Raw genomic sequence first — 47,108 nt, 5'->3', positions numbered from 1 at the left:
TGTTTCCGATTCCCCGTCGGAGGGGGTTTGTTCGCGCCTTTCGGCGTGATCACTACTTTAGCGGAATTCCTCGTCGGCGCGTAATCGCGCCGCGGCCCGAATTTCGGCATGCCGAAATCGTTCCCGGTGAGGGGCCGTGCAGTAGTGGTGTGCCGCGAAGCGGCGGGATGGTTGTTCCGGGGCCGGTCGGCTCCGTGGCAACTCGGAGGACACTACACGAGGGCGTGGGGTTGTTCAAACCCGTGCCGGGCACGGGTCCGCGGTGTACGTTTGCGGCATGACTACGCATGCGCGCGTACAGCAGTGGTGGCTCGCCTGACGGCGGCCGGACCACAGCGCATGCATGACCACGGCCGCCGCTTCGGCGGCCGTTCGCGTTTCCCCCTCTCGTAGCCGGCCGGCGAAGTCGGCGGTCTCGACGCGCACTCAGCGGAGTGCGGGAGAGAAGGACGGGCGAGATGGCGATGGCGACGACGGCGCGTACGCGGATCTTCAGCGGGGTGCAGCCCACGGGGCATCTGACGCTGGGGAACTACCTCGGGGCGATGCGGCGGTGGGTCGAGGTGGATCAGCACCGTGCGGAGGCGCTGTTCTGCGTGGTGGATCTGCATGCGCTGACCGTCGAGCACGATCCGGGGCGGTTGCGGCGGCTGAGTCGGCAGGCCGCGACGTTGCTGCTGGCCGCGGGGCTGGATCCGGAGTTGTGCACGGTGTTCGCGCAGAGCCGGGTCGATGAGCATGTGCGGCTGTCGTATCTGATGGAGTGCACGGCCTCCGACGGGGAGATGCGGCGCATGATCCAGTACAAGGAGAAGGCCGCCCGGGAGCAGGCGCGGGGCGGGAGCGTGCGGCTGTCGCTGCTGACCTATCCGGCGCTGATGGCGGCGGACATCCTGGCGTACGGGGCGCAGGAGGTGCCGGTCGGGGAGGACCAGGCGCAGCATGTGGAGCTCACCCGGGATCTGGCGGTGCGGTTCAACCAGCGGTACGGGGCGACGTTCGTCGTGCCCAAAGCGACGCATCCGGCGGTGGCGGCACGGGTGATGGATCTGCAGGAGCCGACGTCCAAGATGGGCAAGTCGCACGCCAGGACGGCGGGGGTGGTGTATTTGCTCGACGAGCCGGAGGTGGTCCGCAAGAAGGTGATGCGGGCGGTCACCGACGGCGGGAGCGAGGTGGTCTACGACCGGGCGGAGCGGCCGGGGGTGGCGAATCTCCTGGATGTGCTGGCCGCCTGTACGCAGGGGGATCCGGAGCGGCTGGCCGAGGGGTACTCCTCCTACGGGGCGCTGAAGAAGGACACCGCGGAGGCGGTGGTGGAGATGCTGCGGCCGGTGCGGAGCCGGCATGCGGAGCTGGCGGCGGATCCGTCGGCGGTGGATGCGGTGTTGCGGGCCGGGGCGGAGCGGGCCCGGGCGATCGCCAGGCCGCGGGTGGATGCGGCCTATCGGGCGATGGGGTTGCTGGCCTGAGGCGTGTTCTCCCCTGGGGCAGCCGGTCCGGGGGCCGGCTGCCCCGCCGCGGGGTGGGCTCAGCCGTTGCCGGTGGCCAGTTCGCGGCTGCGGTCGCGGGCGGCTTCCAGGGCGGCGATCAGCGCGGCGCGGACGCCGTGGTTCTCCAGTTCGCGGATGGCGTTGATGGTGGTGCCGGCCGGGGACGTGACGTTCTCGCGGAGTTTGACGGGGTGTTCGCCGCTGTCGCGGAGCATCACGGCGGCGCCGATGGCGGCCTGGACGATGAGGTCGTGGGCCTTGTCGCGGGGCAGGCCGAGCAGGATGCCGGCGTCGGTCATGGCCTCGACGAGGAAGTAGAAGTACGCCGGGCCGGAGCCGGAGAGGGCGGTGGCGGCGTCCTGCTGGGTCTCGGGGACGCGGAGGGTCTTGCCGACGGTTGCGAAGATCTCCTCGGCGAGGGTGAGGTGGGCGGCGCTGGCGTGGGAGCCGGCGGAGATGACGGACATCGCCTCGTCGACGAGGGCGGGGGTGTTCGTCATGACCCGGACGACCGGGGTGCCGGTGGCCAGGCGCTCCTCGAAGTAGGAGGTGGGGATGCCGGCCGCGCCGCTGATGACCAGACGGTCGACGGGGACGTGCGGGGCGAGTTCCCTCAGGAGGGTGCCCATGTCCTGGGGCTTGACGGTGAGGATGAGGGTGTCGGCGGACTTGGCGGCCTCGGCGTTGCTGACGGCCTCCACGCCGTAGCGGGCGTGGAGCTGTTCGGCGCGTTCCTGGCGGCGGGCGGTGACCAAGAGGTCGGAGGGGGCCCAGCCGCCCCGGATCATTCCGCTGAGAAGGGCTTCGCCGATTTTTCCGGTGCCGAGTACGGCGACCTTCTGGGTCATGCTGCGGTTCACCTCGCCGGTGGTGCCTGGTCGGTTACGCCGTCATCCTCGCACCCGGGCGGCGCGGGGCGCGGGTGCGTTCCGAGGGCCAAGACGGTGTCACCTCGTACGGCGGCGGAGGGTGGCGGCGCCGAGGGCGAGGACGAGGAGGGCGCAGCCGGTGACGACGGCCGCGTCGCGGACGAAGTCGGCGGTGATGTCGGGGTGTCGCAGGACCTCGTTCATTCCGTCGACGGCGTAGGACATCGGCAGGGCGTCGGAGAGCGCTTCGAGGGCGGGGTGCATGGTCGCGCGCGGGGTGAACAGGCCGCAGAGCAGGAGCTGGGGCATCAGGACGGCGGGCAGGAACTGGACGGCCTGGAACTCGGAGGCGGCGAAGGCCGAGACGAAGAGGCCGAGGGCGGTGCCGAGGAGGGCGTCCAGGACGGCGACGAGCAGGAGCAGCCAGGGGGAGCCGACGGTGTCGAGGCCCAGGGCCCAGACGGACAGCCCGGTGGCGAGGGCGGACTGGGCGATCGCCAGCAGGCCGAAGGCCAGGGCGTAGCCGCCGATCAGGTCGGCCTTGCCCAGGGGCATGGCGAGCAGGCGTTCCAGGGTGCCGGAGGTGCGTTCGCGCAGGGTGGCGATGGAGGTCACCAGGAACATCGTGATCATCGGGAAGATGCCGAGGAGGGAGGCCCCGATGCCGTCGAAGGTCTCCGGGCGGGCGTCGAAGACATAGCGGAGCAGGGCGATCATCACGCACGGGACGACCAGCATCATCGCGAGGGTGCGGCGGTCGTGGCGCAGCTGGCGCAGGACCCGGGCGGCGGTGGCCAGGGTGCGGGACGGGGAGAGCGGCGCGGTGCGCGGGCGGGGGGCCGCGGCGGGCGGGGGTGCGGTGGCGGTCATCGGGCCGGCTCCTGGGTGGTGGTGTCGTGGTGCGGGGCGGCGGTCGCGGCCTGGTCGACGAGGTGGAGGAAGGCGGCCTCGACGGTGGGTGCGCCGGTGCGGTCGCGGAGGGCCTGCGGGGTGTCCTCGGCCAGGAAGCGGCCCTCGCGCATCAGCAGGAGGCGGTCGCAGCGCTCGGCCTCGTCCATGACGTGGGAGGACACCAGGAGGGTGGTGCCCCGGTCGGTGGCGAGGGCGCGGAAGAGGTCCCACAGGTCGCGGCGCAGGACGGGGTCCAGGCCGACGGTGGGTTCGTCGAGGACGAGGAGTTCGGGGGCGCCGAGGAGGGCCACCGCGAGGGAGACCCGGCTGCGCTGGCCGCCGGAGAGGCGGCCGGCGAGGACGTCGGCGTGGCCGGTGAGGTCGACGTCCGCGAGGGCGCGGGCGACGCCGGCGCGGCGGTGGTCGCGGGCGGCGCGGCCGGGGTGCAGGACGGCGGCGAAGTAGTCGAGGTTCTGGCGGACCGTGAGGTCGTCGTAGACGGACGGGTCCTGGGTGACGTAGCCGATGCGGGGGCGCAGGGCGGGGGCGCCCGCCGGGCGGCCGAGGACGTCGAGGGTGCCGGTGACGTGGGCCTGGGTGCCGACGACGGCGCGCAGGAGGGTGGATTTGCCGCAGCCGGAGGGTCCGAGGAGGCCGGTGATCCGGCCGCGGGGGACGTGGCAGGTGAGGGCGTCGAGGACGGTGCGGCCGCCTCGGACGACGGTGAGGTCGTGGGCGTGGACGGCGGGCTCGTCGGCACCGCGGCCACCGTAATTCATCATGCGATGAATAATGCGCCGGGCGGGGTGGACCGTCAAGCGTTGCGCCGTTGGAGCGAGCAACCCGGCGGAGTGGTGTGCGATGCGGCGCGCTGAGGCACGGATCGCGCCTTGGCGGCCGCCGGCGCGAACGGAATCCTTCCCTCCTGTCCGATAACTCCGCGTTCACAGGTCGATCACATATCGACTTGCGGCGGGGCCTGTCGGCCTCGACACAATGGGGGGACCTGTCCAGCCGCGCCGGAAGGGGCGTCGATGGCGAAGATCCAGGTGGGCCGTTTCGTACGGCTCCTGTTGATCCTCATGGCCGTCGCCCTGGCCCTGCCGACCGCCGCCGACGGCGCGTTCGGAACCGACGCGGCGGCCGCGGCCGCCAGGCACAGCGCCTCCGGCGCCGGTTCCGCGAGCACCGCCCCGGTGGCCTCGGACCCCTCCGAGGACCGGGAAGCCACACTCGGCCGCTGCCTGCCGCGCCGCGGCGGGCGCTCCGCGGCCACGGTCCGCGTGCCCGCACCGCCCGGCACGGCCGTGTCGACCGACGCTCCCGTACGGACCGAGGGCGGGCTGAGCCTCGCCGCCCCGCTGACCGGCCGTCAGGCCGTGCCCGTGTCGAGATCGGGCGAACTGCCCGTCCACCACCTCGTCTTCCGCTGCTGAGCACGGCGGGCTGAGAGCTGCCCCAGGGCCTTCCCCGGCCCGCGCATCCCGACGGATCCAGCCGTCATCGCCACACCCTTCATGGCGCGCGCCGCACGGCACCGCACGGCAGCCGGCGACAGCAGGCCGACCCGGGTCGCCCTGCGCCTGCTTGCCGGGCCCGTCTCCGGGCCGGTGCCGGTGTCCGCGTGCGCCGCCGCATCCCTCATCCGCTGGAGGCACGTCATGCGTAGGTTCCGTCCTGCCCGCTCACACCCGTCCCGGCAGTCGATATCCTCCCGGCCCTCCCGCTCGGCGCGGCCCTCGCTGCCGGTCCTGCGCGCCGACTTCACCGCGTCGCTCGTCGTCTTCCTCGTCGCCGTCCCGCTGTGCGTCGGGGTGGCCGTCGCCTCCGGGGCGCCGGCCGAACTGGGGCTGCTCACCGGGATCGTCGGGGGGCTGCTCACCGGGCTGCTGCCGGGCAGCAGTCTGCAGGTCAGCGGGCCGGCCGCCGGGCTGACCATGCTGGTCTACGAGGCCGTGCAGGAGTACGGGCTCGGCGCGCTGGGCGCGCTGGTGCTGATCGCCGGGCTGCTGCAACTGGCGATGGGGGCGCTGCGGCTGGGCCGCTGGTTCAGGGCCATCTCGGTCGCGGTCGTCCAGGGCATGCTGGCGGGCATCGGGCTGGTGCTGATCGCCGGGCAGCTGTACACCCTGGTCGACGCCGAGGCGCCCGGTGGCGGGCCGGCGAACCTGGCCGGGCTGCCGCGGCTCGCGGCGGATACCGCCGGGTCGCCGAGCGCGCTCGTGGCGCTGGCGATGGGCGCCTCGACGATGGCGCTGCTGGTGCTGTGGCCACGGTGGCGGCGGGCGGCGCGGGTGCTGCCGGCGCCGCTGGTGGCGGTGGCCCTGGCGACCGCCGTGGTGTTCGTCTGGGACCTGCCGGTGGCGCGGGTCGAAGTGCAGGGCCTGCTGGATGTCGTACAGCCGCCGGGCGGGGCGGACTTCGCGCGGCTGGTGGAGGCGGGGGCGGTGGCCGGTGCGCTGGGCACCGTGCTGGCGTTCACGCTGATCGCGTCGGCGGAGTCGCTGTTCAGCGCGGCCGCGGTGGACCGGCTGCACGACGGGCCGCGGACCGACTACGACAAGGAGCTGATGGCGCAGGGCGCCGGCAACACCGTCTGCGGACTGCTCGGCGCGCTGCCGATGACCGCGGTGATCGTCCGCAGCTCCGCGAACGTGCGGGCCGGGGCGCGCACCAAGGTGTCCCGAGTGCTGCACGGGGTGTGGCTGCTGGTCTTCGCGGCGGCGTTCCCGGCGGCGCTGGGCGCGGTGCCGATCGCGGCGCTGGCCGGTGTGCTGGTGCACGCCGGCTGGAAGCTGCTCCCGGTCGGGGAGTGGCGCCCGCTGTGGCGGGAGCACCGGGGTGAGGCCGTGGTGCTGGCCGCCACCGCGGTGGCGATCGTGGCCACCAACATGTTCGAGGGGGTGCTGCTGGGGCTGCTGATGGCGATCGCCAAGTCGGCGTGGGAGACCTCGCATGTGCACCTGGAGATCGCGGGACTGGAGGAGCCCGAGGGGACGTCCGCTCCGGGCTCCCGGCGCCCGGTCCGCGTACGGGCCGTCGGCAACGCCACCTTCCTGCGGCTGCCCAAGCTGCTCGACCAGTTGGAGGCGCTGCCCCGGGACCGGGAGGTCGAGCTGGACCTGTCCGGGCTGCGCCACCTCGACCACGCGTGTGCGGCCGCGCTCGGCAACTGGGAGGAGCAGCGCCGCGGACCGGAGGGAACCGCGCAGCACACGGCGCCGTCGATCGCGCCGTAACGCGGGCCGGCGGGGGGGCGTCGCTTCCTCTCAGAACGGAGAGACACCGGAAAGACACCCCCTAACCGGTAGCGGAGGGGCGTAGCGGCGGAAATGACCGTAGGGTCGGGGAACTTGTGACCACCGACCTGAGGAGCGCTGTGAACCGCCGGCCCCTTCGCTGCTGCGGTGCGACCGCGGCACTGCCCGTCGCCCTGCTGCTGTCCTCGTGCACGAGCGCGGCCGTCGGCACCCAGGGGGCGGCGGGCAGCGGCGGGGTGGGCGACCCCCTCTTCCCGGCGCTCGGCAACGGCGGCTACCAGGTCAGCCACTACGGGCTCGATCTCGACTACGACGTCGCGCACCGGCACCTCGACGCCACCGCCGAGATCACCGCCCGGGCCGAGCAGGACCTGCGCTCGTTCAAGCTCGATCTGCAGGGGCTGCGGGTGTCCGCCGTCCGGGTCGACGGCGAGGACGCCGCGTTCTCCCGCAAGGGGCACAAACTGACGGTGACTCCGCGGGACGGGATCGCCAAGGGCGCGCGGTTCCGTACGACCGTCGACTACGGCGGGACCCCGCAGGAGATGGAGGATCCGGACGGGTCGACGGAGGGCTGGGTCAAGACCGCCGACGGGGCGTTCGTGTCGGGTGAGCCGGCGGGGGCCATGACGTGGTTCCCCGGGAACAACCACCCGGGCGACAAGGCGACCTACGACTTCAAGATCACCGTGCCGCGGCAGTACACCGCCGTCGCCAACGGGGAACTGCGGTCGGAGAAGGTCTCCAAGGGGAAGGCCACCTTCGAATGGCACAACCCGCAGCCGATGGCCAGCTATCTGGCCACCGCCACCATCGGGAAGTTCGACGTCCGCACGTCCCGTACGCCCGACGGGCTGCCGCTGTACGTCGCGGTGGACCCCGCGGAGGCCAAGGCGAGCAAGGAGCCGCTGGAGCGGCTGCCGGAGATCATCAAGTGGGAGAGCGGGCTGTTCGGGAAGTACCCGTTCTCCTCGGCGGGCGCGATCGTCGACCACACCCCGGAGCGGATCGACTGGTACGCCCTGGAGTCCCAGACCAAGCCGGTCTACGCCGGGGCGCCGGACACCGTGACCGTGGTGCACGAGATGGCCCACCAGTGGTTCGGCGACTCGGTGACGCCGAAGACCTGGCGGGACACCTGGCTCAACGAGGGCTTCGCGACCTACGCCGAGTGGCTGTGGGAGGAGCACGAGGGCGGCAAGACGCCGCAGCAGCAGTTCGACGCGCTCTACGCCGACGACGAGGACAACGAGCGCTGGGACTTCCCCGCGGGCAAGCCGGCCGCGGCGAAGGACGTGACCGCGGAGCCCGTCTACGAGCGCGGCGCGATGGTGCTCCAGCAGCTGCGCAAGGCCGTCGGCGACAAGACCTTCTTCAAGATCCTCAAGGAGTGGCCCGCCGAATTCCGCTACCGCAACGCCGATTCGAAGGACTTCATCGCCTTCTGCCAGGCCCGCACGGACGTGGATCTGACCGATCTGTTCGCCGACTGGCTCTACGGCAAGGGCAAGCCGGACTGGGAGTACTGAGCGGCCGCCCGCGCACGCACACCGCGCACCCACGCCGCGCACGCACACCGCGGACGGCCCCCGGCTCCCACGGAGCGCGGTACTGCCCAGGACCGGTCCCGGGGTCTGCCCGGGGTCTGCCCGGGGTCTGCCCGGGGTCTGCCCGGGGTCTGCCCGGGGGGCGGGCCCCTAGTCGCCCCCTCCCCCGCCGCAGCCCGAACCGCACGACGAACCGCACGAGGAGCCGCAGGAGGAGGTGCCGCAGCCGCCGCCCGGGTGGGGCTTGCGCCGGCACTTCGCCCCCGCCGGGGCCAGCGCGCTCGTCGAGGTCGGCCACAGTTCCTTGTCCGCGCTGAACCCCGCCTCCTCGATCAGGGCCACGGTCGGCAGATGCCCCTCCGCGCCGTGTCCGGAGGCGCCGGGCTCGTCGGGATAGTGGTGCACGAAGCGTCCGAGCCGGGCGCACAGCTCGGCGTAGAGCGCCGTGTGCAGGATGAGGGCGTGCCACCCCTCGTCGACCACGCGCGAGGGACGGATGGACGCCGTCGGGAACTTCGCGGCGGCCACGACGAACTTGAGTGCCTCGTCCACCACCCGCCCGGCCATCGGCGCGTCCATGCCGGGGTTGTTGTCCATGACCGTGGCGACGACACCTCTGAACGCCTCAGGAGCGAGCAAGCCGCGTACTTCGTGCATGTGCGTGCCTTCCTTCCCGGTGTGGTTCCCCTGGGCCCGCCCCTGCCGTACGGTCCGCCGGGAGACGGCCCGGCCGGGGCGGGAGTCGCTGCGCCCGGTCGCCCCGTGCGCCGCTGCAGCCCGTGCGCTTCACCCCACGCGCCGCTCGCCGCGCTCGGGGCTGTCGGCGGCGCCGGGCGGGGGTGACTCCAGATGGCGCTTGAGGCGCTGGAGTGTGCTGCCGATGTGGGTGTGGTTGGCGCCGATCCGGTCGGAGACGCCCGTGACGAGGGCGGCGACGGGGATGAACCACAGCGGCACCCGCAGCCAGTTGGTCTCGGTGATGGTGCAGCCCTGTGGCGCGGGCGCGATGTCGTACTGCCAGCGGGAGATGGGGATGCCGAGCGGCGCCGTCACCTCGTAGGCGAAGCGCCGGCCCGGCTCGGCGTCCGTGATCCGGCAGTCGGTGTACCAGCGGCGCGGGCCGTTGCGGTTGTGGCCGCGGAAGCGGGCGCCCACCGCCGGGGCCGTGGCGCCGCCCAGCCAGCGGGCGCGGTGCGCCTCCTCGCCGAGGCGGACCATCACCAGCGGATCGCTCACGACGCGGTACGCCTCGGCGGGGGTCACCTCGACGGTCACCGTGCCCGAGGCCGCGGGGTCCGGGAATCTCGGGATGCGCGACGGGCGCGGCAGGGGCATCTCACCCTCCTCGGCTGATGTAATCAGCGATTACATCAGCGGGCGGGGTGGCGGTCAAGACCCTGTGGATTCCGGGGAGTTGGCGATGCCCGCGCCGAAGGTGTCCAGGACCTGCTCGGCCAGCGTCTCCGCCCGCTCCGGCGGCAGATACCCGTCGACGATCATCTGCGACAGCCCGTAGACCACCGCCTGGCCCGCCAGGCCCACCGTCGCGGGATCGCCGGGGCGCAGCACTCCGGCCTTCTGGTCGGCGACGATGATGTCGGTGAAGGCCCGCTCGATGTCGGAGAGCCGCTGGTGCAGCTCGGCGGGCCGGCTGTCGCCGAACACCCTGGTCTTGATCAGCTCGAAGCGGCGCGGGTGGCGGATCGCGAACCGGACGAAGCCCAGGCCGAAGGCGCGCATCACCGAGCCCTCGGCGCCGGCGACCATGCCCGTCTGCCACTGTGCGAAGTCGGCCAGGATCCGGTCGGCGACCGCCGTCAGCAGCGCCTGCCGGTCGGCGAAGTGCCGGAACGGCGCGCCCGGCGACACCCCCGCCCGGCGTGCGACCTCACGTACGGTCACCTGCTCCATCCCGCGCTCGTCCAGGAGCTCGATCGCCGCGGAGGTGAGCGCGGCGGGGAGGTCGCCGTGGTGATAGCCAGCGCGTTCCGTGGTCTTGCCCGTCATGCACGCAGTGCTACCACACGCCCGCGCGCGGCGGCCCGGCGTGCCGGAGTCGACGGGAGGCCGCCTAGGGCCTGTCGATGGGTCGGGCCCGGCCAGGACCCATCGGACAGGCCCTAGCTGTATTGACCCGCCGTCGTGCGCGCGACCGCCGGGCGCCGTGCTCGTGCCCTATAGGACAAGGTGGGCGGGCGCAGTGTGACACCCGGCCGGGCGAGCGGCCCGGGCCGCCCACGGAGTCAGCGGCGCTTGCCGGGCTTCTTCTTCGCGGAGGGGCCGTTCTTGGCGGACGAGGTGCCCTTGGCGGCCGGGTTGCCGGTGCGGGCGCTGCGGCGGCGCGCGTGGCGCTCGCGGGCCGCCGTGTACTCGGCGCGGTGCAGCTTCTCGCCGGGGGCCTCCCTCAGGCTGCGGCAGAAGTACGCGAGCAGCGAGCCGATGAAGCCGATCAGCATCAGGCTCTGCCCGGACGACCCGGCGGCGCTGTGGGCGGCCGGGTCGGGGCGGCGCACGAAGCCGTCCCAGGTGCGGCGGAAGGCCAGCGCGCTGCAGATCGCGAAGCCGGCGACGACCAGGATGCCGACGAACGGGCCGACGGCGGCGATCTCCAGGCCCTGGAAGGCGAACCGCAGCACGACCGCGCCGACCGCGGCGAGCGCCAGCGAGCCCACCGCGACGCCGACCCGGCGCAGGGCGTAGCCGCCGTCGTGATGGACCCAGGTGGTGCCGAAGAACCGGATCTCCTCCGGTTCGGGGCCACCCTCGGGGCCGCCGCGCTCCGGGCTCCCGGCGGGGGTCTGCGCATCGCTCATGGCTCGATTATCCCCGCCGGGCCGTACGGGCCGGCAGGCCCGCCCCGCCTGCGCCGAGGGCGCCCGCCGCGCCTCAGCCGCCCATGCAGCGCGGCGCGACCATCACATCGCTGCCCGTGTGGACGTAGGTGTCGGAGACGTACTGGCCGGTGCCGATGTTGTCCCAGAGGTCCGAGGTGCCGTACGGGCCGCTGACCCGCTGGCCGTGCCGCTGGCAGCGGATCTCGATCCGTGCCCCTTCCGGCAGCAGGCGGACGACCGGGTAGTTCGTGCCGGGGCCCTTGCGGACCTTGACGCGGTAGCCGGGCGCGATCGGATAGACCAGACCGCCACCGGAGGCGGCGGCGAGCACCTCGCCGGCAGCCTGCTCGGAATCGCCCTGTATGTCCTGCGTTGTCATTTCTTGCTCCCCCGTTGACGGCGCCGTTTTGATCATGTTCGTTTCCATTCCGCAACGCGCACGCTAGCAAGCTTCGTTCATCTCGTACGCGCCATCGACTAGGCTCCGCGCGTCGCACCTGCGACCGAATGGCACAGGGAATGACACGGGGGTGGAACCATGCCGTCGCTGCGCGATTCCGGGGTCGGCCCGGAAGCGGAGCGTCCGGAGTACGCCGGCCAGTACCGCCTGGAGGCGCGGCTCGGCGCCGGCGGTATGGGCGTGGTCCACCTGGCCCGCTCGTCCTCCGGACTGCTGCTCGCGGTCAAGGTCATCCACGCCGAGTTCGCCCAGGACCCGGAGTTTCGCGGGCGGTTCCGGCAGGAGGTGGCGGCTGCGCGGCGGGTCAGTGGCGCCTTCACCGCGCCGGTCGTGGACGCCGACCCGGATGCCGAACGCCCCTGGATGGCCACCCTCCACATTCCCGGGCCGACGCTTTCGGACCATGTGAAGCGGAACGGCCCGCTGGCGCCCGGCGAGGTGCGGCAGCTGGCCGCGGGGCTCGCCGAGGCACTGCGCGACATCCATCGCGCCGGGGTGGTGCACCGCGACCTCAAGCCGGGGAACGTACTGCTGGCCGCCGACGGCCCGAAAGTCATCGACTTCGGCATCTCGCGCCCCTCCGACAGCGAAATGCGCACCGAGACCGGCAAGTTGATCGGCACACCGCCGTTCATGGCGCCCGAGCAGTTCCAGCGGCCGCGCGAGGTGGGGCCCGCCGCGGACGTCTTCGCACTGGGTTCGGTGCTGGTGCACGCCGCCACCGGGAGCGGGCCGTTCGACTCCGAGAGCCCCTACCTCGTCGCGTATCAGGTCGTGCACGACGAGGCCGATCTGGCGGGTGTGCCGCAGGAGTTGGCCCCGCTGATCGAGAGCTGCCTGGCGAAGGACCCGGCGGACCGCCCGACCCCGGACGCGCTGCGGGAGATGCTGCGGACCGACGACCCGGTGGGCCTGGCCGTGGACGGCGCGCCGCGGGGAGCGGTGCGGGGCAGGTTGGACGACGGCGCGGTGCCGGACGTGCGGATCCCGGAGCAGCGGCAGCCCGTACGGGCCGAGCCCACCCCGCCGCGCGCCGAGACCACGCACGTACGCTCGCCCGCCCCTCTCGTCGAACCGGCCCCCGACGCCGGACCGGCGCCCCTCGACGCCCCGGCCCCGCCCGCTCCCGGCCCACGCGGTGCCACCCGCTCCCCGAGCCGCCGCCGCTGGCCCCTGTGGGCGGCGCTGGCCCTGGTCGCCACCGGGGCGGGCGCGTTCACCGGGGCCCAGGCGCTCTTCCCCTCGGACCCCGGCCGGGACCCGGCGCTGCAGACCCGCCCCTCCCGCCCCGGCGAGGGCTTCCGCGCCTGGCACACCACCCTCATCGAGCGGCCCAAGGGGCACGACGCCGAACTGCCCTTCTGCACCAGTGGATCCGGCGCCGTCTTCTGCGGCCAGAAGGGTGTGCTGGCCGCCCGGCTCGACCCGGACACCGGCCGGGTGGCATGGCGGCGCACCGAGGACTCCCCCGGCAAGTACGCCGCCTCACCGGCCGCCCCGGTGCTCTCCGGCGGCCTGCTGTACGTCTTCTCCGCCGACGCCACCCGACTGCTGGCGCTCGATCCGTCGCCCGGCGGCAAGGGCGCCGTCCGCTGGAGCACGAACCTCACCCGATACGAGGGCGGCGCCGCGGTCATCGGGAACCGCGTCCTGCTGGCGGCCGGGGACGGCACGGTCACCGCCCTGGACAGCACCACCCACCGCGAACGCTGGCACCGGCGCTACCCCGGCCACCAGCTCCCGCTGTTCGCCGGATTCGGCGACCCGCACACCGCCTACGCCGCCGAACCCACCCCCGACGGCACGGCCTCGCAGGTCACCGCCATCGACGTGGCCGACGGCCGGGTCCGCTGGTCGCGCCGGCTGCCGGGGGTGCTCACCCCGGCCGGGACCGGCCCGTCCGGGGCGCTCTACCTCACCGCCACCGACCCCAAGCTCTCCTACCGCACCACCGCCGTCGTCCGCTACGACCCGGCGAGGGGGCACAGCCGCCGCCTGCCGCTGACCGCGCCCCTGGACGGCGTGGCCGCCGTGGTGCACGACGAGACGGTGTACCTGCTGGCCGAGGGCGGTGCGCTGCAGGCCGTCGGGGCCCGTAAGTGGGACACCGAGACCTCGGTCAGCCGGGGGTCGGCGCCCGTGGTGAGCGGCAACCGGCTGTTCTTCACCGCCGCGGACGGCCGGCTGCTGGCGATGGACGCCCGGTCGGGCGCGCTGATCGGCCAGACCCCGCCCCGGCTGACCGCCGCCCGGCACAACGGGTTCGTGGAGTCGCTGCCCGCACCCCGGGTGGACGGCGCACGGGGCTCGGTCTACGCCGCGGCACCGGACGGCACGGTGTTCGGCGCGCCGACGAAGGACCCGGCGGGCTGGTGAGAGCCCGCCCCCGGGCCCCGGTGGCAGCGGCAGGCACAGACCTCCCGCCGGACACCGGGCACCGGGGCGGCGCCGGTCCGCGCGAACCCCTTGTCGCAGGCCGCGTGGGTCCCGATGTGGCACGACGGGGAGATGTAGGGGCGGCCGGTCACGTCGTCCGTCACGTCCTCCGTCACCTCTCGGCCTTCGCGAGCACCTGGATCAGCCGACGCACCGTCTCCAGATTGCAGCGCCCCAACTCGACCAGGGGGTAGGGCTGTTCACGGGTGTACGACACCGGGTCGACCCCCAACGACGGCAGCACGACACCGACCCGCCGGAGCAACCCGGCCAGCTCGCCGCACGCCGCCTCCGCCTCGTCCATCCGGCCTGTGGCCATGGCTAACGCTCCTGTCCGCCGTTTCCCTGTGGGGCCGACCGGTCACGACTACGGTGAGTGGCCCGGTCATTACGAGGATGGACGGGTGAAAGGGCGCGAACCCCCAATTGCGGGGCGTAGTTCCGGGCCCTGGGTCACTAGTTCCGCACCTGCCCCGGAGGAGGGTCGCCATGCCGCCGAGAAGCGTCGTCACCGGACGCAGCACGGACCCGCGTCGACGATTCGCGGAGGAGCTGCGATTACTGCGCACGCAGCGCGGGGAGAGCCTGCGGCAGCTCGGCGAGGCGCTCGGGTGGGACGCGTCCCTCTTCGGGAAGATGGAGCGCGGCCAGACGATCGGCAGCCCGGAGGTCGCCGAGGCGCTCGACCAGCACTACGGGACACCCGGACTGCTGCTGGCGCTGTGGGAGTTGGCGGCGGCGGATCCCACGCAGTTCAAGGAGCGGTACCGCCGCTACATGTCTCTTGAGTCCGAGGCGGTCAGCCTCTGGCACTACGCCGTGGCCCTTCTGCCTGGCCTGCTCCAGACAGAGGGCTACGCGCGCGCCCTGCTCTCGGCAGGCGGTCTCACCGGCGACGCGCTGACCCGGCAGGTGGATGCGCGCATAGCACGCTGCGAGGTGCTGCACGCAGACAATGCACCGCAGTTCCGCACGATCCTGTCCGAAGGTGTGCTGCGCACGCCGTTGGCCGACGCCAGCGAGTGGCGGAAGCAGCTTGAACACCTCGTTGCCATGGGAGAGCGAACGAACGTCGCCGTTCAAGTCGTGCGACACGACGCCGGACTGCATGCCCTGACCAATACCCACACCATGTTTCTGCGGCTCCCAGGCGGCCGCACCGTGGCCTGGGTGGAGACCGGGTACTCGGGTGAACTCGTCCAGGAATCGGCTTCAGTTGAGCGTCTGCAACACGCGTACGATGCCGTGCGCGACCTGGCGTTGAGCCCGGCCGACTCGCGGAAGTTCATCATCCAGACGTTGGAGGAAGTGCCGTGCGAACCATCGACCTGAGCACCGTCACCTGGCGCAAGTCCAGCTACAGCAACCAGGACGGCGGCGAATGCGTCGAGGTCGCCGACGAACTCCTGCACGCCGTCACCTGGCGCAAGTCCAGCTACAGCAACCCGGACGGCGGCCAGTGCGTCGAAGTCTCCGACGACTTCCCCGCCCTCGTCCCCGTCCGCGACAGCAAGGACCCCAACGGTCCCGCGCTGCTCTTCCCCGCGGCGGCCTGGGCCTCGTTCGTCACCGCCGTGAAGGGCGGGGAGCTGCCCGCCGTCTGACGGTCCGACGCGAAGGAGCCCCCACCGAGGTGGGGGCTCCTTCGCGTCAACGGGCGGCTCAGCCCAGCTTGTTCACGTCCCGCACCGCGCCCTTGTCCGCGCTGGTGGCCATCGCCGCGTAGGCCCGCAGCGCCGCCGACACCTTGCGTTCGCGCTGCTTGGGCGCGTACACGCCGCCCAGGGCCTCCCGGCGGGCGGCCAGCGTCGCGTCGTCCACGAGGAGGTCGATGGTCCGGTTCGGGATGTCGATGCGGATGCGGTCGCCGTCCTCGACGAGGGCGATGGTGCCGCCGGAGGCCGCCTCGGGGGAGGCGTGGCCGATGGACAGGCCGGAGGTGCCGCCGGAGAAGCGGCCGTCGGTGACCAGCGCGCATGCCTTGCCCAGTCCGCGGCCCTTGAGGAACGACGTCGGGTAGAGCATCTCCTGCATGCCGGGGCCGCCCTTGGGGCCCTCGTAGCGGATGACGACGACGTCGCCCTCCTTGATCTGCTTGGTGAGGATCTTGTCGACGGCCTCTTCCTGCGACTCGCAGACCACGGCCGGGCCCTCGAAGGTCCAGATGGACTCGTCGACGCCGGCGGTCTTCACCACGCAGCCGTCCTCGGCGATGTTGCCCTTGAGGACCGCCAGTCCGCCGTCCTTGGAGTAGGCGTGCTCGACGGAGCGGATGCAGCCGCCCTCGGCGTCGGTGTCCAGCGTCTCCCAGCGCTCGGACTGGGAGAAGGCGGTCGCCGAGCGCTTGCAGCCGGGGGCGGCGTGCCACAGCTCGACGGCTTCGGCGGAGGGCGAACCGCCGCGCACGTCCCAGGTCTTGAGGTGCTCGGCGAGGGTCGCGGAGTGGACGGAGTGCACGTCCTCGTTGAGCAGTCCGCCGCGGTAGAGCTCCCCGAGGATCGCGGGGATGCCGCCGGCGCGGTGCACGTCCTCCATGTAGTACGTGCCGCCGGGCGCCACGTTCGGGGCGACCTTGGCCAGGCAGGGGACGCGCCGCGAGACCTCGTTGATGTCCTTGAGGTCGTAGTCCAGCTCGGCCTCCTGGGCGGCGGCGAGCAGATGCAGGATCGTGTTCGTGGAGCCGCCCATGGCGATGTCGAGCGCCATGGCGTTCTCGAAGGCGGCGCGGGTGGCGATGTTGCGCGGCAGGACGGACTCGTCGCCGTCCTCGTAGTAGCGCTTGGTGATCTCCACGACCGTGCGGCCGGCGTTCTCGTAGAGCGCCTTGCGGGCGGTGTGGGTGGCCAGGACCGAGCCGTTGCCGGGCAGCGAGAGGCCGATGGCCTCGGTCAGGCAGTTCATCGAGTTGGCGGTGAACATGCCGGAGCAGGAACCGCAGGTGGGGCAGGCGTTCTCCTCGATGCGGAGGACGTCCTCGTCCGAGACGCTGTCGTTGACCGAGTCGACGATGGCGTTGATCAGGTCGAGCTTGCGGACCGTGCCGTCCACGAGGGTGGCCTGGCCGGCCTCCATCGGGCCGCCGGAGACGAAGACCACCGGGATGTTCAGGCGCATCGCGGCCATCAGCATGCCGGGGGTGATCTTGTCGCAGTTGGAGATGCAGATCAGCGCGTCGGCGCAGTGCGCCTCGACCATGTACTCGACGGAGTCCGCGATCAGGTCGCGGGAGGGCAGCGAGTAGAGCATGCCGCCGTGGCCCATGGCGATGCCGTCGTCGACGGCGATGGTGTTGAACTCGCGGGGGACGGCGCCGGCGGCCCGGATGGCGTCGGAGACGATCCGGCCGACGGGGGCGAGGTGGGTGTGGCCGGGCACGAACTCGGTGAAGGAGTTGGCCACGGCGACGATCGGCTTGCCGATGTCCTCGCTCGCTACACCCGAGGCCCGCATAAGGGCGCGGGCGCCCGCCATGTTGCGGCCATGGGTAACGGTGCGGGACCTCAGCTCAGGCACGATGGTCACTCCCTCGGAAATCATGTAGCAGCTGCATCCGAGATTACGCTCTTGATCCAAGATCCGGACGCCGACTCCGGCATGTGAGACGGCTGCCCGCAGTACGGACGGCCGGCCGGGTGCGCCGGATCCGTTGTGCGGAGGGCCGGTACGGCCGGTTTTCCCTCGTGCGGTCAGCCGGCCCGTACGGCCAGTTCCCTCGTGCGGACGGCCGGCCGGGTACGCCCGCTCCGTTGTGCGGACGGCCGGCCCGCCCGCACTCCAGGAATACCGCCCCCGCCCTCCCCGTTGTGGCCCCGCAGGGGGCCCTCGCGCCCCCTAGGCGATCCGTTCGACCGCCCCTTACGGGACGCACCCCGCCCCCTACGGGACAGTCAGATACCTCTGCAACGTCGGCGCGACCATCGCGATGATCTCCTCCGTGTCCGCGGAGGCGACCGGGTCCATCTTGATCACATAGCGCAGCAGCGCGATGCCGATGAGGTGGCCCGCGGCCAGCTGCACCCGGAACTCGGGGTCGGGGACGCTCAGTTCGCCCGCCAGCCGCTGCAGCATCCGGCGCTCGATCAGCCCGCGCAGCACCGCCGCCGCGGTGTCGTTGGTCAGCGCCGAACGCATGATCGCCAGCAGCGGCGGCCGGCTGACCGGGTTCTCCCAGACCCCGAACATGAAGCGGGCCATCCGCTCGCCCACCTCGGCGCCGCCGCCCGCGAGGGCGTCCGGCATGGTCAGCGCGGGCGCGAAGGACAGCTCGATGGCCGCCGCGAACACCTGCTCCTTGGTGCCGAAGTAGTGGTGCACCAGCGCCGCGTCCACCCCGGCCGCCTTGGCGATCCCGCGCACCGATGCCTTGTCGTAGCCGCGCTCGGCGAACTGCGTACGGGCCGCGGCCAGGATCCGGTCCCGGGCGCCGGGCCCGGCCTCGGCGGCGGCGCGTGCGGGGCGCCCCCGGCGCCGGGCCGGCCGCTCGGCCGCCCCGCCATCGGGCTCGCTCACGAACCCGGCACCCGGCTCGGCGAGGCCAGATGCAGCCGGGTGAAGGCCAGCGCCTCGGCCAGGTCGGCCTCGCGTTCGGCGGCGGACATCGCCCGGCGGGTGTTGACCTCGACGACCACATGCCCGTCGAAGCCGGTGGCCGCCAGCCGCTCCAGCACCTCGGCGCAGGGCTGGCTGCCGCGCCCCGGCACCAGATGCTCGTCCTTGGCGGAGCCGTTGCCGTCGGCGAGGTGGACGTGCGCCAGCCGGTCGCCCATCCGCTCCACCATCGCCAGCGCGTCGTTGCGGGCGGTGGCGGTGTGCGACAGGTCGACGGTGAAGTGCCGGTAGTCGTCGTTGGTGGGGTCCCAGTCCGGGGCGTACGCGAGCATCTCGCGGTCCCGATAGCGCCACGGGTACATGTTCTCGACGGCGAACCGCACGTCCGTCTCGCCCGCCATCCGCCACACCCCGCGGACGAACTCCCGGGCGTAGCTGCGCTGCCAGCGGAACGGCGGGTGCACGACGACGGTCGAGGCTCCCAGCCTCTCCGCGGCGTTGCGGGCCCGCTGGAGCTTCACCCACGGGTCGGTGGACCAGACCCGCTGAGTGATCAGCAGGCACGGCGCGTGGACGGCCAGGACCGGTACGCCGTGGTAGTCGGAGAGCCGGCGCAGCGCCTCGACGTCCTGGCTGACCGGATCGGTCCACACCATGACCTCGACGCCGTCGTAGCCCAGGCGCGCGGCGATCTCGAAGGCCGTCGCCGTCGACTCCGGATACACCGAGGCCGTGGACAGCGCGACCTTGGCATCCGGGATGCGCACCACTGGCTCTGTCACGAGGGACAGCGTACGGGCCGCACCTGTGCCCGGGGCGGGAGATCCGGACCGCCGCCGCCCCTGTCGGCGCAGGGCTCGCCGCCCGGTGAGAGCCCGGGGGCCGGTGGGGCTGGGGCGATGCGCGAGGCGCCCCTCCCGTACGGGCGTGACGAGTCTCACGCCGGAAGGTGGTCCAGCCGCCGCAGGATGACGCCCTCGCGCAGCGCCCACGGGCAGATCTCCAGCGTCTCCACCCCGAACAGGTCCATCGCGGCCTCGGCGACCAGCGCCCCGGCCAGCAGCTGCCGCGCCCGGCCGTCGGACACCCCCGGCAGCTCGGCGCGCTCCTTGACCGTCATCGCGGCAAGCCGCGGCACCCACTCCTCCAGGTCGCTGCGGGTCAGCTCGCGCTGGACGTACAGGCCCTCGGCCGAGCGCGCCGCGCCCGCGATCCGGGCCAGCTGCTTGAAGGTCTTGGACGTGCCGACGACCTGGTCGGGGGTCCCGTACCGGGTGAACTCGCTCACCACCCTGGCGATCTCGGCCCGCACCCGGCGGCGCAGCGCCCGCACGTCGTCCGGGTCGGGCGGGTCGCCGGGCAGGGAGCTCGCGGTGAGCCGGCCGGCGCCCTGCGGCAGCGACACCGCCACGTCCGGCTCCTCGTCGAGGCCGAAGGCGATCTCCAGCGAGCCGCCGCCGATGTCCAGCACCAGCAGCCGGCCGGCGGACCAGCCCAGCCAGCGGCGGGCGGCGAGGAAGGTGAGCCGCGCCTCGTCCTCACCGGAGAGCACCTGAAGCTCGACGCCGGTCTCCAGGCCGACCCGGCGCAGCACCTCCTCGCCGTTGGTGGCCTCGCGCACCGCGGACGTGGCGAACGGCAGCACGCTCTCGACGCCCTTGTCCTCGGCCACCTGCAGCGCCTCCTGGACGGTCGCCACCAGGCGCTCCACCCCGGCGTCACTTATGGCACCGGCGTCGTCGAGGAGCTCGGCAAGGCGCAGATCCGCCTTGTGCGAATAGGCGGGCAGCGGGCGCGCGCCCGGGTGCGCGTCCACCACCAGCAGATGGACCGTATTCGAACCCACATCGAGGACACCGAGTCTCATACGGGGAAACCTACTGCGCCGGTGGCCCGCTCCTCACGGCGCGGTGGTTTCCGCCCCGCGGCCCGCCGCGCACCGGGCGCGCGCCGGCGACCGGATTCGGCAATTCCTCAAGCCGTACCGACCCCCGTACGCTGGACCCGTGGCAAAGACGAAAAAGGCGAAGCACGAAAAAGCGCTGAAGAAGGACGAAAAGCGGCGCGCCAAGGCGGCCGCCGGGGCGCAGGCGTCGTCCGACGAGGTCGGCCTCGACTTCGCCCGCGCGTGGGTCACCTTCCCCGACCCGGGCGACGACGAGCAGCTCTTCCGCTGCGACCTGACCTGGCTGACGTCCCGCTGGACCTGCATCTTCGGCAGCGGCTGCCAGGGCATCCAGGCCGGCCGGGCCGACGACGGCTGCTGCACGCTCGGCGCGCATTTCTCGGACGAGGACGACGAGAAGCGGGTGGCCCGGCACGTGGCACGGCTCACGCCCGACCTGTGGCAGTTCCACGACGTCGGCACGCAGACCGGCTGGGTCGAGGAGGACGACGACGGCGAGCGGCAGACCCGCCGCTGGCAGGGCTCGTGCATCTTCCAGAACCGCCCCGGCTTCCCCGCCGGCGCAGGCTGCTCGCTGCACATCCTCGCGCTGCGCGAGGGCCGCGAACCGCTGGAGACCAAGCCGGACGTCTGCTGGCAGCTGCCGGTCCGGCGCACCTACGACTGGATCGACCGGCCGGACGACACCCAGGTGCTCCAGGTGACGATCGGCGAGTACGACCGGCGCGGCTGGGGCCCGGGCGGCCACGACCTGCACTGGTGGTGCACGTCGGCGACCTCGGCGCACGGCGCCGGCGAGCCGGTGTACGTCTCGTACAAGGCGGAGCTGACCGAGCTGATGGGCAAGAAGGGCTACGCCAAGCTCGCCGAGCTGTGCGAGGAGCGGCTGGCGGCGACGCTGCCGATGGCGCCGCATCCGGCGGACCCGAAGCCGGCGAAGTAGCGGAACTCCGCGAGGCCCCGGGGCGCGGGGCCGGCGCCGCTTGCCACCGTGGTGCTTTCACGGCCCGCCGGGGTGCTCCCTCGGCGGGCCGTGGCGCTTTCCCGGCTTCCTGGCGGGCCGTGCGCATCCCATCCTCGGCTCCTTGGCGGGCCGTGCGCTTCCCCGGCTCCTTGGCGGGCCGTGCGCTTCCCCGGCTCCTTGGCGGGCCGTGCGCTTCCCCGCTTCCCCGGCGGGCCGTGATGGCTTCGCGGCCCGCCGTCGTGCCGCCTCAGCCGGCCGGGCGGGTGGTGTTCGACGGCCTGGAGGTCGGCTCCGGGGTGGTCGGGCTCGGCGTCGGCGTGGACGCCGTGGGGGTGGGTGTGGGCGTCGGGGCCGTCGGTGTGGGGGTGGACGTGGGGCCCGAGGGGGTCGGCGTCGGGTTCGTGGGCGTCGGGTCCTGCGGGCCGGGGCCCGGCTCGGGGGCGCCGAAGCCCTCCAACGTCACAGCGGTCCGGCCGGGCCCGATGGCGATCCTGGCCCGCCACCGGCCCGCGGGCTCCCGGTCGTGGTCGACGTAGACCGTGATCGTCGTGGACTGCCCGGGCCGCAGCGAGCCCGCCGTATGGCTCATCAGCAGCCACGGCGCACCCGACGAGGCCGTCCAGCGCACCGGCGCGCCGCCCGAGGCGCTGAGCGTGATGACCGTCGTCCCGCCGCTCGGCTGCGCGGCCACCTCCAGCCGCCCCGGGCCCCTGGCCGCCCGGCCGGCCCGCTCGGCCGACCGCGTCGCACCGCCGTCCCCGTCGACCACCTCGACGGACACGTCCGACGGCCCCGCGCCGGCCCGCGAGCCGGGCTGGGGCGTCGTCCGGGCGTTGCCGGCGTTCTCGTACGGGCGGCCGCCCAGCTGCACGCTGCTGTCCGTGTCGCTGGCCGTCACCGCCGGTGAGTCGTCCGCGGCCTCCCCGGTGGCGGGGGCACCGCGGTAGGCCGCCCACAGGGCCAGCACCGGTGCCGCCACCACTGTGGCGACGACGGTGGTGGTCAGCGCCCGGGCCCGCAGCCTGCGGCGGCGGGCGGCCCGGTCCGTGGGGGTGCCCACGGGGAAGCCGTCGCGGTCGTAGCGAGGAGAACCGTTTGCCCCGCGCGAGCGGCCACCGCGGCCGGCGCCGGGCACGCCCTCCGCGCGCCCCGACCGGGAGCGCCGGGCCGCCGCCAGCGCGGCCAGCACCGCCTCCCCGGGGGCGCCGACCAGCGGCAGCGTGCCCCGGGCCACCGGCGCGGTGCCCGGCCACGCCCCCGGCACAGTGGCCCGTTCGGCGGTCCGGCGGCACTCGGCACAGTCGTCGACATGGCGCACCAGCTCCCGGCTCAGCGCCGCGCCCAGCAGCATCTGGCTGTCGCCCGCCAGCCGCGCGACCTCCCGACATCGCCCCGACTCGACGACGGCCAGCGCCGCCCGGGTCCGTTCGACCTCGCAGGACGCGGTGGCCAGCAGCGCACGGGTGGCGATCGGGTCGGCGCCGAGCACCGCGGCGACCTCGTCGGCGGAGAGGTGATGGCGCACCGAGAGCTCCAGCGCCTCGCGCTGCTCGGGGGTGGTGCCCGCGGCCTCCGGCCAGGCCAGTGCGGCCAGTTCCCGCTGCCGCCGCTCGGCGTCGCGGGCGGCGGTGCCCGGAGGGCCGGCCGGTGCGCCGCCGGAGGTCGCGGTCCCGTTCGATGCGCAGACCGCTCCGGCGCCCGGCCTGCCGAGCGCGGCGCCGCCCGCCTTTCTGGCGGACCCGGTCCGCTCGGCGAGCCGGCGCAGGCAGGCCCAGCGGGCCAGCGCGTAGAGCCAGGAGCGGTACAGGGCCGGATCGTCGGGGCGCCGCCCGCGGCGGTGCTCCGCGAGCGCGAGCATCTCGCCGAGCACCGCCGCCGCCGCGTCGTGGTCGCACAGGACGGACAGGCAGTACGTGAACAGCCCGTCCAGATACGGCTCATAGCCGTCGTCGCGTTCACCCGGGCCGAGCGGTACGGGCCGCTCGGCGGGCTGCGGCCGGCTCCGGCGCCGGCCGTCGCCGCGCGACCGGTGTGCGCCGGTGGAGTGCGTGGGGTGCTCGGGCCTGCTGCTCATCACCCCGGCGACGGTAGGGGGATGATGCAGCCAGGCCCGCTCGCCCGGCACACTTTTAACCCTTACGGGTGATGTTCTCCCTCAAAAGGGGACACGAACCGGCCGTTGGGGAAGGGGCGCGCTCGGCATGCGCCACCCGCTCGGCGCAACCGGCCGGATACGGGACAGCGGCCGGGCGCCGGCCGGACAGCGACCCGGCGGCGACCAGACGGCAGCCGGGCGCCGGCAGCCGGGACTCCGCTCCACGAGGACTCGGCCGAGGGCGTTGTCAGACCCCGCCGCTACGGTGACTCCATGGCAACGCGTAAAACGTCGGGCAAGGAGCGCCCCTCCTACCGCTGCACCGAATGCGGCTGGACCACCGCGAAGTGGCTCGGCCGCTGCCCCGAGTGCCAGGCGTGGGGCACCGTCGAGGAGTTCGGCGGCGCCCCTGCGGTGCGCACCACCGCGCCCGGCCGCGTCACGACGGCCGCGCTGCCCATCGGCCAGGTCGACGGCAAGCAGGCCGCCGCCCGCTCCACGGGCGTGGACGAGCTGGACCGGGTGCTGGGCGGCGGCCTGGTCCCCGGCGCCGTCGTCCTGCTGGCCGGCGAACCGGGCGTCGGCAAGTCCACCCTCCTGCTCGACGCCGCCGCCAAGGCCGCCTCCGACTCCCACCGCACGCTCTATGTGACGGGTGAGGAGTCCGCGAGCCAGGTGCGGCTGCGCGCCGACCGCATCGGCGCCATCAACGACCATCTCTACCTCGCCGCCGAGACCGACCTCTCCGCCGTCCTCGGCCACCTCGACACCGTCAAGCCCTCCCTGCTCGTCCTCGACTCCGTCCAGACCGTCGCCTCCCCCGAGATCGAGGGCGCGCCCGGCGGCATGGCCCAGGTCCGCGAGGTCGCCGGCGCCCTGATCCGCGCCTCCAAGGAACGCGGCATGTCCACGCTCCTGGTGGGCCACGTCACCAAGGACGGCGCCATCGCCGGCCCCCGCCTCCTGGAGCACCTCGTCGACGTCGTGCTGCACTTCGAAGGCGACCGGCACGCCCGCCTCCGCCTCGTGCGCGGCGTCAAGAACCGCTACGGCACCACCGACGAGGTCGGCTGCTTCGAGCTGCACGACGAAGGGATCACCGGCCTCGCCGACCCCTCGGGCCTGTTCCTGACCCGCCGCGCCGAACCGGTCCCCGGCACCTGCCTGACGGTCACCCTGGAGGGCCGCCGCCCCCTGGTCGCCGAGGTCCAGGCGCTGACCGTCGACTCCCAGATCCCCTCCCCCCGGCGCACCACCTCCGGACTGGAGACCTCCCGGGTCTCGATGATGCTGGCCGTCCTGGAGCAGCGCGGCCGGATCAGCGCCCTGGGCAAGCGCGACATCTACAGCGCGACGGTCGGCGGTGTGAAGCTCACCGAGCCCGCCGCCGACCTCGCCGTCGCCCTGGCGCTGGCCAGCGCCGCCAGCGACACCCCCCTGCCCAAGAACCTGGTCGCCATCGGCGAGGTGGGCCTCGCCGGCGAGGTCAGACGCGTCACCGGCGTCCAGCGCCGGCTGTCCGAGGCGGCCCGGCTCGGCTTCACCCACGCCCTGGTCCCCGCCGACCCCGGAAAGATCCCCGACGGGATGCGGGTCCTGGAGGTCGCCGACGTCGGACAAGCCCTGAGCGTCCTGCCCAAGCGGGTCCGCCGGGAGGCCCCACAGGAAGAGGGCGCACGCCGGTAGACTTTGCCCTGGTCTCGCCCGTCACCGCAGAATTGCCTGCCGGCCACGTACGCTCCGCTGGTACGTCAACCGCAGCAATGGGGCGGGCGGCCTGCGGACCGACAGACCGTGTGACGGAGGAGTGCAGTGGCAGCCAACGACCGGGCATCGACTCCCGGCAGGTCCGGTGGGAACCCCGGCACCGAGAGCCTGATGCGCGCCTCGCTGAGCGCCGTCGCGCCCGGTACCGCACTGCGCGACGGCCTGGAGCGCATCCTCCGCGGCAATACCGGCGGGCTGATCGTCCTCGGCTTCGACAAGACCGTCGAGACCATGTGCACCGGCGGCTTCGTCCTCGACGTCGAGTTCACCGCCACCCGCCTGCGCGAGCTGTGCAAGCTCGACGGCGCCCTGGTCCTCGACAAGGACATCACCAAGATCCTGCGTGCCGGCGTCCAGCTCGTCCCCGACGCCTCCATCCCCACCGAGGAGACCGGCACCCGCCACCGCACGGCCCAGCGCGTCTCGATCCAGGCGGGCTTCCCCGTCGTCTCGGTCAGCCAGTCCATGCGCCTGATCGCCCTGTACGTGGACGGCGAGCGCCGCGTCCTGGAGGAGTCCGCGGCCATCCTCTCGCGCGCCAACCAGGCCCTGGCCACCCTGGAGCGCTACAAGCTCCGCCTGGACGAGGTCGCCGGCACCCTCTCCGCCCTGGAGATCGAGGACCTGGTCACGGTCCGCGACGTCACCGCGGTCGCCCAGCGCCTGGAGATGGTCCGCCGGATCGCCACCGAGATCGCCGAGTACGTCGTCGAGCTCGGCACGGACGGCCGGCTCCTCGCCCTCCAGCTCGAAGAGCTGATCGCCGGCGTGGAGCCCGAGCGCGAGCTGGTCGTCCGCGACTACGTCCCCGAGCCCACCGCCAAGCGCTCCCGCACGGTCGCCGAAGCGCTCTCCGAGCTCGACGCCCTGACCCACACCGAGCTGCTCGAACTCCCCATCGTGGCCCGCGCGCTGGGCTACAGCGGCGCCCCCGAGACCCTGGACTCCGCCGTCTCCCCGCGCGGTTTCCGTCTGCTGGCGAAGGTCCCCCGCCTGCCCGGCACGGTCATCGACCGCCTCGTCGACCACTTCGGCGGCCTGCAGAAGCTGCTCGCGGCCAGCGTCGACGACCTCCAGACCGTCGACGGCGTGGGCGAGGCCCGCGCCCGCTCGGTACGCGAGGGCCTGTCCCGCCTGGCGGAGTCGTCGATCTTGGAGAGGTACGTCTAAGCGGCCTGCGCCTCAGCCCGTGCGTCCCGGCGGCCGGCGCCTCCCCGTGGCCCGTGCGTCCCGGCGGCCCGGTGGCCCGGCAGCCCGGTGGCCCGGTGGCCCGGCCTCGGGAATACCGCCCGCTCCCAGCCCGTTGTGGCCCCGTAGGGGGACCTCGCACCCCCTACGGGATCTGTTCGCCCGCCCCTCAGGGCCTGCGGGGGCCGCCAGGGCCCGCCAGGCGGCTCCACCGGACAAGCCCCAAAGCCCCCCCCCGCGCCCCCCTACCGCAGGGCCGCCGCCTCCTTCTCCTCCGCCAGCCCCACCGCCGGCCGGTCCGGGCGCTGGGGCGCCGTCCCGCCGATGGACCGCAGCCAGGCCCAGGTATCCGCCACGGTCTCGCCTACCGGGCGGCAACGCAGCCCGGTAGCCAGCGCCTTGGAGACATCCGCGCCGTACATCGCGTCGGACATCTCGCCCGGCGGCAGCCAGACCGGCAGCTCCGACCACGGCTCGATGCCGGCGGCGAGCACGTCCTCCGGAGCGGTCCAGCGCAGCTCCGCGTCCGAGCCGGTGACCTTCGCACAGCTCTCCAGCAGCTCGCCCATGGTGGCGTGCCCGGGCTCGCTCACCAGGTTGTACGGCCCTCCGAGACCGGACTGCACGGCGTCGAGGGTCCACTCGGCGAGGTCGCGGACGTCCACGTACTGAAGCGCCGCCTCCCGCGGACCGGGCGCCAGCACCGCACCACCGCGGGCGATCCGGCCCAGCCACCACGGCAGCCGCCCGATGTTCTCGTACGGCCCGAGGATCAGGCCCGCACGGACCAGCAGCGCCCGGTCCCCGAAGGCGTCGAGCGCGGCCAGCTCGCCGCCCCGCTTGGCGGTGGCGTAGTCGTCGGAGTCCGTCGCGTCGGCGGACCCGGCCACCAACGGGCCGTCCTCACCGAGGCCGTACGGCGCCGGGTACTCGTACACCGACCGGGTGGAGACGTAGACGTAACTCCGGGCCCGGTCGGCCAGCAGACGCGCCGCGTCCCGTACGGCCGCGGGCGCACCGCTCCACGTATCGACGACGGCGTCCCATTCGCCCGTTCCCAGCGCCGCGAGGCCGGCCGCGTCCGTCCGGTCGCCGTGCAGCGCGGTCACGCCCTCCGGCGGTGCATGGGTCCCGCGGTGGAAGACCGTCACCTGCCAACCCCGGGCCAGCGCCGCCTCGGTGACCGCCCGGCCCACGAACTCCGTTCCGCCCAGCATCAGTAGTCTCATGACGGCGACTGTGCCGGATGCCCGCGGGCGGGACCAGCACCGCACGCTCTCAGCGGAATCGCCCAGAGCGATCAGCCTCGGCGCGACTCGTCTCGTCTCGACTCATCTCGACTCATCTCGGCGCGTCTCGACTCATCTCGGCGCGTCTCGACTCATCTCGACTCATCTCGGCGCGTCTCGACTCATCTCGGCGCGTCTCGGCGCGGGCGTCGCCCTCGACGCCGCCGGAACGGCCCTCCCGTAGCGGCGCCTCGGCCTTCGACCGGCACAACTGCCCCGTACTGCCGAGGCCGCAGGCCCGGCCAGAGCAGCTCACGCGTCCTGGTGCGTCAGTCCTCGTCCAGCACGAACGAGGTATGGGCCGACTTCAGGCCCGGCACCTTCGCCTCGATCAGGTACTTGCCGGCCGGCACGGTCGCCGAACTCGGCGTCGCGCACTGCGGGGCACTGGCGCGGCGGTCCCACCCGAGGGTGCGCTTCACGGAGCCCTCGGCCGGCACCTTCAGCAGCGCGGGGGCGGTGCCCGACGGGCAGTCGTTCGAGGCCCACACCGGGTCGTCGCCGGCGGTGTCGGTGATGGTGACCACCGCGGCCTTCTGCCCGAGGTCCACCTTGCAGGCCGCACCGGCCGTGTTCTTGAGCGTCAGCTCGAACGTCGGCCGCTTGCCGGGGGCGTAGGAGTCCTTGACGCTGTGGAGGGTCAACTCCACCTTGGGCGAGGTGCAGTTGGGGAGGGAGGAACCGGCCGGCACCGCGCTTCCGGAGCCCTGGCCGATCGGACCGCTACCGGATCCCGCACCGGAACCGCCCGAGCCGGAGCCGCCACCGGAGCCGTCGCCGCTGCCGCTGCCGCCGCCCGAGCCTCCCGCGTCGCCGCCGGAGCCGGAGTCCGAGCCCGACTCGCCGCCGGTGCCCGACTCATCGCGCCCGCCCGGCTTTTGAGTGATCGCCGGGCCGGTGCCGGAGGGGCCGGGCGTGATGGACGTCGCGGGTCCCCTGCCGTCCGAACCGCCCTTGCCGTCACCGCTGTTCGCGCCGTCGCCACCCAGGCTGAGTGCCCAGACGACCAGAACGGTGAGCAGGACGACGATGGCCAGCGCAACGGCCCTCCGCCGCCAGTAGATGGAGGAGGGAAGCGGCCCGATCGGATTGCGCAGTGATCCCACGCGGAAACTCTACGAGAGATCCGCAGCCGCACCGGCCACTACCCGCCGCATCCGGCTGCAACTTTTCCCATTATCGGCCCGGAGTCGGATCCCCGGCCGCGTTTACCGCCGTAACGGGCCTGATGCCCCGTTAGGCGAGGTCTGCTCCCTCCGCCCGTACTTTCGCCGGATACCCCCGGCGTTTCCCTGGACGCTTCCCCGAATGCTTCCCCGAACTACTCCCCGGCGACCTCCCCGGACGGTTCCCCGGCGACCTCCCCGGGGCGGTTCCCCGGACGTTTTCCCTGGACGCCTCCCCGAACGTCCCCCTGCCACCTCCCTGCCACCTCCCGGACGGTTCCCCCCGACACCCGTCCGCCGCACCGCGGCCGCCATGGCCGTACCGTTGTTGATCATGATCAGCATCGACCTCTACCGCGACCTCACCGACCTGGCGCACGACGCACCCAACTGGCTCCGCACCTTCGCCGACATCGGCACCGAGGGCGGGTTGCTGCTCCTGATGGCGGTGGCGGTGCTGGGGTGGTGGCGATCCCGCAGCGGCACGGCGCGGAGCGTCGCGCTCGCGGTGCTGGTGCCGATAGCCACCGTGGTCGCGTACCTGCTGAGCGAACTCGTCAAGATCCTGGTGGACGAGGAGCGCCCCTGCCGGGCGGTGGCGGGCGCGGCCGCCTCCATCGTGTCCTGCCCGCCCGAGGGCGACTGGTCCTTCCCCAGCAACCACTCGACGATCGCCGCGGCGCTGGCGGTCGGCATCGCCGTCGCCTGGCGGGCCGCCGCGTGGGCGGCGCTGCCCATCGCCCTGCTCACCGGCTTCTCCCGGGTGTTCGTCGGCGTCCACTACCCGCACGACGTGGCCGCCGGCCTGGCCCTGGGCGCGGCGGTGGCGGCGCTCGGCGCGGCACTCCTCAGCTCTCCGGCGACCGACCTGGTCCTGCGGATGCGCGCGGGCCGGTGGCGGGTGCTGGTCGAGGCGTAGGCACTACGGGGAGCGGCGCGGGCCATGGGGAGCTGCGCGGCGGCACGGGGAGCCGCGGCGCGCTACGGGGGTTACGGGGTACTACGGGGCTACGACGTGCCGCGGAACGCTCCGCGGCGCTACGGGCCCTACGGCGCCACGGGCCTGCGCCATGGGCCCTACGGCGCCACGGGCCTGCGCCATGGGGCCTACGGCGCCGCTGGCACTACGGGGTGCCCGGTCGCCTCCACTCCTCCTTGTGGCCGAAGCCCTGCCCGTTGTCGATCAGTCGCAGCCAGTCGGGGCGCAGCTCCCACAGAGTGGTGCGCTCAAGTGCGGTGCGGAGCCGGTCGCTCGCCTCGACGAAGGGGAAGCACTCGGTGTAGATGCGCCAGCCGGCCGCCCGGTCGGCGCCGGCCAGCGGCCGGCAGTAGCCCCGACCCTGCAGCCCCGTCAGCCCGCTCCACTCCTGGCCGTCCCGCTGCGCGGTGAACGCGACCCGGGCACCGGGCTCGGCGAGGGCACGGCCGTGCCGGGTCGTGACCGCGGTGACGAAGTACAGCACGGGGTCGGAGGACGGGCCGGCCGGGGGCGTTCGGGGGGCGTCTCCGACGCCCGCGCCCGCGCCGGCACCCCCGCCCGCGCCGCCGCCGTCACCGGCGCCAGGTCCAGCACCCTCGTCCTCGCCCTCGCCGGCACCCGCACCCGCACCCGCACGGTCTCCGGCTCCAGCCGTGCTCGGAGCGTCCGGCGCTTCGGCCGCGTACAGCACCGCGCAGGCCTGCGGCCCCTCCTCGTCCACGTACGCCAGCGTCATCGTCGTATGCGCGGCCAGCGCCTGCCGGATCACCGCGGGGCAGGCCGCGGTATCGCCCGCTTCGCCCGTACCCACCACGCCAGGCGTCGGACTGGCCTCGCCCGCGTGGCCCGCAGCGGCCATGCCGTCCGCTTCCGCCATGCCGCCTTCCGCCATGCCGCCCGCTTCCGCCGCGCGGCCCGTACCCGCCGCACCGCCGCCGGCTTCCGTACCACCGCCGGCTTCCGTATCGCTCATCCCGTATCGCTCCGCTCTTCGCCGCGCGCCCACATTTCTCCGCTCCGCCGCGCGGCCGCATCCCCGCTCGCTCGCCGCCTCCACTATTCAAGCAACGATTACGGAGAGTAATCAGTTCCCTCGGACTGTAGTCATCGCCCACGCCGGTTATACAGGCCGGTAGGGCAGGCCGGTTGTACGGACCAGTTGTGCAGGCCGCTCGTGCAGACCGGTCGTCCACGTCCGGGCCCCGAGCCATTCCCGCGAGACTCTCCTCGACCCAAGACTCTCCTCGACCCACCCGTCTCAGACCTGCGCCTTCATCCGTCCGCCCTCGGCCCGCACGCAAATCGCCCTCGGCCCGCCAGCGCACCTCCCGCACCCCTCCGTCGCTCCCCGTCGCCCCTCCCCATACCCTCCGTCGTCCCTCCCCCGTCCCTCCCTCGGCCGCCTTCGACTCGTCGTCGCCCCGCCGCTTCGACTCGTCGTCGCGCCGTCCCTTCGACTCGCCTTCGACTCGTCTTCGGCTCGGTGCGTACCGCCGGTTGCCGCCACCCGTGCGTATGTAGTCGTCCTGCGTGCGGGTGGGCGTGCGGCGGGGCGGGCCCGGCGCGTTTCCCGGGCGCGCGCGGACGTGCCAGGATCGGCGGTGCCATGACTTCGACGCCTGTCACCTCCACTGCCACGACCGCCGCCGCCGAGACCGCTTCCGCCGCCGCCCCGGCCGCGGGGGCCGCAGACGGGACCGCGCTGCACGGCCCGGTCACCGACTGGTTCGACGAGCACGCCCGCGATCTGCCCTGGCGCCGCCCCGAGGCGGGCGCCTGGGGCGTGATGGTGAGCGAGTTCATGCTGCAGCAGACCCCGGTCAGCAGAGTGCTGCCGGTGTACGAGCAGTGGCTGGCCCGCTGGCCACGCCCCGCCGACCTGGCCGCCGAGGCGCCGGGTGAGGCGGTTCGGGCCTGGGGTCGGCTGGGCTATCCGCGGCGCGCGCTGCGCCTGCACGCCGCCGCCTCCGCCATACAGGAGCGCCATGGCGGTGATGTGCCGCGCGAGCACAGCCAGTTGCTGGCGCTGCCCGGTGTGGGCGAGTACACCGCCGCGGCGGTGGCGTCCTTCGCGTACGGGCAGCGGCACGCCGTGCTGGACACCAATGTGCGCCGGGTGTTCGCCCGCGCGGTGGCCGGCCGGCAGTACCCGCCGAACGCCACCACCGCCGCGGAGCGCAAGCTCGCCCGCCAGCTGCTGCCCGACGACGAGCGGCTGGCGGCGCGCTGGGCGGCCGCCACGATGGAGCTGGGCGCGCTGTTGTGCACGGCGCGCACGCCGGAGTGTCACCGTTGCCCGATCGCCGCACAGTGCGCCTGGCGGCTGGCCGGCTCCCCGGCGCACGACGGTCCGCCGCGGCGGACGCAGACGTACGCGGGTACCGACCGGCAGGTGCGCGGCAAGTTGCTCGCCGTGCTGCGCGAGGCGGTGACGCCGGTGCCGCAGCAGGTGCTGGACGCGGTGTGGGACGAGCCGGTGCAGCGGGCCCGGGCGCTGGACGGTCTGGTGTCGGACGGTCTGGTGGAGCCGCTGGGCGGCGGCCGGTACCGGCTGCCGCTGTCGTAGCGCGAGGAGTCTCGTAGGAGCGCGAGCGTCGTAGCGCGACCGTCATACGCCCGCCGCCGTACATGGCGGCGGGCGTCATGTTGCGGGCGTGAAGCCTGGTGGCCGCGCCGCGGCCGCCAGGTGACGACCCCGAGGTGACGGCCGACAGGCGACGGCCGTCAAGTAACGGCCATGTCGTCCCGGACGTCATATCCGGACCGTTGTCGCGCGCTGTCACTTACGGTGGCCCGGCACGGACGGCACGGTAGGTACGTACGGTCGGCCTCCGGCCGTGGCTGCCGCGAGGCCGCGTCCTGACCCCATGTCAGCGGGGCGTGGTGGCCGACAGGGGCGATCCGGGCTGGCCGGGAGGGGCCTCTGCGGGGCCCGGCACCCGCTTCGACGGGCTCGTAGCCCTTGTGGTGGGGGCGCTTGTCCGTCCCGAGTATGACGCGCGTAGGCCCGCCGTCCGCCCGAGGTATGACCCCTGGAGCGCTGTTACACAACCGACGGTTTTCCGTGCATTCGCTGTGGGCCCGACGCACACTACGCCGCAACACCCCCTCCGTAGCGTCTTCCTCGCGCTGGAGACGACGACCACCGGCGCGGACAACGTGGGGAATCGCAAGCGGATCGGAGGCGTCGAAATGGCGACCAGCGGCGGCAAGGTACTGGACTTCGAAGAGTACGTGCGTACGCGGCAGGAGGCCCTGCTGCGCAGCGCGCGGCGCCTGGTGCCCGATCCGGTCGACGCGCAGGATCTGCTGCAGACGGCGCTGGTGCGCACGTACGGCCGCTGGGACGGCATCGCGGACAAGTCGCTGGCCGACGCCTACCTGCGCCGCGTCATGATCAACACGCGGACCGAGTGGTGGCGGGCGCGCAAGCTGGAGGAGGTGCCCACCGAGCAGCTCCCGGACGCGAGCGTGGACGACGGCACCGAGCAGCGCGCCGACCGTGCCCTGCTGATGGACATCCTCGGGGTGCTGGCTCCCAAGCAGCGCAGCGTTGTCGTGCTGCGGCACTGGGAGCAGATGAGCACGGAGGAGACCGCTGCCGCGCTCGGGATGTCGACGGGTACGGTGAAGAGCACGCTGCATCGTGCGCTGGCCCGACTGCGGCAGGAGCTGCAGATGCGGGACATCGACGCACGGATGCTGGAGCGCGGCGAGCAGGAGCGGGAGCGGTGCGCGGCCTGACGGTCGGCTCGCGGCGTCCGGCACGGAGCCGGGCGACGAAGGACGGCGCGACGACGAACAGCGCGGCATTATGTGCGGCGGCCCGGCATGAGAGGGCCGTCACCCCCGCAGGGGCCGTACGGTTCACGACTCCACGCGCGACAATCACATCAGGAACAGCAGCGGGAGCGGCGGCTGTGCGAGCAGCGCGGTGAGCGGGAGCGGTTTGTCCAGGAACAGGTTGACCGGGTTCGGGTTGACCAGACGCGGCGGCGCGGCCACGGCAGGGGTGGCCGCCGTCGGCCTTTTGCTGGCCGGGTGCAATCCGGGGGGCGAGGGCGTCCGCAGTGAGGGGGCGGCCAGCCATACGCCCGCGCCGAGGGGTGCGGTGAGCAGTACGCCCAGCCCGACCTCGTCCGCCGGCTTCAAGAAGGTCGACGCCGTCGCGCTGATGCGGGACGACCCGCGGGTCGGCGCGGATGTGAAGAAGTCCCTGTACAAGCCGTGTGCCGCCGATGAGTACCCGGTCGAGGTGACGTATGCGTCGCTGACCGGCAGTAAGTCTCCCGATGTCATCGTCAACGTCATGACCTGCGCGGATTCGGTGGGGATCGGCTCTTACGTCTACCGCAGGGACAGCGGCGCGAAGGGCGGGTATGACAACGTGTATGCGAACGAGCAGCCGTCGGTCTCCGCCGGGGTCAACAAGGGCGAGCTGGAGGTCTCCAAGCAGACCTATGAGGCCGGTGACAAGGTGTGCTGTCCTTCCGGGGAGGACGTGCTGACCTATCACTGGGCGGACGGCCGCTTCACCGAGTTCGCGAAGTACCACACCGACTACAGCAAGACCACCGCCGACGGCCCGGAGCCGGACGACGGCCTGGCATCGGAGGGTTGAGACAACCGCATGGCCGAGACCCATGTGCTCTTCGTCGAGGACGACGACGTCATTCGTGAGGCCACTCAGCTGGCGCTGGAGCGGGACGGTTTCGTGGTCACCGCGATGCCCGACGGGCTGGCGGGCCTGGAGGCGTTCCGCGCCGACCGTCCGGACATCGCGCTGCTCGATGTGATGGTGCCGGGCCTCGACGGTGTCAGTCTGTGCCGCCGGATCCGCGACGAGTCGACGGTTCCGGTGATCATGCTGTCGGCGCGGGCCGACTCCATCGACGTGGTGCTCGGGCTGGAGGCGGGCGCGGACGACTACGTCACCAAGCCGTTCGACGGTGCGGTGCTGGTGGCCCGGATCCGCGCGGTGCTGCGCCGCTTCGGTCACGCCAGCGGCCCGGAGGGCGCGCGGCCCGCCGCGGCGGAGGAGGACGAACCGGCGGAGGCGGTGCTGCGGTTCGGTGATCTGGAGGTCGACACCGAGGGCATGGAGGTGCGCAAGGGCGGCGAGACCGTCGCGCTGACGCCCACCGAGATGCGGCTGCTGCTGGAGTTCTCCAACGCACCGGGTACGGTCCTCTCGCGCGACCGGCTGCTGGAGCGGGTCTGGGACTACGGCTGGGGTGGGGACACCCGGGTCGTGGATGTGCACGTCCAGCGGTTGCGCGGCAAGATCGGCCAGGACCGGATCGAGACGGTCCGCGGCTTCGGATACAAGCTGAGAGGCTGACTCCTCCGGTGGTCAGGCTGGCCCTGCGGACGGGCCTGAGATGGAAGCTCAGTGCCGCGATCGCGCTCGTCGGAGCGCTGGTCGCGATCGCGCTGAGCCTTGTCGTGCACAATGCGGCCCGCCATTCCATGCTCGACAACAGCCGTGACGTGCAGGTCGAGCGGCTGAACTTCACGCAGAAGATCTTCGAGTCCACCAACCGGCTGCAGTTCGGCGCGAAGATCGACGATCCGGCGCTGCCGCCGGCGCTGCGTGCGGAGGTCGCCAAGAACAAGCGGGCGACCTATCTGCAGGACACCGGTGAGACCGCCCCGGAGGTGTGGGCGGCGTCGCCGCTGAGCAACGGCCGGGTGCTGTCGGTCCACGACCGCTTCCCGGACCGCTTCGCCGTTCTGGACGATCTGGACCAGGCGCTGCTGATCGGCTCGACCGCGGTGGTGGTGGGGGGCTGTGCGCTGGGTGTCCTGGTGGGCGGGCGGCTCTCCAGCCGGCTGCGCAAGGCGGCCGCGGCGGCGGGGAAGCTGGCCGACGGTGACACGTCGGTGCGTATCCGGGACGAGGTCGGCGGCGGCCGGGTGCACGACGAGACCGACGATCTTGCCTGGGCGGTGGACGCGATGTCGGACGCCCTTCAGGAGCGCATCGAGGCCGAGCGCCGGGTCACCGCCGATATCGCGCACGAGCTGCGTACTCCGGTGACGGGTCTGCTGACGGCGGCGGAGCTGCTGCCGCCGGGCCGCCCTTCGGAGCTGGTACGCGACCGGGCGCAGGCGCTGCGCACCCTTGTGGAGGACGTGCTGGAGGTGGCGCGGCTCGACGGTTACGCGGAGCGCGCGGAGCTGCAGGACGTGATGATCGGCGAGTTCGTCTCCCGCCGGGTGCGGGCGCTGGATCCGGACATCGCCGTCGACGTCGTACGGGACGCGGAGGTCACGACGGATCCGCGCCGCCTGGAGCGGATCCTGGGCAATCTGATCGCCAACGCCGCCCGGCACGGCAAGCCGCCGATCGAGGTGACCGTCGAGGGCCGGGTGGTGCGGGTGCGCGATCACGGCGGTGGTTTCCCCGAGGCGCTGCTGCGGGAGGGGCCGAGCCGTTTCCGTACCGGCAGCAGCGACCGGGCGGGGCGTGGCCACGGCCTGGGCCTGACCATCGCGGCGGGGCAGGCGCGGGTGCTGGGCGCGCGTCTGACGTTCCGCAACGCGGATGAGATCACCGACGGTTCGACGGGCGCGGTGTCCGTCCTGTGGCTACCGGAGAACGCGCCGACCAATACGGGGAGCTTTCCGGTGATCAATCTTCCGGATCGTTAATCCGGTTCGCGCTTGGGCTTGCTTCCCACGTTGTCGGCTGTCCCGCCGTGTGGGTTTCGGTGGGTTCGCCTGCGGCGGGCTGGGTCCGCTGCGCGGGGCTTTCGGCTGCCGGTGTCGGTCCTCCGGGGCTGGGTGTCCGGACTGCTGCGCTTTACGTCCGGACACCCAGCCCCTCCGGCCCGCCCCCTCCCGTGGATGGGTGGAAAAAAACCGTGGGGGTGCACGTCAGCCTTCGTGCGCGCGCGGTCAACGAATCAGGCCGGCCCCCACCGGCCTCCCCACCCCCCCACGGGAGGGGACAGACCGTAGGACGGAGTCCGTAGGGCTGTCACCGCACCCGACAAACAACCGCCCGCCGCAGGCGCACGGCGAGAAGCCAAGCCCCTACGGCGGGAAAGCCGACAACGTGGGAAGCAGGCCGAGCGCTAGCGACTCGCCGGGCCCCCGCGCAGCGGAACCTCCTTGAGGAACCATGCGGCGGCGAAGCCGATGATGCTGACGGCGGCGCCCCACAGGAAGACGTGGTGGGTGCCGGAGGCCACCGCGTGGGCGTAGGCGTCCTTGATCATCGGGGGGAGCTGGGCGAGGCCCTTGGGGTCCATCTGGGCGCCGCCGCTGGTCATCTTCTCGGCGGCGGCCTTGCCGATCCGCTCGACCATCGTGGACTCCACCCGGTGGGTGAAGATCGCGCCGAAGATCGCGACGCCGAAGGAGCCGCCGATCGTGCGGAAGAGGGTGGCGGACGAGGAGCCGACGCCCATGTCCTTCATCTCGACGCTGTTCTGCGCGATCAGCATCGTGGTCTGCATCAGGAAGCCCATGCCGGCGCCGAGCACCGCCATGTAGACGCCGGAGGTGAAGCGGGTGGTGTCGGTGTCCATCAGGGACAGCAGCGCCAGGCCGGCGGTGATCAGGCCGCCGCCGACCACGACGAAGACCTTGTACTTGCCGCTGGCGGTGGTGACCCGGCCGGCGAACAGGGAGACGACCATCATCGCGAGCAGCATCGGCAGCAGCAGCAGGCCGGAGTTGGTGGCCGAGGCGCCCTGCACGGTCTGCTGGAACAGCGGCAGGAACGTCATCGATCCGAACATCACGAAGCCGACGAGGAAGCCGATGAGCGTGACGAGCGAGAAGTTGCCGTTGCGGAAGATGTGCAGCGGCAGCACCGGCTCGCTGACCTTGCGCTCGACCAGTACGAAGGCGACGAGGGCGACGACTCCGAGGATGCCGAGGCCGATGATCTGGCTGGACAGCCAGTCGTACTCGGTGCCGCCCCAGGTGGTGATCAGTACCAGTGCGGTGATGCCGATGGTGAGCAGTGCGGCGCCCACGTAGTCGATGCGGGTCTGCGACCGCTTCTTGGGCAGGTGCAGCACCGCGGTCACCATGACCAGGGCGATCGCGCCGAGCGGGAGGTTGATGTAGAAGCTCCAGCGCCAGCCGAGGTGGTCGGTGATGGTGCCGCCGACCAGCGGTCCGCCGATCATCGCGACGGCCATGACGCCGGCCATCATGCCCTGGTACTTGCCGCGTTCCCGCGGCGGGATCAGGTCGCCGATGATCGCCATGACGCCGACCATCAGTCCACCGGCGCCCAGGCCCTGGACGGCGCGGAAGCCGATCAGCTGGCCCATGTCCTGGGCCATGCCGGAGAGCGCCGAGCCGACCAGGAAGATGGCTATGGAGGTGAGGAAGACGCCCTTGCGTCCGTACATGTCGCCGAGCTTGCCCCAGATGGGCGTCGAGGCGGCGGTGGCGAGGGTGTATGCGGTGACCACCCAGGACAGGTGGCTCATGCCGCCCAGCTCGCCGACGATGGTCGGCATCGCGGTGCCGACGATCATGTTGTCCAGCATCGCGAGCAGCATCGCGATCATCAGTGCGAAGAGCACGACGCGTACGCTCGCCGGCTGCTTGTCCGCCCCCGTGCTCGGTGCGGACCCGGGTCGTTCCTCGACCGTGGTCTGCCCGCTTTCCCCCGTCGGGGTCGCAGTCTGCGACTTCCCCATTACTTCACTCCTACTTACTTGCCGCCCGGCTAGTTCGTTACAGTGATGAAGGTAGGCGGGCAACTAGCCGGGCGTCAAGTAAGTTTCCTTGACGCCCCTTCGGGCAGCCCTCTGACCAGTACCGACGACGCAGGAGAGCAGCATGAGCACACCGCAGGCGCGCAGGGGAAACACCCGCCAGCGCATTCAGGACGTCGCTCTGGAGCTGTTCTCCGAGCAGGGCTACGAGAAGACCTCGCTGCGCGAGATCGCCGAGAAGCTCGAAGTCACCAAGGCGGCGCTGTACTACCACTTCAAGACCAAGGAAGACATCGTCATCAGCCTGTTCCAGGACCTGACCAGCCCGATCGACGAGCTGATCGTCTGGGCCCAGGAGCAGCCGCGCACCCTGGAGACCAAGCGCGAGCTGATCCGCCGCTACAGCGAGTCCCTGCGCTCGGCCGAGCCGCTCTTCCGCTTCATGCAGGAGAACCAGGCCGCGGTGCGCGATCTGAGCATCGGCGAGCGGTTCAAGGAGCGGATGCTGACCCTCTTCGGCCTGCTGAAGGAGCCCGACTCCGAGCTGTCGGATCAGGTGCGCTGCATCACGGCGCTGTTCTCCATGCACGCGGGCATGTTCGCCATGCAGAACGTCGAAGGCGACCCCGAGGAGAAGCGCAGGGCCATCCTCGAGGTCGCCACAGAACTGGTCACGGCGGCCAACCCGCCGAGCCGCCGGCCAGTCCGGCCGGACTCAGCTCAGACGGAAACGCCGTGAGCCCGCAGGAATCCGGTCGGCTCGATGCCCGTCCCGTAGTTGGGACCGGTACGGACCTCGAAGTGCAGGTGGGGACCGGTGGAGTTGCCGGTGGAGCCGGACAGGCCGATCAGCTGGCCGGTGCCGACCCGCTGGCCGGGCTGGACCTTGATCTGTGACAGGTGCGCGTACTGGGTGTACATGCCGTTGTCGTGACGGATCACGATCGCGTTGCCGTAGGCCGGGCCGTCGCCGCCACCCCAGGGGCCGGCCTTGACGACGGTGCCCTTGTGGACGGACTTCACGGCGGTGCCGCTCGGCACGACGAAGTCCTGACCGCTGTGGTTGTGCGACCAGTGGCTGCCGGCCAGGCCGAAGGTCGAGCCCAGGGTGTACTTGTCCACCGGCTTGCCCCAGGCGTTCACCTTCTTGGCCGCGTCCTTCTTGGCCTTGGCCGCCTTCGCGGCCTTGGCGGCCTTGGCCGCCTTGGCGTCGGCGGCGGCCTTGGCCTGCGCGTCGGCCTGGGCGGAGACGGTCTTGCCGACGCCCGAGGTGAGGCCCAGCAGGCCGCCGTCGGCGGCGGTGGCGACACCGGCGCCGAGCGCGGCGGTCACACCGATACCGGCGGCGACGACGGCGATGCGGTGACGCAGCACGGTCTTCTTCGAATTACGTATGGCGGTGAACTTCGACATGCGGGTTTACCCTCCGGAATTTGATTGGTTTCCCGGCTGCGGACCGGGATCGCCATTCCTTGGTAACCCGCCCGGACCCTCCCGCCAAGGGGCCTTTCTACTAAGTCGACCCGTATTGGGAAGCGAGTGCTTCAGGCCCTTGCGCCATCATCGATCGTTCGCATGAAACGCCCTAAACACGACCATTTCGGGCACACTCGGCGCCCGCCGCACCTGCTCTGATCAGGGTTTTTACCCTTACGTGGCACGGGTGGCGCACCGCGGGCCCCGCTCGCCGCCCGGCACCCCCGCACCGCGGCCCGAAAACCCCCGGGCCCCGGCGCCGCACTTCCCCTAATTCTTTTAGTAGGCCGCATATCGCCTGTGCGTCATGTCACGCACAGGCGAGATCAAATACCTTTTCCCTGTGACCGGGGTTACTCGGATATCTGTGACGTGGGTTACCCGAGGCCGTCGAATGCGCCCTTCGGGAGCCGACGGAATGCCGAATTCCGTGACCGGCGCCACACCTTTTCCCGCTAACCTGGCCGCACGGCGTCGGCACCGGCCAGGGGGAGGGCGCAGCGCGCGATGGACCCGTCAGCAGTGGGCGTCAAGCTCGCCTCCGGCGTGGTGGCGCCGCTGGTCAGAAAGCTGTTCGTCAAGGAGGGGCCGGGCGCCGGCCTGACCGCGGCCCCCGTACGGCTCTCCGCGCTGGTGTCCTTCAAGGGCGAGCAGCGGACGCTGTCCGACAAGGACCTGCGCCGCCTCGCCGCGGAGCTGGTGGACCGCGCCGTCCGCGCCGCCGGCCCCGGCGAGCGCCCGGTCGGCGAGGACGAGCAGCAGGCCGTGGCCGACGCCCTCGCCACGACGCTGCGCGCCCTGGGCGACCTCGACATGGACGACGTACAGGCCGTGCGGCTGGGCTCCACCGCCCTGGCCGAGCGCCTGGAAGCGGCCGCCCCGCACGCCGTCCGCGGCCTGTCCCGGGACGCCGAGCTGCTGCACGGCACCCTGCTGGGCACCGCCTGCCTGCACATCGTCCACTTCTTCAGCCGGCGCTCGACCTTCGTGGCCCGCACCCTGGTCCAGCAGAGCCGCAGCCTGGACGACCTGATCACGGTGATCGACGAGTTCCTCGCCCGGCATCCCTCACAGCCGGCGTCGGACACCGCCTTCGAGCGCGGCTACCTCGCCTATGTGGCGCGCAAGCACGCACGGCTCACCATCTACGGCATCGACCTGGCCAACTCCCCGGACCGGTGGCCGCTGGACGCGGCGTATATGAGCCTGGAGGCGACGGCGCCGGGCGCGCGCGAGGTGAACCCGCTCGGCGGCCCCTGGGGCGAGGACGATCTCCCTCCGATCGGCGCGTCCGCTCCCGTCCCCGCCGACCAGGCCCTGGCCGGCCGCGACCGGGTCCTGCTGCGCGGCATCGCGGGCTCCGGCAAGAGCACCCTGGTGCAGTGGCTGGCCGTCTCCTGCACCAAGGCCCCCGCTGACACGCCCCTGCCCCACCTCTACGGACGCATCCCCTTCGTCCTCCCGCTGCGCACCCTCACCCGCGACGGGGCGCCGTTACCCACTCCGGACCGCTTCCTCACCGCCGTCGGCTGCCCCGTCGCCGGGTCGCAGCCCGGTGGCTGGGCCGATCGCGTGCTGGCCTCGGGGCGGGCGCTCCTCCTCGTCGACGGTCTGGACGAGATCCCCGACCGCGAGCGGGAGCAGGCCCGCCGCTGGCTGCGCGATCTGCTCGACGCGTTCCCGGACAACCGGTGGCTGGTCACCACCCGCCCCTCCGCCGTACGCGAGGACTGGCTGGCCTCCGACGGCTTCGGCGAGCTGACGCTCTCCCCCATGCGCGGCGGCGAGGTCGCCGCGTTCATCGGCCGCTGGCACGACGCGGCCCGCGGCGACGCCGAGGACACCGCACGCCTCGACGCCTACCAGCAGTCCCTGCTGGCCGCCGTGCACACCAAGCAGGACCTCGCGCGGCTGGCCACCAACCCCCTGATGTGCGGCCTGATCTGCGCGCTGCACCGCGACCGCCGCGGCTATCTGCCCACCGGCCGCAAGGAGTTGTACGACGCGGCGCTGTCGATGCTGCTCTCCCGCCGCGACCGGGAACGCGATATGGCCGCCCCCACGGGCATCGAGCTGAGCGACGAGCCGCAGATCCAGCTGCTGCAGCGGCTGGCGTACTGGCTGATCCGCAACGGCCGCACGGAGCTGGACCGGGAGCGGGCGGAGCGGATCATCGGCGATGCGCTGCCGGCGGTTCCGGCGGCCGCGGAGCAGGGCTCCGCCGAGGCCGTCCTCCGCCATCTGCTGCTGCGCAGCGGCCTGCTGCGCGAGCCCGCGCCGGGCTCGGTCGACTTCGTCCACCGCACGTTCCAGGACTACCTGGGGGCCAAGGCGGCGGTCGAGGACGGCGACTTCGGGCTGCTGGTGGCGCATGCGGAGGACTCCCAGTGGGAGGACGTGCTGCGGATGGCGGTGGCGCACGCCCGGCCGCGGGAACGGGCGGATTTCCTGCGCGGGTTGATCGCCCGCGGCGACGCCGCCGGGAGCGACGCCGCCCGCCTGCGCGTCCACCTCCTGGCCTTGGCGTGCCTGGAGCACGCCGCGGAGCTCGATCCGCGGGTACGGGAGGAGGTGGGCGAGCGGGCGCGGGCGATTCTGCCGCCCCGCAACCGCGAGGAGTCGAGGCTGCTCGCCGAAGTGGGGCCCCTCGTGCTGGAGCTGCTGCCCGGCCCGGACGGTCTGGCGGACGACGAGGCGCAGGAGGTGGTGGTGACCGCCTCGCTCATCGGCTCGGACGCGGCGCTGGAGGTCATGAAGCGCTTCCGGGATCACCCCTCGACGGAAACCGGGTACCAGCTTGCGGTTGCGTGGCCTGGATACGATACGGACCAGTACGCCCAGGAGATCATCCGGCACCTCGGCCCCAAGGTGACCGTCACCGTCACTTCTCGTTCCGAACTGCGCGCGCTCAGAGCACTCGGTGGTCGCCCCCGGGTCTCCGTAAACGGTCCCTTCACAGCGCAGGAATTACTCAACGCACTGCGGCCCGAGTCCGTCGTGAGTCTGTCCATCATGGGGAACCCAGCGATCACCGACCTCGCTTTCCTCCACGAGTTCCCCGCACTGGAGTGGCTGCAGCTCTGGGACTGCCCCTCCGTCGAAAGCGTCGCCCCACTCGCGGACCATGGCGTCCGCGCACTGAGCATCTCCGGGCCACCCGACAAGGATGTGCGTACTCCGCACGGGCTCAGCCTCCTGCGTCACACACGCGACCTGTTCCTCTCGGCACTCCCGCCGGAAGGCTTGGCGGCACTCCCCGCAGCCGCACCGTTGAGCCACCTGACTTTGGGTCAGCCGATCGGCGTGGAATTCACCAACCTGGCGCCTTGGCCCCAGATGCGCAGCGTCCACATGCCCCGCCTCACAGACGACTTCGCCGAGGAGCAGTGGGACGCACTGGCCTCACTGGACAAACTGGAGGTGTTCTCCTTCGGCTTGGCGGACGAGAACGTCACACTGCGCATACCTCGCGGTCTCCGGCTTCCCCAAGTGAAGACGCTGAGCATCCTCGGCACGTCGCGTCAACCGGCAACGCACCTGCGACATGTGCTGGACTCGGCCCTCCCGGCCTTCCCCAGCATCAACAAGCTCCAGCTCTACGGCGCGACGACCGAGGCCGAATTCACCCTGCCTTCTTTGGCCTCCCTCCCCGACCTCGAAGAGGTCCATCTCAGCGACCTCCACCCCGCGCCCGGCGGCCACCCCCTGCCTCCCGGCATCAAACTGACGGTGTTCCCGCGCCCCCGCACGTAGGCTGGAGGGCACTCCTGCACTCAACCGCCCGGCCCAGCACTGCAGTTACGGGACGCCCATGGATTCCTCCGCCCTTGCCGCCCGCCTGGCGCCGCACGCCGTCGATCCGCTGATCCGCCGGTTGTTCCGTACCGACGGGCCGGCCGCCGAGCTGGTCGACCGGCCGGTGCGGATCTCCCGCCTGGTCTCCTTCGGCGGTGAGAAGCCGGTGCTGACGGAAGGGGAGCTGGCCGGTCTCGCGGCGGCGCTGGTGGAGCTGGCGACCGGCGAGGAGGATCCGGCCCTGGTCGGCGCCCTGGTCCGCAGCCTGCGCGCGCTGGCCGACATCGAGATGGACGACGTCGACGCGGCCCGGCTGCTGCCCGCCGAGTTCGCCCGCCGGCTGTGCGAGGCCGCGCCGGGCGTGACCGCGTCCCTGACGGGCGACGCCGCCCGGACCCACGGCCTCCTCTTGGACGCCGCGGCGCTGCACATCCTGTACTTCCTCAGCCGGCGCTCGACGTATGTCGCCCGCACCCTCGTCGAGCAGACCCGTACGCTCGCCGAGCTGGTCCACGGGCAGCGCGCCGCCGCACAGCTACCGGTCGGCGGCGACCGGGCCGGCGGCGACCGGGCCGTCGGCGACCGGGCCGTCGGCGACGCGGCCTTCGAGGCGCGCTACGCCCAGCACACCGCGGCCCTCCACAACCACCTCACGATCTTCGGTATCGACCTCGCCCACTCCCCCGACAGCTGGCCGCTGGACGCCGCCTATCTGGGGCTGCAGTGCGAGTCCGGCTCCCAGGACGGCCGCGACGGCGCCGACCAGGACGACCCTCCGCTCCCCGCCGAGCAGGCGCTGGCGGGGAGGAGCCAGGTCGTGGTGCGCGGGGTGGCCGGGTCCGGTAAGACGACGCTGCTGCAGTGGCTGGCCGTGGCCACCGCCCGCGATGAGCTGCCGGGGGCGCTGGCGGCGCTGCGCGGCCGGGTGCCGTTCCTGCTGCCGGTGCGCCGTTTCGCCCGCGAGGGGCTGCCCTCCCCGGAGACGTTGCTGAGCGCGGTCGGCTATCGGGAGGCAGCGGCGGCGCCGGACGGCTGGGCGCGGCGGGTGCTCGGCGCCGGGCGGGCGCTGCTGCTGGTCGACGGGGTCGACGAGGCGCCGGAGAGCGACCGCGAGGAGCTGCGCGGCATGCTCGGCGAGTGGGCCGCCCGGTACCCGGGGAACGTCTGGGTCGTGACGTCGCGGCCGTCCGCCGTGCCGGGCGGCTGGCTCGCCGCGCAGGGGTTCGGGGAGGTGTCGCTGGCGCCGATGGGCCGTGAGGACGTGGCCGCGTTCATCCAGCGCTGGCATCGCGCGGCCGCCCAGCAGAGCCCGGCGGATCTGGACCGGCTCGGGCACTACGAGCGGACGCTGCTCAATGCCGTGCGGATCACCCGCGATCTGGGGCGGCTGGCGACCAATCCGCTGATGTGCGGGCTGCTGTGCGCCCTGCATCGCGATCGCCGCGGCTATCTGCCCAACGGCCGCAAGGAGCTCTATGACGCGGCGCTGTCGATGCTGCTGGAGCGGCGCGACCGGGAGCGGGCGATGGTCGCCACCGACGGGGTGGAGCTGACCCGGCAGCCCAAGATCCAGCTGTTGCAGAAGCTGGCTCACTGGATGCTGGTCAACGGCCGCTCGGAGATGGATCAGGCGACGGCCGTCGAGATCCTGGCCCGGCATCTGCCCGCCATTCCGGACGCGGCCCGCCAGGGCGGCCCGCGGGAGGTGTTCCGGCATCTGCTGAACCGGACCGGGCTGCTGCGGGAGCCCACGCCCGGCACCGTCGACTTCGTGCACCGCACGTTCCAGGACTATCTGTCGGCCCGCGCCACCGTTCAGCGGCACGACTTCGCCCTGCTGCTGGACCATGCCCACCATGACGACTGGGAGGACGTCATCCGGATGGCGGTGGCGCTGGCCCGCCCCGACGAGTGCGCGGCGCTGCTCGACGGGCTGCTGGCGCCGCATGCGGGGGTACGGGCCGCCGAGGCCCGGCACCGCAAGCTGCTGGCGGCGGCCTGTCTGGAGCATGCCACCGAGCTGGATCCGGCGGTGCGGGCGCGGGTGCGGCGCTTCACGCGCGACATGGTGCGTCCCACCACTCCGTCGGCGGCCCGCGCCCTGGGCTGGATCGGGCCGATCGTGCTGGAGATGCTGCCCGACCCGGCGGGGGCCTTTGACGGTGAGGCGCATCTGCTGGCGATCACCGCCACCTCGATCGCGGACGATATGGCGATCGACTATCTGGTGGGGTTGCGCGAGCGGGCGCATCACGACATCCGGGCGCAGCTCGCCGGGGCCTGGCGCCGCTATGACACGGCCCGCTACGCCCGCGAGATCATCGCCCATCTGGAGCCGGCCGAGTTGTATTTCCCGGTCTGCGACCTGGAGGAACTGCATGCGCTGCGCAGGCTGGGCGGCCGTCCGCATCTGCGGATCGACGGGTATTTCACCCCCGATCAGCTGATCGAGGGCATCGCTCCGGCCGAGGGTCTGACCCGGCTGTGGCTCGCCTACGACCTGGGGGGCTCCATGGAGTGGCTGTCGGCCTTTCCGAATCTCGACACGCTCCGGATCGGCCGGCGTATTCCGCCGGTGAACGGCGTTCCCGACGGCATTCGCCTCGTGCAGATGTAGCCGGCGGCCGGAGGGGCGAACGGCGCCGATACTTTTGGCGCATTGGGTGACCGAAAATAGCCCCTGTGTGCCTACGGGACCGCTTTCTGCGATCCGTAATCCCGCAGAACGGGAAAAGGGACTGCCCCGGAATCGTACGAAACGATTCCGGGGCAGTCCCTTTTGCGCCCTCTGTGCCCTTTGCGGGATTCGCGCTCGGGGCGCGTTCCGCTCAGGCGTCCTTTCAGGCGTCCTTGCTCAGGTTCGGGCCCGAGCCGCCGGCGGCGGACTCGATCGGCGGGGCGTCGGGCAGGGCCGACTTCTCCTCGCCGCGGAAGGTGAACTTGGCGGTGTCACCCTCGCCCTCGACGTCGACGACCACGATGTGGCCCGGACGCAGCTCGCTGAAGAGGATCTTCTCCGAGAGGGCGTCCTCGATCTCGCGCTGGATCGTGCGGCGCAGCGGACGGGCGCCGAGCACCGGGTCGTACCCGCGCTTGGCCAGCAGCGACTTGGCCTCGCCGCTGAGCTCGATGCCCATGTCGCGGTCCTTGAGCCGCTCGTCCACCTTGGCGATCATGAGGTCGACGATCTGGATGATGTCTTCCTCGGTCAGCTGGTGGAAGACGACGGTGTCGTCCACACGGTTGAGGAACTCGGGGCGGAAGTGCTGCTTGAGCTCTTCGTTGACCTTGTTCTTCATCCGCTCGTAGCTGGACTTGGTGTCGCCCTGGGCCGCGAAGCCGAGGTTGAAGCCCTTGGAGATGTCCCGCGTGCCGAGGTTGGTCGTCATGATGATGACCGTGTTCTTGAAGTCCACGACCCGGCCCTGGGAGTCGGTCAGGCGACCGTCCTCCAGGATCTG

The 47,108-nt window shown here is 72.6% G+C and carries 40 protein-coding genes (1 of these 40 cut by a window edge); 19 read left to right on the top strand and 21 right to left on the bottom strand.

The features are described from left to right. The first annotated feature begins 458 nt into the window (after positions 1-458). Positions 459-1,472: a tryptophan--tRNA ligase gene (gene trpS / locus ACZ4NB_RS18225; RefSeq protein WP_467662620.1), complete on the top strand. Its 1,014-nt coding sequence runs from the start codon at positions 459-461 to the stop codon at positions 1,470-1,472. A 59-nt stretch (positions 1,473-1,531) separates the two neighbouring features. Here trpS and proC read toward each other — a convergent pair whose 3' ends face one another. The 3 genes from proC to ACZ4NB_RS18210 form a co-directional block, all read right to left on the bottom strand. Continuing rightward, positions 1,532-2,341, bottom strand: a complete 810-nt coding sequence (proC, locus tag ACZ4NB_RS18220; protein WP_467662619.1) for a pyrroline-5-carboxylate reductase — start codon at positions 2,339-2,341, stop codon at positions 1,532-1,534. Positions 2,342-2,440: 99 nt separating this feature from the next. Then, positions 2,441-3,232 (bottom strand): ABC transporter permease, encoded by a 792-nt coding sequence (locus ACZ4NB_RS18215; RefSeq protein ID WP_467662617.1) that lies wholly within the window; start codon positions 3,230-3,232, stop codon positions 2,441-2,443. Next, on the bottom strand, positions 3,229-4,035 hold the full coding sequence (locus ACZ4NB_RS18210; protein WP_467662615.1) for an ABC transporter ATP-binding protein: 807 nt from the start codon (positions 4,033-4,035) through the stop codon (positions 3,229-3,231). The genes ACZ4NB_RS18215 and ACZ4NB_RS18210 overlap by 4 nt, the downstream gene beginning before the upstream one ends. Positions 4,036-4,287: 252 nt before the next feature. Here ACZ4NB_RS18210 and ACZ4NB_RS18205 point away from each other — a divergent pair, with 252 nt between their 5' ends. The 3 genes from ACZ4NB_RS18205 to ACZ4NB_RS18195 all read left to right on the top strand — a co-directional run bounded on the left by ACZ4NB_RS18205 (position 4,288) and on the right by ACZ4NB_RS18195 (position 8,042). Then, positions 4,288-4,689 (top strand): hypothetical protein, encoded by a 402-nt coding sequence (locus ACZ4NB_RS18205; RefSeq protein WP_467662613.1) that lies wholly within the window; start codon positions 4,288-4,290, stop codon positions 4,687-4,689. Positions 4,690-4,914: 225 nt separating this feature from the next. Then, positions 4,915-6,492, top strand: coding sequence for a SulP family inorganic anion transporter (locus ACZ4NB_RS18200; RefSeq protein WP_467662611.1), 1,578 nt, complete (start codon positions 4,915-4,917; stop codon positions 6,490-6,492). A 140-nt stretch (positions 6,493-6,632) separates the two neighbouring features. Next, positions 6,633-8,042 (top strand): M1 family metallopeptidase, encoded by a 1,410-nt coding sequence (locus ACZ4NB_RS18195; protein WP_467662609.1) that lies wholly within the window; start codon positions 6,633-6,635, stop codon positions 8,040-8,042. Between the two features lie 168 nt (positions 8,043-8,210). Here ACZ4NB_RS18195 and ACZ4NB_RS18190 read toward each other — a convergent pair whose 3' ends face one another. The 5 genes from ACZ4NB_RS18190 to ACZ4NB_RS18170 form a co-directional block, all read right to left on the bottom strand. Beyond that, positions 8,211-8,717 carry a glycine-rich domain-containing protein gene (locus tag ACZ4NB_RS18190; protein ID WP_467662607.1) on the bottom strand — a complete coding sequence of 169 codons (507 nt, stop codon included), beginning with the start codon at positions 8,715-8,717 and terminating at the stop codon, positions 8,211-8,213. 129 nt (positions 8,718-8,846) lie between these two features. Continuing rightward, the gene (locus ACZ4NB_RS18185) at positions 8,847-9,395 is read right to left on the bottom strand and encodes an SRPBCC family protein (protein WP_467662605.1); all 549 of its coding nucleotides are present in this window, start codon (positions 9,393-9,395) and stop codon (positions 8,847-8,849) included. A 54-nt stretch (positions 9,396-9,449) separates the two neighbouring features. Continuing rightward, a complete protein-coding gene (locus tag ACZ4NB_RS18180) occupies positions 9,450-10,067 on the bottom strand; it encodes a TetR/AcrR family transcriptional regulator (RefSeq protein WP_467662603.1) in 618 nt (205 codons plus the stop codon). 236 nt (positions 10,068-10,303) lie between these two features. Further along, a complete protein-coding gene (locus tag ACZ4NB_RS18175) occupies positions 10,304-10,873 on the bottom strand; it encodes a hypothetical protein (protein WP_467662601.1) in 570 nt (189 codons plus the stop codon). A 73-nt stretch (positions 10,874-10,946) separates the two neighbouring features. Then, positions 10,947-11,273, bottom strand: coding sequence for a peptidase (locus ACZ4NB_RS18170; protein WP_393498566.1), 327 nt, complete (start codon positions 11,271-11,273; stop codon positions 10,947-10,949). Between the two features lie 159 nt (positions 11,274-11,432). Here ACZ4NB_RS18170 and ACZ4NB_RS18165 point away from each other — a divergent pair, with 159 nt between their 5' ends. Next, positions 11,433-13,730: a protein kinase domain-containing protein gene (locus ACZ4NB_RS18165; RefSeq protein WP_467662599.1), complete on the top strand. Its 2,298-nt coding sequence runs from the start codon at positions 11,433-11,435 to the stop codon at positions 13,728-13,730. 172 nt (positions 13,731-13,902) lie between these two features. Here the strand turns inward: ACZ4NB_RS18165 and ACZ4NB_RS18160 are convergent, their stop codons facing one another. Beyond that, a complete protein-coding gene (locus ACZ4NB_RS18160) occupies positions 13,903-14,109 on the bottom strand; it encodes a hypothetical protein (RefSeq protein WP_467662597.1) in 207 nt (68 codons plus the stop codon). 170 nt (positions 14,110-14,279) lie between these two features. Here ACZ4NB_RS18160 and ACZ4NB_RS18155 point away from each other — a divergent pair, with 170 nt between their 5' ends. Both ACZ4NB_RS18155 and ACZ4NB_RS18150 read left to right on the top strand, forming a co-directional pair. After that, the gene (locus ACZ4NB_RS18155) at positions 14,280-15,122 is read left to right on the top strand and encodes a helix-turn-helix domain-containing protein (RefSeq protein ID WP_467662595.1); all 843 of its coding nucleotides are present in this window, start codon (positions 14,280-14,282) and stop codon (positions 15,120-15,122) included. Continuing rightward, positions 15,104-15,394, top strand: coding sequence for a DUF397 domain-containing protein (locus ACZ4NB_RS18150; protein WP_467662593.1), 291 nt, complete (start codon positions 15,104-15,106; stop codon positions 15,392-15,394). The genes ACZ4NB_RS18155 and ACZ4NB_RS18150 overlap by 19 nt, the downstream gene beginning before the upstream one ends. Before the next feature lie 58 nt (positions 15,395-15,452). Here ACZ4NB_RS18150 and ilvD read toward each other — a convergent pair whose 3' ends face one another. The 4 genes from ilvD to ACZ4NB_RS18130 form a co-directional block, all read right to left on the bottom strand. After that, positions 15,453-17,303 carry a dihydroxy-acid dehydratase gene (ilvD, locus tag ACZ4NB_RS18145; protein ID WP_467662591.1) on the bottom strand — a complete coding sequence of 617 codons (1,851 nt, stop codon included), beginning with the start codon at positions 17,301-17,303 and terminating at the stop codon, positions 15,453-15,455. A gap of 363 nt (positions 17,304-17,666) precedes the next feature. Further along, positions 17,667-18,299: a TetR/AcrR family transcriptional regulator gene (locus ACZ4NB_RS18140; protein WP_467662589.1), complete on the bottom strand. Its 633-nt coding sequence runs from the start codon at positions 18,297-18,299 to the stop codon at positions 17,667-17,669. Next, entirely contained in the window at positions 18,296-19,120 is an 825-nt protein-coding gene (locus ACZ4NB_RS18135) for a sugar phosphate isomerase/epimerase family protein (RefSeq protein ID WP_467662587.1), read from the bottom strand. The genes ACZ4NB_RS18140 and ACZ4NB_RS18135 overlap by 4 nt, the downstream gene beginning before the upstream one ends. Before the next feature lie 155 nt (positions 19,121-19,275). Then, positions 19,276-20,205 carry a Ppx/GppA family phosphatase gene (locus tag ACZ4NB_RS18130; RefSeq protein WP_467662585.1) on the bottom strand — a complete coding sequence of 310 codons (930 nt, stop codon included), beginning with the start codon at positions 20,203-20,205 and terminating at the stop codon, positions 19,276-19,278. A gap of 139 nt (positions 20,206-20,344) precedes the next feature. On the opposite strand from ACZ4NB_RS18130, the gene ACZ4NB_RS18125 reads away from it, so the two are divergent. Continuing rightward, positions 20,345-21,187: a DUF3109 family protein gene (locus tag ACZ4NB_RS18125; protein ID WP_467662584.1), complete on the top strand. Its 843-nt coding sequence runs from the start codon at positions 20,345-20,347 to the stop codon at positions 21,185-21,187. 268 nt (positions 21,188-21,455) lie between these two features. Here the strand turns inward: ACZ4NB_RS18125 and ACZ4NB_RS18120 are convergent, their stop codons facing one another. After that, the gene (locus ACZ4NB_RS18120; protein WP_467662582.1) at positions 21,456-23,282 is read right to left on the bottom strand and encodes a BACON domain-containing protein; all 1,827 of its coding nucleotides are present in this window, start codon (positions 23,280-23,282) and stop codon (positions 21,456-21,458) included. Positions 23,283-23,576: 294 nt separating this feature from the next. Between ACZ4NB_RS18120 and radA the strand changes: the two genes are divergently transcribed. Next, positions 23,577-24,989, top strand: a complete 1,413-nt coding sequence (gene radA / locus ACZ4NB_RS18115; protein WP_467662580.1) for a DNA repair protein RadA — start codon at positions 23,577-23,579, stop codon at positions 24,987-24,989. A gap of 126 nt (positions 24,990-25,115) precedes the next feature. Next, positions 25,116-26,240, top strand: a complete 1,125-nt coding sequence (gene disA / locus ACZ4NB_RS18110) for a DNA integrity scanning diadenylate cyclase DisA (protein WP_467662578.1) — start codon at positions 25,116-25,118, stop codon at positions 26,238-26,240. Between the two features lie 263 nt (positions 26,241-26,503). On the opposite strand, the gene ACZ4NB_RS18105 is transcribed toward disA, so the two are convergent. Both ACZ4NB_RS18105 and ACZ4NB_RS18100 read right to left on the bottom strand, forming a co-directional pair. Further along, positions 26,504-27,487 (bottom strand): NAD-dependent epimerase/dehydratase family protein, encoded by a 984-nt coding sequence (locus tag ACZ4NB_RS18105; protein ID WP_467662576.1) that lies wholly within the window; start codon positions 27,485-27,487, stop codon positions 26,504-26,506. Between the two features lie 329 nt (positions 27,488-27,816). Beyond that, positions 27,817-28,653 (bottom strand): hypothetical protein, encoded by an 837-nt coding sequence (locus ACZ4NB_RS18100; RefSeq protein WP_467662574.1) that lies wholly within the window; start codon positions 28,651-28,653, stop codon positions 27,817-27,819. A gap of 394 nt (positions 28,654-29,047) precedes the next feature. Here ACZ4NB_RS18100 and ACZ4NB_RS18095 point away from each other — a divergent pair, with 394 nt between their 5' ends. Next, a complete protein-coding gene (locus ACZ4NB_RS18095; protein ID WP_467662572.1) occupies positions 29,048-29,632 on the top strand; it encodes a phosphatase PAP2 family protein in 585 nt (194 codons plus the stop codon). A gap of 205 nt (positions 29,633-29,837) precedes the next feature. Here the strand turns inward: ACZ4NB_RS18095 and ACZ4NB_RS18090 are convergent, their stop codons facing one another. Then, positions 29,838-30,665 (bottom strand): hypothetical protein, encoded by an 828-nt coding sequence (locus ACZ4NB_RS18090; protein WP_467662570.1) that lies wholly within the window; start codon positions 30,663-30,665, stop codon positions 29,838-29,840. Positions 30,666-31,298: 633 nt separating this feature from the next. Here ACZ4NB_RS18090 and ACZ4NB_RS18085 point away from each other — a divergent pair. After that, a complete protein-coding gene (locus ACZ4NB_RS18085; protein WP_393498612.1) occupies positions 31,299-32,258 on the top strand; it encodes an HhH-GPD family protein in 960 nt (319 codons plus the stop codon). A gap of 626 nt (positions 32,259-32,884) precedes the next feature. Further along, complete coding sequence (locus ACZ4NB_RS18080; RefSeq protein WP_127155366.1) at positions 32,885-33,436, top strand: SigE family RNA polymerase sigma factor; 552 nt, start codon at positions 32,885-32,887, stop codon at positions 33,434-33,436. 144 nt (positions 33,437-33,580) lie between these two features. On the opposite strand, the gene ACZ4NB_RS18075 is transcribed toward ACZ4NB_RS18080, so the two are convergent. Further along, the gene (locus ACZ4NB_RS18075) at positions 33,581-33,844 is read right to left on the bottom strand and encodes a hypothetical protein (protein ID WP_467662643.1); all 264 of its coding nucleotides are present in this window, start codon (positions 33,842-33,844) and stop codon (positions 33,581-33,583) included. Here ACZ4NB_RS18075 and ACZ4NB_RS18070 point away from each other — a divergent pair. The 3 genes from ACZ4NB_RS18070 to cseC are packed head-to-tail and all read left to right on the top strand — an operon-like array spanning position 33,726 to position 36,346. Beyond that, positions 33,726-34,313, top strand: coding sequence for a hypothetical protein (locus tag ACZ4NB_RS18070; RefSeq protein ID WP_467662641.1), 588 nt, complete (start codon positions 33,726-33,728; stop codon positions 34,311-34,313). The two genes, ACZ4NB_RS18075 and ACZ4NB_RS18070, sit on opposite strands and share 119 nt — an antisense overlap. 9 nt (positions 34,314-34,322) lie before the next feature. Then, the gene (gene cseB, locus ACZ4NB_RS18065; RefSeq protein ID WP_467662567.1) at positions 34,323-35,033 is read left to right on the top strand and encodes a two-component system response regulator CseB; all 711 of its coding nucleotides are present in this window, start codon (positions 34,323-34,325) and stop codon (positions 35,031-35,033) included. Between the two features lie 8 nt (positions 35,034-35,041). After that, positions 35,042-36,346: a two-component system sensor histidine kinase CseC gene (gene cseC, locus ACZ4NB_RS18060; RefSeq protein ID WP_467662565.1), complete on the top strand. Its 1,305-nt coding sequence runs from the start codon at positions 35,042-35,044 to the stop codon at positions 36,344-36,346. Positions 36,347-36,771: 425 nt separating this feature from the next. Here cseC and ACZ4NB_RS18055 read toward each other — a convergent pair whose 3' ends face one another. Next, on the bottom strand, positions 36,772-38,358 hold the full coding sequence (locus ACZ4NB_RS18055; RefSeq protein ID WP_467662563.1) for an MDR family MFS transporter: 1,587 nt from the start codon (positions 38,356-38,358) through the stop codon (positions 36,772-36,774). 142 nt (positions 38,359-38,500) lie between these two features. Between ACZ4NB_RS18055 and ACZ4NB_RS18050 the strand changes: the two genes are divergently transcribed. Beyond that, on the top strand, positions 38,501-39,115 hold the full coding sequence (locus ACZ4NB_RS18050; protein ID WP_467662561.1) for a TetR/AcrR family transcriptional regulator: 615 nt from the start codon (positions 38,501-38,503) through the stop codon (positions 39,113-39,115). Here ACZ4NB_RS18050 and ACZ4NB_RS18045 read toward each other — a convergent pair. Beyond that, the gene (locus tag ACZ4NB_RS18045) at positions 39,097-39,789 is read right to left on the bottom strand and encodes a M23 family metallopeptidase (protein WP_467662559.1); all 693 of its coding nucleotides are present in this window, start codon (positions 39,787-39,789) and stop codon (positions 39,097-39,099) included. The genes ACZ4NB_RS18050 and ACZ4NB_RS18045 overlap by 19 nt on opposite strands. A 570-nt stretch (positions 39,790-40,359) precedes the next feature. Here ACZ4NB_RS18045 and ACZ4NB_RS18040 point away from each other — a divergent pair. Next, complete coding sequence (locus ACZ4NB_RS18040; RefSeq protein WP_467662557.1) at positions 40,360-43,605, top strand: NACHT domain-containing protein; 3,246 nt, start codon at positions 40,360-40,362, stop codon at positions 43,603-43,605. 58 nt (positions 43,606-43,663) lie between these two features. Further along, positions 43,664-46,264, top strand: a complete 2,601-nt coding sequence (locus ACZ4NB_RS18035; RefSeq protein ID WP_467662555.1) for an NACHT domain-containing protein — start codon at positions 43,664-43,666, stop codon at positions 46,262-46,264. Between the two features lie 223 nt (positions 46,265-46,487). On the opposite strand, the gene ACZ4NB_RS18030 is transcribed toward ACZ4NB_RS18035, so the two are convergent. Further along, a protein-coding gene (locus tag ACZ4NB_RS18030; RefSeq protein WP_384428108.1) for an ATP-dependent Clp protease ATP-binding subunit crosses the window boundary here: on the bottom strand, positions 46,488-47,108 show its 3' portion. It continues 1,905 nt past the right edge of the window; 621 of the gene's 2,526 nt are visible here — the last part of the coding sequence; its start codon lies beyond the right edge, outside the window — the gene reads right to left on this strand; the stop codon is at positions 46,488-46,490.

The organism is Streptomyces sp. NPDC026575, assembly GCF_055567415.1.
This window is presented reverse-complemented; position numbering and strand designations above follow the sequence as displayed.

Bases quoted from the DNA above. Each gene is read 5' to 3' on its own strand.
- ACZ4NB_RS18095 (WP_467662572.1), top strand. From the start codon at position 29,048: ATGATCAGCATCGACCTCTACCGCGACCTCACCGACCTGGCGCACGAC.
- ACZ4NB_RS18210 (WP_467662615.1), bottom strand. From the start codon at position 4,035: ATGATGAATTACGGTGGCCGCGGTGCCGACGAGCCCGCCGTCCACGCC.
- ACZ4NB_RS18085 (WP_393498612.1), top strand. From the start codon at position 31,299: ATGACTTCGACGCCTGTCACCTCCACTGCCACGACCGCCGCCGCCGAG.
- ACZ4NB_RS18105 (WP_467662576.1), bottom strand. From the start codon at position 27,487: ATGAGACTACTGATGCTGGGCGGAACGGAGTTCGTGGGCCGGGCGGTC.
- ACZ4NB_RS18045 (WP_467662559.1), bottom strand. From the start codon at position 39,789: ATGTCGAAGTTCACCGCCATACGTAATTCGAAGAAGACCGTGCTGCGT.
- ACZ4NB_RS18185 (WP_467662605.1), bottom strand. From the start codon at position 9,395: ATGCCCCTGCCGCGCCCGTCGCGCATCCCGAGATTCCCGGACCCCGCG.
- ACZ4NB_RS18090 (WP_467662570.1), bottom strand. From the start codon at position 30,665: ATGAGCGATACGGAAGCCGGCGGTGGTACGGAAGCCGGCGGCGGTGCG.
- ACZ4NB_RS18205 (WP_467662613.1), top strand. From the start codon at position 4,288: ATGGCGAAGATCCAGGTGGGCCGTTTCGTACGGCTCCTGTTGATCCTC.
- ACZ4NB_RS18050 (WP_467662561.1), top strand. From the start codon at position 38,501: ATGAGCACACCGCAGGCGCGCAGGGGAAACACCCGCCAGCGCATTCAG.
- ACZ4NB_RS18120 (WP_467662582.1), bottom strand. From the start codon at position 23,282: ATGAGCAGCAGGCCCGAGCACCCCACGCACTCCACCGGCGCACACCGG.
- radA (WP_467662580.1), top strand. From the start codon at position 23,577: ATGGCAACGCGTAAAACGTCGGGCAAGGAGCGCCCCTCCTACCGCTGC.
- cseB (WP_467662567.1), top strand. From the start codon at position 34,323: ATGGCCGAGACCCATGTGCTCTTCGTCGAGGACGACGACGTCATTCGT.
- ACZ4NB_RS18175 (WP_467662601.1), bottom strand. From the start codon at position 10,873: ATGAGCGATGCGCAGACCCCCGCCGGGAGCCCGGAGCGCGGCGGCCCC.
- proC (WP_467662619.1), bottom strand. From the start codon at position 2,341: ATGACCCAGAAGGTCGCCGTACTCGGCACCGGAAAAATCGGCGAAGCC.
- ACZ4NB_RS18180 (WP_467662603.1), bottom strand. From the start codon at position 10,067: ATGACGGGCAAGACCACGGAACGCGCTGGCTATCACCACGGCGACCTC.
- ACZ4NB_RS18215 (WP_467662617.1), bottom strand. From the start codon at position 3,232: ATGACCGCCACCGCACCCCCGCCCGCCGCGGCCCCCCGCCCGCGCACC.
- ACZ4NB_RS18155 (WP_467662595.1), top strand. From the start codon at position 14,280: ATGCCGCCGAGAAGCGTCGTCACCGGACGCAGCACGGACCCGCGTCGA.
- ACZ4NB_RS18165 (WP_467662599.1), top strand. From the start codon at position 11,433: ATGCCGTCGCTGCGCGATTCCGGGGTCGGCCCGGAAGCGGAGCGTCCG.
- ACZ4NB_RS18200 (WP_467662611.1), top strand. From the start codon at position 4,915: ATGCGTAGGTTCCGTCCTGCCCGCTCACACCCGTCCCGGCAGTCGATA.
- ACZ4NB_RS18055 (WP_467662563.1), bottom strand. From the start codon at position 38,358: ATGGGGAAGTCGCAGACTGCGACCCCGACGGGGGAAAGCGGGCAGACC.
- ACZ4NB_RS18160 (WP_467662597.1), bottom strand. From the start codon at position 14,109: ATGGCCACAGGCCGGATGGACGAGGCGGAGGCGGCGTGCGGCGAGCTG.
- ACZ4NB_RS18040 (WP_467662557.1), top strand. From the start codon at position 40,360: ATGGACCCGTCAGCAGTGGGCGTCAAGCTCGCCTCCGGCGTGGTGGCG.
- ACZ4NB_RS18170 (WP_393498566.1), bottom strand. From the start codon at position 11,273: ATGACAACGCAGGACATACAGGGCGATTCCGAGCAGGCTGCCGGCGAG.
- ACZ4NB_RS18080 (WP_127155366.1), top strand. From the start codon at position 32,885: ATGGCGACCAGCGGCGGCAAGGTACTGGACTTCGAAGAGTACGTGCGT.
- trpS (WP_467662620.1), top strand. From the start codon at position 459: ATGGCGATGGCGACGACGGCGCGTACGCGGATCTTCAGCGGGGTGCAG.
- ACZ4NB_RS18190 (WP_467662607.1), bottom strand. From the start codon at position 8,717: ATGCACGAAGTACGCGGCTTGCTCGCTCCTGAGGCGTTCAGAGGTGTC.
- ACZ4NB_RS18130 (WP_467662585.1), bottom strand. From the start codon at position 20,205: ATGAGACTCGGTGTCCTCGATGTGGGTTCGAATACGGTCCATCTGCTG.
- ACZ4NB_RS18035 (WP_467662555.1), top strand. From the start codon at position 43,664: ATGGATTCCTCCGCCCTTGCCGCCCGCCTGGCGCCGCACGCCGTCGAT.